The sequence below is a fragment of the Marinobacter sp. genome, assembly GCF_048266785.1.
Taxonomy (GTDB): Bacteria; Pseudomonadota; Gammaproteobacteria; order Pseudomonadales; family Oleiphilaceae; genus Marinobacter.
Map to the genome: position 1 here is coordinate 113,275 of NZ_JBLWYX010000008.1, position 55,922 is coordinate 169,196.

Below are 55,922 nucleotides of genomic sequence, written 5' to 3' on the forward strand. Positions count from 1 at the left end.
TTTTACGGCCCATAAAGCGTTCAGCCATCCTTCCGAGCTGCACGGTGCCCTTTGTGGCCGTCTGGCTGCTGGTTCCCGCATTGAGGAAGATGAATGGCTTGCCATGGTTTGCGAACACATGGGGTTGCCTGAAACTGCCGCCGCGGAGGCCGATGACCTGTCTGTCTTCATGAACGAAGCGTACGAGCGGGCGCTGGTGTTTCTGAAGTCAGCGGATATGAGCTTCCATCCTCTGCTGCCCGACGATGATTATGCTATCGATCAACGCCTTGAAGCCCTGGTGGCCTGGATACGTGGTTTTCTCGAAGGCATGGCCCTGTCTGCCGGCGAGTCACTTGGCGAGGCGCCGGAGGAAATTCGCGAGCTTATCGAAGATATGGTGGCCATCAGCCAGGTTTCTGAAGATCAGGAACAGGATCACGAAAGCGAGCAGCAGCTGGTGGAAATAACCGAGTACATCCGGCTCGGGGCGTTGGCCGTATTCACCGAATTCAATCCTCCGGAGAAGCCGGCGTCGCAAGCGCCAACGCTGCACTGATCATGTCACACACTGCGGGAGAACCTATGCCGTCTATTATACCCGTCAAGGAATTCGCCGAGCGCCGTCGCAAATTGATGGAGCGCATGGCACCGGACAGTATTGCCATTATTCCGGCTGCACCGGAGCGTGTTCGCAACCGCGATGTGCTGCATCCGTTTCGCCAGGACAGCGATTTTCAGTACCTGACCGGTTTCGGTGAACCCGAGGCGGTACTGGCGTTGATTCCCGGCCGTGAACACGGTGAGTCGGTGCTGTTCTGCAAAGAAAAGAATCCCGAAAAGGAACTGTGGGATGGATTTCTGGTGGGGCCCGAGGGTGCAATTGAGCGCTACGGCCTGGACGATGCTTTCCCGGTGGCGGATATCGACGATATTCTGCCTGGTATGATCGAAGGACGCAGCCGGGTGTATTACCCGCTGGGTAAAGATCAGGGATTCGATAACCGGGTGATGGACTGGGTCAATGTTATCCGCAGCAAGGTTAAAAGCGGTGCGCATCCGCCCGGCGAGTTCGTGGCGCTGGAGCATCTTTTACACGACCTCCGGCTTTTCAAAAGCGCTAACGAAATCAAGGCCATGGCCAAGGCCGGGCAAATCAGTGCAGAAGCCCATTGCCGTGCCATGACGCGTGCCCGCAAGGGTGGTTACGAATACAACCTTGAGGCCGAGTTGATTCACACGTTTATGGATCACGGGGCCCGTTCCACGGCCTATCCATCCATTGTCGGCGGCGGTGCCAATGGCTGCATTCTGCATTACATCGAAAACACAGCGCCGCTGAAAGACGGGGATCTGGTGCTCATCGATGCGGGTTGTGAGGTGGAGTGTTACGCCTCCGATATTACTCGCACCTTCCCGGTTAGCGGCAAGTTCAGCCCTGAGCAACGGGCAGTCTACGAAGTGGTGTTGGAGGCTCAGTACGCGGCCATTGACGCAGTGCGCCCCGGCAATCACTGGAATCACCCCCACGAGGCAGCATTGAGAGTGCTGACCGGCGGCCTGATCGATCTGGGTATTTTGTCCGGCACGGTCGACGACGCCATTGCCAGCGAAGCCTTCAAGCCGTTCTTCATGCACCGCACGGGTCACTGGCTGGGCCTGGATGTGCACGATGTGGGCGACTACAAGATTGGCGACGCATGGCGGCTGCTTGAGCCGGGCATGACGCTTACGGTTGAGCCTGGCCTGTATATCTCACCGGGTAATACCGGTGTGGATGAAAAGTGGCGTGGTATCGGTATTCGTATTGAAGACGACGTAGTGGTGACCAAAGAGGGCCACTGCGTGTTGACGAACGGCGTGCCCAAGACCATTGAAGAGATTGAAGCCCTGATGGCGGGATGAGCCTGTGAAACACTCCGATACCGATGTGATCATTGCCGGCGGTGGGCTGGCAGGTGCAACGCTGGCGCTGGCGCTGGCCAAGGTTGCTCCCGCATTGAGAGTAACCGTGGCTGAGGCTTTTCCACTGTCTGCGGATGCCCTGCCGGATGCCTATCAGCCCAGTTATGACGCACGTTCCACTGCGTTAGCCTGGGGTTCGCGGCTGATTTTTGAAGAGCTTGGGCTCTGGCAGCGGATATCGGAGCATGCGACGCCCATTCAGCAGATTCACGTGTCTGATCGGGGTCGTTTCGGCGCCACTCGCCTGAATGCCAAAGAGTATGAACAGCAAGCCTTGGGCTATGTGGTGGATAATCGCTGGATGGGCCTTTGCCTGATGCGGGAGTTGCTCGAAACAAATATCCAGTGGCAGGCCCCGGCTGAAGTCATCGATATGACACCGTCTGCACAGGGCGTGAGCGTTAACCTGAAGGCCGGCGATGCGATCAGCACTCTAACGGGACAATGCCTGATTGTTGCAGACGGTGGCCGTTCCGGGTTGAGAGAAAAACTCGGCTTCCAGCCAAGCCGCCACAGTTATGACCAGAACGCGCTGATTGCCAACGCGTCCACCAGCGACAGCCATCAGTTCACTGCATTCGAGCGTTTTACCGACGCCGGCCCCATGGCGATGCTGCCACACGGCTCGCCCTCCCGGGCAGGACATCAATCCGCACTGGTATGGACGTTGAGCGACCGGGAGCTCGAAGCGGTTCTGGCAATGCCGGATAGCGATAAATGCCAGCGGCTCCAAGAGCGCTTTGGTTGGCGGCTGGGGCGGTTCACCCGGATAGGCGAGTGCAACCATTACCCCCTGACACTGACCACGGTAGATGAGCCAGTAAGGCCGGGTGTCGCGCTTGTAGGTAACGCTGCACATGCTTTGCACCCGGTTGCCGGACAGGGCTTCAATCTCGCTCTGCGGGGTTTGATGACGTTGGTAGAGCAGTTCCGGTTGGCGGCTGAGCAAGGTCGGCCACCGGGAGACTTTCAGATTTTGCGCCGTTATCACGAGCTGCATCGACCAGATTGGCAGCAAACCGTGCAGTTCTCCGATTCATTGATCCGTATCTTTGGTCAATCTCCAGCGCCAGTTGCAGCAGCGCGGGACGCCGGCTTGGTGGGCCTGGACTTGCTGCCCGGTGCCAAGCGCCTGTTTGCACGCAACGCTATGGGCACTGGCGGGCGCCGTGCTGTTATCAGCAAGCCTGGATTAAATGAAAAGCCCAGTCACAGTCAGCGCGAGATCTCAGAACATGAGTGATCCCAAAGTGTTCGATATTCTGGTGGTCGGTGGCGGAATGACCGGCACAGCGCTCGCTATTGGCTTGTCCCGTCAGGGCTGGCAGGTCGGGCTGATCGAAGGCGGAGATCGCGACACTCTGCTGCAGGGGCCAGCTCCTGTTGAGGGCGTGGTGGATTTTGAACCCCGTGTCAGCGCCATCTCTGTGGCCAGCCAGCAGTTGCTGGAAACCTTGGGCGCCTGGCGGGGTGTCGTGGCCGGTCGCCATTGCCCCTATCAAGGTATGACCGTGTGGGACGGAGACGGCACCGGGCGTATCCATTTTGATGCGGCCGAATTGCAGGCCCGCGCCTTGGGTACGATTGTTGAAAACCGCAGCCTGGTCCGGGCCTTGTTCGAGGTTGTGGAAACCAGCGATGTTGAGCTGATTGATGGTGTGCAGGTTACCGGCTGTGCGCAGGCTGGTGACCAGCGCAGTATTGAGCTCGCGGATGGCCGCACACTGGTGGCGCGCCTTGTGATCGCGGCGGATGGTGCCAACTCCCGGTTGCGGCAATGGGTAGGGCTGCCTACCCGTGAATGGGATTACGATCAGCAAGCGATTGTGTGTACCGTGCGCACGGCCCAAACTCACAGATACACGGCCTGGCAGCGGTTTTCTCAAACCGGGCCGCTGGCGTTTTTGCCGCTGGCAACGGAAAGCGGTGATGAGCACTTCTGCTCCATCGTATGGTCGCAGGATACCGAAGAAGCTCGCCGCCTGATGGCTCTGGATGATGCAACCTATACGGCTGAACTGGAACGGGCGATCGAACGAGAACTCGGCGCCGTTGAAGCTGTGTCCCAGCGTTTCGCCTTCCCGCTCAGGCAGCGCCATGCCAAAGATTATATTGCTCCCGGTTTTGCGCTGGTGGGGGATGCCGCTCATACCATTCACCCGCTTGCGGGCCAGGGCGCTAACCTCGGGTACGGCGATGTCCGGGTTATGCTGGAGGAGTTGGCGAAAGCAAAAAGTACCGGTTTGAGCCCCGCTCACGAATTGGTGCTGGCGCGCTATCAGCGCCGTCGCAAGGGCGAGAATTTGGCTATGATGGCTGCTATGGAAGGTTTCAAACAATTGTTTGGGCGTGACGAGCTGCCGCTGAGATGGCTGAGAAATACCGGCATGCGTTGGCTTGACGGGCTTGGCCCGGTTAAAAACCGGATTGCTGCTGAGGCCATGGGCCTTATTCTTTGAACGGCCACCACAAAAAAAGGATCTGCACTGATGGCAGGAACCAGTCTGCTCATGCTCATCGACGACATTGCGACACTGCTCGACGATGTTTCCCTGATGACCAAAACCGCAACAAAGAAAACAGCCGGTGTTCTGGGGGATGACCTCGCCCTGAACGCGCAACAGGTAACCGGTGTAAAACCGGCCCGGGAGTTGCCCGTCGTCTGGGCGGTTGCCAAAGGCTCGATGGTGAACAAGGTGATTCTTGTGCCGGCCGCCGTCGCGATCAGTTTTTTTGTGCCCTGGCTGGTTACGCCGCTGTTAATGCTCGGCGGTGCCTTCCTTTGCTTTGAAGGGGCTGAAAAACTGGCCCATAAATTTCTGCATGCAGAGGAAGATGAAAAGAACAAAAAGCAGCTGCGCGAGGCCCTGAAGCAGCCCGATGTCGATCTGAAAGTCCTGGAAAAACGAAAGATAAAAGGCGCTATCCGAACAGACTTCATTCTGTCAGCAGAGATTATAGCCATCACACTCGGAGTGGTTGCGGCGGCGAGCATAGGGATACAGTTTGCGGTGCTGTCGGTGGTGGCCGTGGCGGTTACGGTGGTTGTCTATGGCCTGGTGGCAGGTATCGTGAAGCTGGATGACGTAGGCCTCTACCTGAGCCAGAAAGACAGTGCGCTGGCTCAGCGGGTAGGCAATGGCATTCTCTGGCTTGCCCCCTATCTTATGAAAACCTTATCCATTTTTGGCACTCTTGCCATGTTCCTGGTGGGCGGTGGCATTCTGGTGCATGGGATACCGCCGGTTTATGAGGCCATCGAACACTTTGCCGCGGATTTTGGTGGCCTGTCGGCTACACTGATTCCGATGCTGGCCAATGGTTTGTTAGGCCTGCTGTCGGGTGCGTTGCTGGTGGCGGTGCTTACACCTGTACTGCGGATGTGGGAAGCGAGATCGGACGCTTCCTGAATTTACAGGCAGGCGTCAAACAGCCGGCTGACGAGAACGGGAACGGCTGTTTCCACCCGCAGAATGCGTGGCCCCAGATGAACACTCTGGCATCCAGCTTCTTCCAGCTTACCTACTTCGTAGGGAGTGAAGCCACCTTCCGGCCCTATACACAGCGCAGTGGGCTTGTTCAGGTGCGCGGGGCAGGGCGTAGTAGTGCCCGGGTGTGCAACCAGGGCTTGTTTGCCGTTCAGCAAGGCGGGCAACTCATCTTCCACGAAGGGTTTGAACAGCTTGCGAATGTGCACACGTGGCATGATCGTATCTTTTGCCTGCTCAAGCCCGAGGGTCAGGTTCTCCCACAGATTTTGATCTGACAACCAAGGCGTCTGCCAGAAGCTCTTTTCCACCTTGTAGCTGTTGATCAGCCAGATGTCCTTGATGCCCAGTGTCGCGCTGGTTTGCAGAATACGGCGGAACATTTTGGGCCGGGGCATGGCCAGGATAAGCGTAAGGGGTAGGAGGGGCGGTGGTTGCTGATCAAGCACAACAACCAATTCAGCTTCAGAATCCGTAAGCTTTATCACTTCTCCAAGCCCCATCAGGCCGTTTACTCGGCCAACTGGAAGCTGATCTCCTGTGGATGCGCCGAGTACAGACCGGATGTGTTCAAGCCGGCGGCCCCGCAGCACCACGCGGTCGGGCGCAACAAAGTCCTCATCAAACAGTAAGGCCAGGTTCATTCAGAAGATGGCTCGTCGGCATCCGGCTCCGATACTTCACGCACAGCCAGACGGCCAAACAAAATGCCGAGCTCGAACAGAATCCACATGGGCACCGCCAGAAGTGTCTGGGAGATGATGTCTGGCGGTGTCAGCATCATGCCGATCACGAAGCACCCCACCACCACGTATGGCCGTTTCGCCGCCAGATCTGCCGGTGTTGTTGCGCCGCTGAGGATTAGCAGAATGGTGGCAATGGGGATCTCGAAGGCGATCCCGAAGGCGAAAAACATCTTCAACACGAAGTTCAGGTAGCTGCTGATGTCTGGCAGTTCAACAATACCTTCGGGGCCTATGGCCGTGAAAAAGCCAAACACCAGAGGGAACACCACGTAATACGCAAACGCAGCGCCCAGATAGAACAGGATGACGGAGGTAAACAGCAGCGGAAACGCCAGGCGTTTTTCATGGGCATAGAGCCCCGGCGCAACAAAGCTCCAGAGCTGGTAAAGAATGATCGGAATAGCTGCAAAAACTGACAAAAACAGCGCCAGTTTAAGAGGCGCAAAAAACGGCGAGGTGATGTCCGTCGCGATCATTGTTTGCCCGATCGGCAGTAGTGATCGGATAGGCTCAGACAGCCATAGATACAGTTCGTTGGCAAAGGGGTAAATGGCCGCAAAACAGATCACCACAGCCAGAACCATTTTCAGCAAACGGTTGCGAAGCTCCAGCAGATGTTCAACCAGCGGCATTTCCGGCTGGCCGGCCGAGGTGTCCTTGTGGTCCGGGCCTTTACCCTCAGTTTTTGCATTCATGAAGACTTGTCCGAGGGATTTTGCGCGGCGTCTGGCTTAGCCAATGGGCTCTCACCTGAGTCTGTTTTCGTCTCACTTTTCGGGCTATCGAACGTCATAGCCTGTTCGTCTGTTGCCGTTTTGCTCGCGGGTTTGTCCGACATGATCATGTGTTCGTACTTCTTGGCTTCGTCCAAAGCTCCGCGTACGGTTTTCTGAACGTCATCCAGGCCAACATCACCCGCGTCGCGAAGTTCCTTCCTGAGTTCATCGGCTTTTAGCTGTCGGTCAAGCTCCGAGGTAAACTGGCTGACCATACGCCGCGCACCACCAACCCAGCGCCCGGCCGCGCGGGCAGCGGTAGGCAGCCGTTCGGGGCCAAGCACCAACAGGGCAATAACGCCGCAGATCAGCAGCTCAAGAAAGCCGATATCAAACATTCTGTCTGGTCTCAGCTTTTGGTTTTGTCCCTGGGCTTCTCTTCAGCCGCCTGCCGTTTCTGCTCGTCGGCCTGGCCTTCCAGAGAGTCCGGGTCTTCCGATTTGGTGTCTTCGTCGCTCATGGACTTTTTGAAGCCGCGAATCGCGCCACCAAGGTCGGTGCCGATGTTGCGCAGTTTTTTGGTCCCGAACAGCAGAATTACGATGCCCAGTACAATAAGAAGTTGCCAGATACTGATACCCATTTCGGGGGTCCTCGTTTAAATGTGTCTGTTCGTTGGTATTGTACGTTACCGGAGGCTGTTGGCGGAAACCCTCCAAAGAGGTATTGCTGCCTTACTGGTCTCGGGACGCTTTCTCTTCCAGGCCGGACAGGTCAAACCGGCTGTTCAGCTCGTCCAGAATATCCTTCGGGGACAGGCCCAGGCTGGAAAGCATCACCATGCTGTGAAACCAGAGATCCGCAGTTTCGCTGATTACCGCACGGGTGTCTCCAGAGTGTTCGGCATCCTTGGCGGCCAGCAAAGTCTCTGTGCACTCTTCGCCGACTTTTTCCAATATCTTGTTCAGACCTTTGGCATGGAGACTGGCGACGTAGGATTTTTCAGGGTCGGCTGCTTTGCGGGCTTCCAGAACCCGAGCGAGGTTTTCCAGGACATCACTCAACGCACACACTCCTCAGTTGCTGCCATAAATGGCATCAGGGTCTTTAATAACGGGCTCAACACTCACCCATTGGCTGTTCTTCAGGGAGCGGTAAAAACAGCTGCGCCGGCCCGTATGACAGGCAATGTCGCCTTTCTGCTCTACCTTCAGCAAGATCACATCTTCATCACAGTCCAGGCGAATATCCTTAACTACCTGCTGATGCCCCGACGTCTCACCCTTGCGCCAGAGTTTACCTCGTGATCGCGACCAGTACACGGCCTGGCCCTCTTCAGAGGTGAGGCGAAGCGATTCGCGGTTCATCCATGCCATCATCAGGATGTCACCGGTGGCCGCATCCTGGGCGATCGCCGGAACCAGGCCGTCTGTCGTCCAGCGAATGGCTTCAAGCCAGTCTGAGTTGTTTACAGTATCGGACAAATCTTTCATTTTCATGAATCCTGAGCTTGGCGGTGGGTTTCAGCCCGCCTCTTACTTCTTGAATTTCCCGGCTGCGTCACCAACCGCAGACTTCAAGGTGTCCCAGGCAGACTCCACGCCATCTTTAAGGGACTCCCAGGCGTCGTCGCTCGCCTCTGCAAGTTGCGATAGTTTCGCCTTACCTTCGTCGATTCTGTTTTCCAGCGCTTTGATCTTTTTGTTCATCTCCAGCCGGGTGTCGGCACTGGCCCCGGAAGCCTTGGCCTTGAGCTTGGCCACTTCAGCCCGCCATTCATCCAACTGAGCCTGCCTCTTCTGCCGATACAGTTCTCTATCACTCATGATGTATTCTTTCCTGTGGTTTGGTTTGCGCACCGCGCTGTGACGGCTCCTTGTCTATTAGCTCCATGCTACCAGAACACCACCGTTATTATTTCCAACCTTGAAGCCAGATGTTGCGATCTTTCAGCTCCGCCCACTCTATTGGCTCAGAGCGATTGGATATAACGGCCTCTATCAGGCAATGAGCGACTTTACCCTCCTCGTCAAACTCCAACTCTGTTACGAGGAAGTGCTTCTCTTTATTGGTTGGGTTAACTGCAGTCCATTTGCTATGCAGCAGTTTTCTGGGATTGATTGTATTCACAGTTACCCCTCCGATGACCACCTTGCATCCCGAAATACGGGCGCCTCGATTTTCCCTATGCAGCACCGGGCGCCGTGAATGAAATCAGCATCTGGACATTGCTCCGAGGTCTAACACTTGAGTTAACCGACGTTCGGTTCAACGAATTGTCAGGTTCCAGGCTACAGGTAAGGATCTGACGGTAAGACAAGGCCTTCATCCCGCATTTTCTGAATGAATCCGCGGGCATCGCCAGTGAGGTGGCTGTTATCTTCTCGCTGCCGCCCATCATTTGGGGCCGCAGTAAATAGACAGCCGAAGGATTCATTGTGAAACTTCAGGGCTTGGCGCCCGATGCCGCACCTTCTGAATGCGCCTCCATCCTGATCAAGGTACATCCACGTCAGGTAATAGTGGCCAGACTCAGTGTGTTGTAACTCGACCGAGCCAAGTTTCGCGCCATTAACCGCCGTAACGGTTATTTCCAGGCCGGTATCATCAATTTCGATATCTACTAGCCGGCCGTCCGACAGCCTGCAACGCTGCGTGAGTTCGTTTGATGAGATCACTTGTAGTGACATTCCACCTCCATGGGAAGCTAACGCCTTGGCTATGCCGTGCGCTGGAGCGCAGCGTAGGCGCGGTCCGACAACAGCCTCTGGTTACATGCACTCGTATGCGCACACCAATGCGCATACGCTTCTGCTAAATGTGTTACTGCAACTGCAGGCTACAATGGCCGATCTGTGCAACACAACCGCGCGGAAAAAAGCCGCACTACCCTTATTTGGTGGATATTCAAAGCCCACTGCTAACAGATCTCGCTATCACTGGCATTTAGCCGTTGTTAGGTGGTGCGCGGCCCGAACATGATGATTGCCATACCCACTAACGCAACACCCGAGCCAACCAAGTCCCATGCAGTGGGCTTGACTCCGTCGACAGCCCACAGCCAAAGTATCGCCATAAAAATATAAACACCACCATACGCAGCATAAACTCTGCCAGCGGCGGTGGGATGCAGTGAAAGCAGCCACGCAAATGCCGCAAGACTCAGCGCACCCGGCACCAGAAGCCAGATAGTTTTGCCCTCGCGAAGCCAGAGGTAAGGCAAATAACAGCCGACAATTTCCGCCAACGCAGTGACGAGGAAAAGGCCGACTGTTTTCAACTCAGGCAACAAATCTGACTCCTTGGCAGTAACACATAACGCCCGGCTCACGCGCCGGATTGGAACCGCGAAGCGGTGGAAAACCGGTCGCTGTGCAGCCGATTGTGTACGCCCAGCATGGGCATGAACTAATGGGGTGAAAGTCCCCTGTGGGAAGATCACCGTTCAGCCGGTTTTATCCGATTGAACGCTAACCACTAGCGAATGGCAAGGGCCAACCCGTGAGGGGCGGTCTCCGGAACGCCGGCCGGAAGTAAGCCGCTAGCAAAACTGCGAGCTGATGAACAAGAACATCATAGGAGGCGTAGGCCAGAGGCGAGTTGGCACAAGACGACGAAGCCGCGTGATCTAACGGCCACCGTAAATGATGCAGTTATGCAGTGACAGTGCATGCTCTTATCTGGGGCGGTCCGACGCTTCGGGGTCTGCTCAACGAGCGATCGGTCAATTACCAGTCAGGCCACTGGTCGATCAAGCCTGGGCGCAGCCGTTGCCATCGGCGGTTGCGAGCGAACGAGGTGGACACCGATAGCGCCGGCGGGGGTAACCTCACCGGTGATTGAGCAGAAGTCAGCAGACGGCATAGTAGCCAAATGCCCAGCGTAATGGCTGGGACACGGTGAAGGCCTGAACCCGGAAATCAATGAGGAGCCTGTACAGCTCAACTGCTCTATATCCGACCGGACCCAGGAGCGTTGGCGCAAAATCAGAAGCCGTCATTGGGGTAAGAAGGAGGTAATCGGCCATTTTACTTTAAACATTTCCGGGAAACGCCCTGTGCGGACCCGCATGCAGGGTGTTGTGGGGGCTGGGGGTTAGATACCCCCGGCTACCCGATTATGCAGGTTCATCTGAGGGCCCGACCCAAAACAGCGGATTGTGCGCTACTTCCCAGAGATAGCCGTCTGGATCAGCAAAGTACCCTGCGTATCCACCCCAATCTGTTTTCTGAGCCGGTTTGGTCACAACGGCACCGGCTGATGCAGCCTGGGCCATAACTTGATCAACCTCCTGCTCAGAACCCACATTATGCGCTAGGCTGAACCCTGCGAATCCGCTTGATTCCCCAGAGACTGACGCATCTTCAGCCAGCGCTTCGCGACCGTATAATCCTAGCCAAGTACCATTCAACGTAAAGAACGCGACTTCGGGTGGAGAATCCATTCGCGGAAGCCCGAGGCCCTGCTCGTAAAACACTACAGAGTGCGGCAGGTCACTTACGCCTAAAGTGATCATGCTAATTCGTGGTTTCATGATTGCTCCCTGCATAACAGCGATTGGACGGACGTCCCAATGATTGCGCAAGTTTGACCGTTTCGTTATTACAGCCGTTTCAACACTCTGCGGATCAGCCAAAAATCTATAAAACAACAGCTTAGTCCACTTCCTGTATCGCCGCCATGTAATCGCGTGGCATCTGCGATCCGCGCTTTTAATAACACTGTATGAAACAGCGCCAGGCTGGGTGCCAGGGTTGTGAAGGGAAAAGAACCCCGGCCAGGCGCCGAGGTTTATACAGGAATTTACGCGATTTACTGCGGTATCAAAGTGTACTTCAGCGGCTGCCTCGTATTACCAGCACGCCCGCTGCAGCAAGCAATGCCCAAGTCCATAGTGGGGCATTCTCAGACCATTCACGGGCTTCTGGTTGGGTGCCAATGATGGCTGCTGCAACCAGTGCGATAGCGGTAATCCCACGGCGCCAGCGTCGGTCGGTTCTGCGTTGTTGCTCCCGAAGCAGGGCCAGCGTGTCCTGGTTTTGTTTTTCGGTGGGGCCGGCGCCGCGCAGTTGTAGCAGTGCGTCGTGAACCAGTTGCGGCATTTCAGGGGATTGTTCCAGCCATGAGGGCAGGTGGGTCTGCAGGGATTTGATCAGGCCCGCCGGCCCGATTCGCTTGCGCATCCAGCTTTCCAGGAAGGGCTGCGCGGTGCTCCACAGGTCGAGCTCCGGGTAAAGCTGGCGGCCCAGGCCTTCCACGTTAAGCAGGGTTTTTTGCAGTAAAACCAGCTGTGGCTGCACTTCCATGTTGAACCGACGAGCCGTCTGGAACAGGCGAAGCAGGAAGTGGCCAAAGGAAATGTCTTTCAGGGGCTTTTCAAAAATCGGCTCGCATACCGTTCGGATGGCGGCTTCGAATTCATTCACCCGGGTATCCGGTGGCACCCAGCCGGACTGAATGTGGAGCTGGGCCACCTGTCGGTAGTCGCGGCGAAAAAAGGCCAGCAAGTTGCGCGCAAGGTAGCTTTGATCGTCCGGCGCCAGGGTGCCGACAATGCCAAAGTCGATGGCGATGTATTTCGGGTCGGCCGGGTTGGAAACGTCGACAAAAATGTTACCCGGGTGCATGTCTGCGTGGAAGAAGCTGTCGCGGAATACCTGGGTGAAGAAAATTTCAACGCCCTTTTCTGCCAGCACTTTCAGGTTTACGCCCGCAGCTTTCAGGGCCGGAACATCGGCAATTGGGATGCCGTGGATACGCTCCATCACCATCACGGACTTGCGGGTGTAATCCCAGTCGATGAAGGGGATATAAATCAGCGGGGAATTCTCGAAATTACGGCGCAGCTGGCTGGCATTGGCGGCTTCCCGCTGCAGGTCCAGCTCGTCGTGAATAGTGGAATCGTAGTCTGCCACCACGTCTACCGGATGCAGGCGTTTGCCTTCCGTCCAGTATTTCTCGAGCAGGTTTGCCATCAGGTACATCAGGGCAAGATCCTGGTGGATCACTTTCTCGATGCCCGGGCGCAGCACCTTGACCACCACTTCCTGGCCGTTCAGCAGAGTCGCGGCATGAACCTGTGCCACGGAGGCTGAAGCCAAGGGGTCTGCACTGAACTCCTTGAACAATTCGGATACCGGCGCACCAAGGGATTTTTCAATAATGTTGCGTGCGACATCGCTGGGAAACGGAGGTACGCGGTCCTGCAGGGTTTTGAGCGAATCGGCCATGTCGTCGGGCAGCAAGTCACGGCGCGTAGACAGAATCTGGCCAAACTTCACAAACACCGGCCCGAGCTCTTCCAGAGCCAGGCGCAGGCGATCACCACGATCAAGCTTCGGCTGTGGGAACAGGTGCCAGGGGGCGAGAAGAAAAAATAGCTTCAATGGCCCGGGAAGCTCCGCTATTGGAAGAAATATGTCCAGCCGGTAGCGGCAGAATACCCAGGAAATTCGGAACATTCTTTGCAGGCGGGTCACGGAGTCTCCGGTTTGTCAGTATTGCTGCGGCTTTCGATCTGGTTCACGCGTGCTTCCAGGCGCTCTGTGCGCAGGCGGAGGGTGTCGATATCCTCGAACGTGGCTTCCAGTTCGCGTCGGCCGGGCAGGGCGCGGCTTTCCTCATGCACGTATTCTTCAATGTTGGCGTTCAGGGTGCTGAAAGCCTGGCGGCTCCAGCTCACCGAGTTGCGAATACGTTTGCCGATAAAGTGAGCGGGTACGTCGCCGATGTGTCTTGCCATGGCGGCTTCCCAGTCCGGGTTGAGCTGGTCGAGCGCCCTTTGAAACTGATGTGCGAGGTTGGTGTCGCCAACGACTTGGAGGCGGTTATCCGCGAACACGCGATTGTCGCCCGTAGCCAGAGCAGCGAAGGCCAGAGGTTTGCCGCTGATTTCAAGTGCCGGTTGATCTGCGGGCTGGCTGCGCACCTGCACGCGGTCGCCGGCTCTGTGCAACGAGCAGGTAAGGGAGACAGGATCGGTAATGCGGAACTGTACCGGCCCTTCAAGCGCCTTCAGCAGCGCTTGCTGGCCTGCAGGGTCCAGTTCAAGCGCGTGGTTCAGTGCCCGCTCGATTATGGCTGTTATTGCCGTAAGCAGGGTCGGGCCAGGAAACATCAGGGTTTGATTCCCACATGCAGGGCAACAATGCCGCCGGTCATGTTGTAGTACTTGCAGTTCACCAGGCCCGCGTTTTCCATCATGCCTTTGAGCGTATCCTGATCCGGGTGCATGCGGATGGACTCGGCCAGGTACTTATAGCTCTCGCTGTCGCCGGCGATGAGCTGGCCAATCAACGGCAGGGCCGTGAACGAATAGGTGTCGTAGGCCTTGCTGAGCAGCGGGTTGGAGGGCTTGGAAAACTCCAGCACCATCAGTTTGCCACCGGGTTTCAGTACGCGGGTCATATCCCGAAGTGCCTGATCCTTGTCGGTCACGTTACGCAAGCCAAAGGCAATGGATACTGCGTTGAAGTTGTTATCCGGAAAAGGCAGGTGTTCGGCATCGGCTTGCACGTATTCAATGTTGCCGGCATAGCCACGATCGGTCAGGCGGCTACGGCCAACCTGCAGCATGGAGGCGTTGATGTCGGCAAGAACCACTTTGCCGTCACGCCCAACCAGGTCCGAGAATTTCATGGTCAGATCGCCGGTGCCGCCGGCGATGTCCAGCACTTGATGGCCGGGGCGCACGCCGGAAAGCTCAATGGTGAAGCGCTTCCACAGCCGGTGGATCCCCATGGACATCAGATCGTTCATGAGGTCATATTTGCCCGCCACGCTATGAAAAACTTCGGCGACCTGTCCGGCCTTCTGGCTCTTGGGTACATTCCGGAAACCGAAATGGGTGACGTCGTCCTGGCCGTTGCTGGAGCCGGCCGGCGTTTGTTGATCGCTCATGGGGCATGTCCTGTCAGAATCTGAACCACGTATTCTAACGCTTGGCGGGGTTGCTACAAGGGTGGCTAGACGTTAAATACCGTCTTACACTGTAAAACCTTTCAATTTTGAAGAGAAAACTGATTCATGTCCGTAATCGATGTACATCGCGCCCACACTCTTGATAAAGAACATGCCCGCGAAGCGGCAGAAGCCCTTGCCAAGGATCTCTCCAGCAAGTTCGAGCTCGATTACCAGTGGGAAGGGGATCATCTCAAGTTCAAACGTTCGGGTGTTAAAGGCCACCTGAAGATTACTGGCGACGACCTCAACGTGCATCTGGAGCTGGGTATGTTACTGCGGCCTTTCAAATCACGGATTGAGCAGGAGATTCACAGCAAGCTGGATCAGATTCTTAAGGCCTGATCTGCCTTTCAGAAAGCAGCAGGGACACTCCTTTTTAAAGGTCGTCCGGGAGCACAAAAGGCTCCGGGTGACCACTGAGAATGTTGTCCATAACCTGCTGCTCCCGGGTCACCAGCCGGTCAATCAGTACGTTCACTTTGTCCATCTTCCGGAACGCCGAATACCCCCTGTGAAGAAAATCGTGCAGGTCGCTCAGATCAGCCATTTCTGCGGGTGTCTTGCTCATTGAGAGCAACCAACCCAACGTGCGGTTACGCACATAGCGGTCGAGCTGTTGCCCGACATCGGCGACCAGCATCACCTGGTGTTGGCGTTGCTCCAGTTTCTGGCTGGCGCGATACACCTCGCAGTAGTGCTCAACGGTGACCACTCTGGCATGCATGTCGCGCTCATCAAGCAGTTCGGCCAGCTCAAGATCCAGCTGCTGGGTAATCAGGTTCAGCTCCACCAGTCCGGAAAGGGTATCCAGCAGGTGGTCTGGCAGCCACTTGACTATTTTTGGAAAGACCCGGTCTATGTTGTCGTCGCGCCGGGTCATGTTGGCGGGAGCATAAAGATCGGTGAGCAGGAATTCCAACCCACCCTTATAGCCAGGGTGCTGATACAGATCCTTGTGGGTCTGTTTCAGGCGTCTGGCCTGCCAGTCTGCAACGCTGAGCGCGCTGTCGAGCAGCCTGTGGTCTGCTTTGTAATGCCGGAAGTCGTGATAGTCCAGTAACAGCTGTTGCAAGCGGCGGGCGCTTTCTGAGCGCACTTCCGTGCCAACAAGGCGCTCACGATACATGGGGCCAGCTCCGGTTGATCTGTGTAGATATTTGAATAGAGCTGGGTAGTTTACCGGAGGATAAGCGTGGGTGCAGTAAGCCCTGGCTTCAGCCTTGGGCGGCAACAGGCAGGGATTCAAAGCCTGGCAGCCATTCCTTGCTGTCGAGAGTAACGAAGTGGCTTGGTGCCTGGGTCTCGATTATGCGCATGCTGGTCGGGCTCTTCCGTGCGCTTGCAAGCATGGCCGGGCGATCAAGAATACGGTCTACTCCGGCAATCAGGAAGGTGCCATGGCGCACGTGTCGGTAAACATCCGTATCGGTGCGCTCCATCCACTCGAGGATGTTCTCTATATTGCGAACAATGGTCAGGTGGTCGCGGGTTGCGTAAAACAGCTTGCCTAGAAGCTGTTTCTTGCGAGGGTTCATTTTTCCGAAAAAGGTTTGCCCATAGGCAGATGAGGGTGCGCTGTTAATCAAGCGGATCACCCAAGGCCACATGCCATGGCTGACAGGCTCCAGGATGGCGGACACCAGCGGGTGAATCTTGCCCTGCGGCAGCGCGGGCGCTTCAAGCACTACTTCTACGTCTTCGTAGAGTTCTGGCCGTTGTTTAATCGCCTCGAGAATCACGGCGCCACCCCGTGAATGGCCGTGAACTCGCAGATTTCGAGTGCTGGGCAGGTTTGTCATCGCCTGGTTCAGAATGCAGGCATCGTATTCAATGGTGCCTTCCAGGTGCTTGATCGGCACTTCCCATTCCGGCGTTTCCGGTGTTACGCCGTTTACCGGTATATGGTAGTTGCTGCAAGTGAGAAGGATCAATTCTGTGGTCGGTGCGTCGTAGGTCTGGGTAAAGTAGCAATGGTTTTCCAGAAAGCCATGTACGCCTATAACGGTGTACTGTGCCTCGCCGCTGTGATTGCGAACAGAAACAGCGCCTTCACCAACACGATAGACCCGTCCCGAGAACATCTCTGAATAGGCATTGTCGATCGGTTTGATCAGCTTGCGTATATGGCTTGCTTTCATGTTGCCTCCACTCCCGGCACGGCGATAGCGTGTAATAACTATTACACCAAGGCTTATAACCAGTATAGAAGTGAAGGGATATCAGCGTGTAAAGTTTTGTAACCTCTGGATGCCGGTGCCTTTGTGGAGCCGTTAGTGGATGTCTGGCACAATGCCTGGCACTGTGTTTTTAACTCCACCACTTCCGGGGACGTTCGGGTTTGAGCCAAGAGCAAACGCACCTTATGCTTCCTGCCGATTCAGCCTGGCTGGCTCTGGAGAACTCCCGGAACCCTATGACCATTACCGTCATGATGCGGGTGGATGGTCTCACCGCGCCCCGGCTCAGGGAGTTTTTGCGGGTCTACTGGATGGCCTGGGAGCGCTTCAGGTATATGCCGGTCAAGCGGCCGCCCGCGTGGTGGTGGGAGCCGGATCCGGTTTTTGACCTCAGGCATCATCTGGACGTGGTGCTCGACCGTTTCACGGAATCTGCCCTTCAGGAGTGGGTTTCTGCTCGTCTGAATCAGCCCCTGCCTTTTTATCGACCTCTGTGGAAATTCTGGCTGGCTCCGAATGCCGACGGCGGCTCGGTATTGCTATTGCGGGTGCATCATTGCTATGCCGACGGAATATCTCTTACAAACATTTTTGACCGCCTGTGCCCGGCGTCACCGCAGCAGTATCCTGCTGTTTACGGGGCCCGGCAAACCGGAGACCTGGCGCCCTGGATATCGGCGGCCAAAAGCCGGATTGAGCAGTTGATTGGCAGTAGTTTCACTCCGGAAACGGACACTGACAAGCACTCCGAGGAGTCGGAAGGCCAGTGGGAACACGCCGGCGAGTTGCTGAACCAAATGGCCTGCAACGGCTTAAAGCTGGTGAATGAGTTCAGTGACTTTCTGGCAGAGTCGGAGGATACGCCCTCTGATCTCAAGCGCCCATTGCTGGGCCGGCGCGATTGCCGGTGGTCTGCGCCGGTTTCTCTCGACCGGTTCCGGTCGATCGCCAAAGCAACGAATGTAACCATTAACGATGTTCTGCTCAGCTGCGTGGCGGCAGCGGTTCGCCCGCGCCTCGGGATTTCCGGGGCGACTCTGGAAGACGCAGTTATGCATGCTGCCGTTCCTGTTGATATCCGCAGCCGCTTGCCGGAGGACTTGCAGCCGGAGCCGGATTCTCTCGGCAATTACTTCGGTACAGTGTTTGTGCCCTTGCCTGTGGATGGTGAGACTGCTCTGGAGCGGCTCTATCGCATCAAGCAGGAAACCCGTCGGCTGAAAAAGAGCTGGCAGCCCGGAATTGCCTGGGGCCTGGCGGCTTGTTCATCCCTCATTCCTGAACCCCTACGCCAGCCGCTTTCGGATGTTTTTTACCGCAAAGCCAGTGCCGTGGTATCGAACGTGCCCGGTACTCCCGAGGCGCGCTATATCGCCGGCTGCCGGATTGCGGAGCAGATGTTCTGGGTGCCCCAGGCCGGTGATATCGGGTTAGGGGTCAGTATTGTCAGCTATGCCGGGCAGGTTCAGTTCGGTGTGGTGGCAGATGAAGCCGTATTGGATGACCCCGAGGCGTTCCTGGAAGATTGCCTGCAGGAGCTGTCAGAACTTCCGGGTGGTTCACCTATTGTTGTTTGAGGTCTACAGTGAATGGGTAAACGCGAATGATCGCGTTGTCATTTACAAACCCAACAAGAGGTGACGACAATGATTTACGCACAACCAGGAAAAGACGGTTCCGTCGTTTCTTTCAAATCCCGTTACGGGAACTACATCGGTGGCGAATGGGTTGCTCCGGTTAAAGGCGAGTATTTCGAAAACATAACGCCGGTAACCGGCGCTGTTATTTGCGAGATTCCACGCTCCTCCGCCGAGGATATTGATCTCGCTCTCGATGCTGCGCACAAGGCGGCACCAGCCTGGGGCAGAACGTCTCCGGCAGAGCGCTCCAATATCATGCTCAAAATTGCCGATCGCATTGAGGCCAACCTTGAAAAGCTGGCGGTCGCAGAAACCTGGGATAACGGCAAAGCGGTTCGTGAAACCCTGAACGCTGATATTCCTTTGGCGGCTGACCACTTCCGTTATTTTGCCGGCTGCATCCGGGCCCAGGAAGGGCACATGGGGGAGATTGACCACAATACCGTGGCTTACCACTTCCATGAACCCCTTGGCGTAGTCGGGCAGATCATCCCCTGGAACTTCCCGATACTGATGGCTGCGTGGAAGCTTGGCCCCTGCCTGGCGGCTGGCAACTGTTCGGTGCTCAAGCCAGCAGAGCAGACGCCTGCCAGTATTCTGGTGTTGATGGAGGTCATCGGTGATCTGCTGCCGCCAGGCGTTATCAACATTGTTAACGGCTACGGCATTGAAGCGGGTGAGGCTCTGGCGACCAGCAAGCGCATTGCCAAGATTGCCTTCACAGGCTCTACCCCTGTGGGCTCGCACATTCTCAAGTGCGCGGCAGAAAACATCATTCCGTCAACGGTTGAGCTGGGTGGCAAGTCTCCCAACCTCTATTTCTCTGACGTTATGAGAGCCGAGCCGGAGTTTGTGAGCAAGTGTGTCGAAGGTCTGGTTCTGGCGTTCTTCAACCAGGGCGAAGTGTGCACTTGCCCGTCCCGCGCGCTGGTGCAGGAAGACATGTTCGAAGAATTCATGCAGAAGGTGGTTGAGCGCACCAAGGCCATCAAACGTGGCAACCCGCTGGACACCGACGTGCAGGTGGGTGCCCAGGCCAGTAAAGAGCAGTTCGACAAGATCATGTCTTATCTGGAGATCGGCAAGCAGGAAGGCGCTGTTGTCCTCACCGGTGGCGGCATAGAGGAAATGGATGCCGAATTCAAAGACGGCTTCTACGTTCAGCCTACCCTGTTCAAGGGTGATAACAAGATGCGGGTGTTCCAGGAAGAGATCTTTGGCCCGGTTGTAGGCGTGACCACGTTCAAAACCGAAGAGGAAGCCGTGGCGATTGCCAACGATACCGAGTTCGGGTTGGGCGCTGGTGTCTGGACGCGCGACACCAATCGTGCCTACCGTGTAGGGCGTAACATTCAGGCCGGTCGGGTGTGGATGAACTGCTATCACGCATACCCGGCGCACGCAGCCTTTGGCGGCTACAAAAAATCCGGTGTTGGCCGTGAAACCCATAAGATGGCGCTGGAGCATTATCAGCAGACCAAGTGCATGCTGACCAGCTATGACATCAACCCGTTAGGTTTTTTCTGACCTGACAGCGACAGGCGGCCTGACTGGAGGCTCGCCTGCCGCACCTTTTGATGTGCAGTAAGCCATCCTGACTCAGGAACCGTACAGGAGGAGCCATGAGCGAAAACAAAGCCAGGGGCGTAGATATCCAAACCAGAGTAGAAACCGACAGTCTGGGCGATGTCCACGTACCTGTTGACGCACTTTGGGGTGCCCAGACCCAGCGCGCGATCGATAACTTCCCGGTCAGTGGCCAGCCCATGCCGCCTGCCTTCATCTCGGCGGTAGCCCGTGTCAAGCAGGCAGCGGCAGAGGCCAATGCCAGCCTGGGGCTCCTGGACAACAGCCGTTGCGACGCCATAACGGACGCTTGCCAGGCGCTTATTCGTGGAGAATTTGCCGATCAGTTTCCGGTCGATCGCTATCAGACCGGCTCGGGCACCAGCACCAATATGAATGTGAACGAGGTGATTTCGGCCATTGCCGCCAGCAAAGGTGTGGAGGTGCACCCTAACGATCACGTGAATATGAGCCAAAGTTCCAACGATGTCATTCCTACGGCCATTCACGTGAGTTCAGTCATTGGTGTAACAGAGAGGCTTATTCCCGCGCTCACGCACTTGCGTGGGGTTATTTACGAACGTGAGGCGCTCTTCTCCACGCAGGTAAAAACCGGCCGCACCCATCTCATGGATGCCATGCCAATTACCCTTGGCCAGGAATTGCGCACATGGCGAGAGCAGATTCTTGCGGTTGAACGGCGCCTTGAAGCGGCGGTCGCTGAACTGCTAGCGGTGCCCCAGGGCGGGACTGCCGTAGGCACGGGCGTGAATGCGCTGCCGGAATTTTCCGGCCAGTTTGTGAAGCTCCTGAAAGCCAACACCGGTTACTCGTTCCGTTCCATGGAGCACAAATTTGTAGGGCTGAGTTCGGTGGATGGCCCGGTTGCGCTCTCAGCGCAATTGCGGGGGCTGGGTATTGTGCTCACCAAAATTGCCAATGATCTGCGCTGGATGAACAGCGGCCCGATTCATGGGCTTGCGGAGATCAGCCTGCCGGCCTTGCAGCCGGGCAGTAGTATCATGCCGGGCAAAGTGAATCCGGTTGTTCCCGAATCAGTAGCCATGGTAGGCGCGCAGGTAATGGGCCTGGACAGCGCCAATGCCATTGCCGGGCAGTCTGGTAACTTTCAGCTTAACGTGATGCTGCCGCTGATCGGCGGCAACCTGCTGGATATGATCGGCCTGCTCGGAAACGCAACCAGCATGCTGGCAGACAAGGCGATCAGGGGCTTTACTGTAAACACAGAAACGCTGGATGCCAGCGTAGGCCGAAACCCGGTGCTGGTGACAGCGTTGAATCCGGAAATTGGTTACAGCCTGGCCTCGGACATTGCCAAGGAAGCCTATAAAACTGGCCGGCCGGTAATCGATGTGGCAGAAGAGAGAAGTGGTCTCAGCCGGGAGCGGCTGGAGGAGCTGATGGACCCGCTCAAGCTGACCCAAGGAGGGGGCACCTGAAATAAACGGATCAGGAGTAGCGGCGCTTGCTGATATCCCTGAAGTTATTTGTGATGTTGGTTTTGGCCAATGGCGCGCCAGTGGTTGCCGCAAAGGTTTTCCGGCACCGCTGGTCAGCACCGGTGGATGCCGGGCGGAAATGGTTTGATGGTCGCCCGCTGCTGGGCAAAAGCAAAACCTGGCGGGGGGTCGTTTCCGGTGCCCTGAGTTGTGCACTGTTTGCCTTGGCTGCCGGGCAGGGATTTCTGTTCGGGTTGTTGTTCGGTGTGCTGGCACTCACCGGTGACCTGCTCAGCAGTTTTATCAAGCGCCGGCTGGGGCTCGCCCCCAGCGAGCGCATGTCGTGGTTGGATCAGGTACCTGAGGCCACTTTGCCGGTGTTACTGGCCATGAGCTGGGGGCTGGTTGGAGCTTGGGAAGCGTTGTTGATTGTTGTGCTCTTCACGCTATCCAATATGTGGATATCGCCCTTGCTTTATCGCCTGGGAATCCGGCGTCAGCCTCACTGAGACGGGCCTCGTGTGAGGGTATGAACAGTCACCTCCGGCGGGCAATTCAGCCGCACGTTAACCACAGAAGTACCTGCCCCCGGCGACGTGTATCCCTGCATGCCGTTTGCTCGCCAATAGCCGCGGCCTAGATGGCGCGGGCAGTCGGTATCCAGTGTGAGTGGAATGCGTCCGGGCAAGCAGATCTGGCCGCCATGGGTGTGCCCGCAGAGGAACATATCGTAGCCGGCGTGGGAGGCTTCCCGCCATATTTCAGGCGAATGGCTGAGTAGAAGGCTGGTACCACCAGGGGGAATGTCATCGCCAGCGCGGTGCAGGTTGTGAACCTTGTAGAAGTGCGGATCATCAACCCCTGCGAGATACAGGTGTTCACCGCTTCGCTCTATCGGAACCATCTCATTCATTAGCAGAACGTAGCCCATGTCTTCCAGAGCTGGCACCATGCGGACACTGTCGTGGTTGCCAAGCACCGCGTAGGCCGGGCTCCGGATTGCATCTCGCAGCCGCGCCATGCCCTCAAGGGCGGCTTCAGTGGGGCCCCAGGTCTCTTTGCGGTAATCGCCGGTGAGTACGCACAGGTCGTAATCCAGCGGAGAAATCTGCCGTATAACTGCCTGAAGATTTGCTTCATCCATATCCACGTGGAGGTCTGTCAGGTGGAGAATGCGAAAATCCTCAAAGGAGCGAGGAAGGCCCGGAAGAAGAAAGCGATTGTGAACCGTGTCCAAACGCCGGCTGTTAGCCTGTCCACGACCTAGGAGCCCCGAGATTCTCAGGCAGAAGCGGATAAAGCCGGGCGCAGACGTCAGGTTTTCAAGATGAAATGAGGAGCGATCCCGGCCAAACACTCTGGCTTCAGTCTCACGCTCAATGCCCAGCCGCTGGCGAGCATGAACCGGCCCAAGCCTCAGGCTCAGGCGGTACTCCAGAAGTTCATCCTGGTGTTCCGGTTTTCTGGCCGGTGAGGTCATCGGTTATCCTCTGATCTTGCATCGGGTCATTGCATTGTTTTGCAATACACTCGTTCTCATTATGGTAGGCAACAGAAGGGATGCAACCCGGTTGCTGCATTGTTCATGTCGGTGGCCGGGAACTTTTTCCATTTCAGTTTTCTAACAAGCAGGCAGAGTGCGCTCTGACTACCATCACAGTTCCAGTTGGAAAAATGGTGGGTTAGCAGCCACAATCTGTAACCTGTAGACATTCACATCCGTAACAGAGGTCTTTATGCCATCATCTTGCAGTATTCCCGGCCTGAACGTAGCCCGTAGCCGCTTCCCGGAGCCCGAGCAGGATCTGCCAGCCGGAGAAGGTGAGCAAAGAGTCGTTCTTGCGGGTGGTTGTTTCTGGTGTGTAGAGGCTGTGATTCTGGCAATGGATGGCGTAAACCGAGTGGAGTCTGGCTACGCTGGCGGGTTGCAGGAAACGGCTAACTACGGAGCCGTGTGCACCGGCACTACCGGTCATGCGGAGGTGGTGGATGTGCACTATGACCCCGCCCGGGTCAGTTTTGGTGAGCTACTCCGGGTGTTTTTCTCGGTTGCTCATGATCCGACTCAGTTGAACCGGCAAGGCAATGACCGGGGCACGCAATATCGCTCGGCCGTTTTTTACGAAACCCCTGAGCAAAAAAGGGTTGTGGAGGCTTATATTCGCCAGCTCAATGAGGCGGGAGTCTATCCCGAGCCAGTAGTAACTGCTTTAGAGCCGCTGGAAGCGTTTTATCCGGCTGAGGCGAATCATCAGAATTTCGCCGCCCGGAATCCTTACCAGCCATATATCATGGCAGTGGCGGCTCCTAAAATGGAAAAACTTGTCGATGGCTTCAGTGACCGGCTCAAGCCGGAATACACGGCTGCCAATTCCAGTGTCGATTCCAATTCCGGGGAAAACCTGGCCTGAGGAGATGAATAATGAGCAGTTCTGCTGCAGGTTATGACCTGACGCCACTGACCGAGGCGCAGATAGAAGAAAAAGCAGCCAGCCTGACACCTGAAGAACGCCAGGTGCTGTTGAATCACGGAACAGAGCATCCGTTTTGTGGGACCTTGCTGGACAACAAACTTGATGGTGCCTACCACTGCCGTCTTTGTGATCTTCCTCTGTTCAGCTCAAACGCGAAATTTGATTCCGGTACCGGCTGGCCAAGTTTTTTCCAGCCCTTCGACAAGGAACACATTCGCTATATTGAGGATACAAGCCTTGGGATGCCCCGCACAGAGGTGCGTTGCTCTCGCTGTGACAGCCATCTGGGGCATGTATTTCCAGACGGCCCACCCCCGACCGGGCAGCGCTATTGCCTGAATTCCATTGCGATGGTGTTTCAGGAAAACAGTTAGTGCAGACCGTTGTTGCTGTCAGCTCGTGCTGGCAGCAACAACGGTAGAAAGCAGATAACCGGTATAGGCCACATAGACCAATAGCAGAATTGAGCCGTCAAACCGGCTGATGACCTTACGCCAGCCAGTCATTCCCAAGCCCATAACCAGCAGACCAACCGTCAGGGCCAGCATCAGCGTCCAGTCCCGGTACAGCACTTCCGGAGCCACCGAAAGTGGCTGGATAACGGCAGCCAACCCGACAACGGCGAGAGTATTGAAGATACCCGAGCCGAGAATGTTGCCCAGTATCAGGTCGTGTTCGTTCTTCCGCACGGCGGCGAGAGCTGAAGCCAGTTCTGGCAGCGACGTGCCAATTGCCACGATGGTCAGGCCGATTACCAGGTCACTGACACCCAGGCTTTGCGCAATGGTGACTGCGCCCCAAACCAGCAGGCGGGAGCTGACGACAAGCAGAATAAGGCCAATAATCAGCCACATGATGGCTGTTTTCATCGCCATCAGTTCGCCGGCCATCTGCGCATTGGTTTCTATGGCCATCGCATCGCCTTTGCCTCGCATGCCCTGGAAAATCGACCAGCCCATTACCACGGCAAACACGGCCAGCAGTACCCAGCCATCAAGCCGAGATAGCTCGCCATCCAGTAGTTGCGCGCCTGCGATCAGGGTGAGTACTACAAGCAAGGGGAGCTCTTTCCGGAGGACCTGAGAATGGACCGCGATAGGTGCGATCACCGCAGTCAGGCCGACAATCAGTGCAATGTTGGTGATGTTGGAGCCGTAACCGTTACCCAAAGCAAGCCCGGGGTTGCCATCGGAGGCCGCCATCGCGGACACGGCCAGTTCCGGTGCCGAGGTACCGAATCCGATAATCACCATGCCGATGAGAAGCGCGGGCATGCCCAGATGTTTGGCGGTTGCAGCAGCGCCTTCCACGAACTTGTCTGCACTCCAGACCAGCAATACCAGGCCGGCGATGATTGCGCCAATAGCCATTCCCATAGATAAGCCTCAGTCAGGTACCTTTTGCCGTTCAATTCTGGCGTCAAACCCGTATATCCAAGGGTGTAAGTGCCAGGACGGTGTGCAAGATACCGCATATAAGCGGTTCAGGTCAGCCCCTTTCGGATGAAGTGATGCGACCCGGGGTGGCAAGAGCATGAGACTAAAGTTGCGGTGATATTGCGGGTCAAAGGGGAGAAAATGCGTGAAAAGCTTGTCGCATTATGTGTCCGGATGATTACCTATAAGCCGGCGCAAGCCATTGTTCGTAAACAGACAACGCAGTCTCAAGGTCGCGCACCGACCCGCAACGATTCGCAATCGCAATTTATTATTTTCTTGAAATCCGGATAATTGCGCGCACACATACATTAGCGGACGCACAGGGCATCGCCATTTACCTCGCGACTGGCCCGCATCCGACAACCGCCTCCGCTGATCGTGGAGGGGTAAAAGGCTCAAAACTAGCTAGGGTGAAAAACCAATGGCCGTTAAACAGGCAGACGTAGTGCTGGTCGGTGGTGGTGTCATGAGCGCCACTCTCGGTGTAATGCTAAGGCAACTCGACCCGTCCATGAAAATTGTCATGTTGGAGCGTCTTGATCACGTTGCCCATGAAAGCACGGATGGATGGAACAACGCAGGAACCGGACACGCAGGATACTGCGAACTGAATTACACGCCCGAGACTGAAGACGGTGATGTGGCTATCGAGCGCGCGCTTCAGATCAACGCTCAATACGAGGTTTCTCTGCAGTTCTGGTCGCACCTGGTAGAGCAGGGTCTGTTGCCCGAGCCTTCAAAATTCATTAATCGTACACCGCACCAGAGTTTTGTCTGGGGTGAAAAAGATGTGGCTTTCCTCAAGCGTCGTCATGAGCGTCTGAGTGCCCATCACCTGTTCCGCGACATGGAATACACGGAATCTCCGCAGGAACTGGAGGACTGGATGCCTCTGGTTGTGCAGGGCCGGGACCCGATGCAACGAGTTGCTGCCACCCGCATCCGTCACGGCTCAGATGTGGATTTTGGTTCGCTGACCCGGAATTTGGTCGAGTACCTGCAAAGCCAGCCCAACTTTGAGCTGATGCTGGGGTGCCCGGTGCATTACATAGATCAGCGCGATAATGGTCGCTGGAAAATTCGGGTGAAAAACCAGCACACAGGTGAGCAGACCAAGCTGGAAGCCGGATTTGTGTTCCTCGGAGCGGGTGGCGGGGCACTGCCGTTACTGCAGAAATCCGGTATTGAAGAAGCCCGCGGTTATGGGGGCTTCCCCGTTAGCGGTCAGTGGCTGGTGTGCCGCAAGCCCGATGTGGTAAAGCAGCATCACGCCAAGGTATACGGCAAGGCGCCCATTGGTGCGCCCCCCATGTCGGTCCCGCATCTGGATACCCGCATTATCAATGGTGAACCGGCTCTGCTGTTTGGCCCCTTTGCCGGCTTTACCACCCGTTTTCTCAAGCAGGGCTCCATCTTTGACCTGTTCGGCTCGGTTCGCACAACCAACCTCAAGCCGATGCTGTCGGTGAGCAAGAGCAATATGGATCTCACTCGCTACCTGATCGGAGAAGTATTCCAGTCCCACAGTGATCGCGTCGAAGCGCTACGTAACTTTTTTCCGGAAGCGGAGGAAGGCAACTGGGAACTGCGCAATGCCGGCCAGCGAGTCCAGATTATCAAACAGGCTGAAGGCGGCGGCGGAAAGCTGGAATTCGGTACCGAAATTGTGGCTTCAAAAGACGGCACTCTGGCAGCTTTGCTGGGGGCTTCTCCAGGTGCCTCTACAGCCGCTAATGCGATGATCAGCGTAATCGAGCGTTGCTTCCCGGAGAACATCAAAACGGATGAGTGGCAGGCGCGCATGAAGCGGATGGTGCCGTCCTACGGTCAGTCTCTGGTGGACGATGAGGCGCTGCTGAGGAAGGTGCGGGAAAGAACGCTCGCCACCCTGGAATTGAGCTGAAATTGGGCTGATATTTGCGATTTTCACTCATCGGCGTAGGGTAAAAGGACATATTGAAACAAGGAGAAAGCCGATGAGCGAGCAAAAATATAACCCGGAGAAAGGGTATATCGCACTTCTTGGCTGGAGCCTGAATGCCGTAGAAGCTGCTGATAAATTCGACCGCCGCTACGTAGTTGTTGCCCCGGATTGGGCAGAGGCCTACTGCAAAGAACACGATATTCCCTACGTGCCCTGGAATTTTGAGCGTCTCAACGACCGCTCCGTCGAAATTGCCCAGACCCTCAAGGATATGGGAGTGGATGTTTCCATTCCCCTGTTTGAAGAAACCGTTGAGTGGGCGGGCGCGATCAACTCGGTACTGATGGACAAGCCGCGATTATTCGGACAAGCCATGCTGTTGCGTGACAAAGCTCTGATGAAGCGCCGTGCCCAACTCGGTGGCATTCGTGTCGGTATATTTGAAGAAGCCCACGACAAAGGCGATGTCATCCGCTTTCTCAAGCGAGTTAACCAGACCCTGCTCAAGCTTGATGGCGACCCCAACGACCCGATTCACCTGAAAGCCTTCGATAAGGCGGGTTGTCTTGGCCACCGGGTAATCCGTACTCCGGATGAAGTGGATTCCATCCCGGACGAAGAATTCCCTGTGCTCATGGAATCGCACCTCGATGGTTGGGAGTTTGCGGTAGAGGCGTGGATCCATAACGGCAAGATTGCCTTCCTGAACATCTCCGAGTACGTCACCTTGGGCTATTCTGTTTTCGTGCCCGCCACGCCGGATCTCGAAAAGTACCGTGACCAGATCCGCGGTGAAATTGAAAAACTGATCAAAACCTTCGATATTGATTTCGGTTTTGTTCATCCGGAATACTTCGTGACCAGCGACAGCACCATGTACTTTGGTGAAGTGGCTTACCGTCCACCCGGGTTCAAGGTTTTTGAATTGCTTGAAAAGGCCTATGGTTTTAACGCTTACCAGGGGCTGATTCTGGCTTTCGATCCCAAAACCACGCAGGAAGAAATCAAAGCCTTCTTCCCGAAAGAAGTGGAGGATGCGAAAGGCTACGCCGGTTGCTTTGGCGTGTACCCACGTCGCAGGGTTGTCAGCAAGCTCGAGATTCCAGAGGAAACCGAGAATCACGAGTATTTTGAATCCCATGAACTGACGCCGCCGGTTGAAGAAACCGTCACCAAGCGTACTGCGTTCGGCACCCACTGGGGCCTGGTGTATTTCTTCGGTGAGGATCCGTACGTTATGCGTGATCTGCTGAAACATCAGGAAGATCTGGATTTCTATGTATAATCGGGCGATGCATTAACAACTATAGGGCCTGGCTCAGGCCCTGAGGAACATCGTTTGAACGATCAACTATCGGGCAATACGGCTCCCGTTGTGAATCTGGAAAAGCTGGCGCTAAAGCTGGACGACTCGATTCGGGTTCTGGAAGAAAGCCGGTCGTTTGCCAAGCTTGGCAAGTTGCCGCCGGTATTCGATCTTGTCCGCAGGATACTGCTGCAGCCGGAAGGCTGCGCAATCGTTGAAGCGCGAGCAGAACGCCTGGAAAACGCCGGGGTTTTTGCTGGCACAGACTGGGCGGAGCCGGCGATTCTGCTCCCCTCATTAACGACCTACGCGCTGCAAAGCAAGAATACAGACACGGTGGTTATTGAAGCGCTCAGTGAGCTTCGCCTGTTGGCGGTTGCTCGCGGCACGTATTCGCACCCCTCGGTCTCTGCCGAGCAGGCTCACCATTATCTGACTCAGGTTCTCGCAATCAATCTCGGCCTGTTGTTTGGCATGACCGGCGAAGCTGAGCGCGAACAGGGCAAGCTGGCACTTATCAGCCAGCAGGTCGTGCAGCACGTAGCTCGGCACATTGGTTACGAACATGTTATCGATAGCCTGATTGAAGAAATCTGGCGGATTCTGCAGCAGCGGCCGATTCAGGTAGCTGGTGTGCGCAAGATGATCACACAGATTGCTATTTGCCGGGCGGAGCCAGATGCCGATCTCGGCAGTGCCGGGCGCGGGGCAGATCGGCTCATCTCCAGCCTTTATGGCCCGACGCGAGGATGCAGTGAGGATCCGGGCACCGTGGTCTATCAGCAGCGTCTGGAATCCATGGATTCCCAGACATTGCAGAATGAAGCCACCGGGTTTGCACGCTCCATGCACGACACCGGCCTGGTGTCTCCCTACCATGCATCCTTTGTACGCTACATCCTGGAAGGCCAGGACAATCTTCTCAGTGAAGCGCTGGGGCTCTCCAGCACAGGTCGCGACTGCCTGATGTGTTATCGGGAGCTTGTTTATACCCTGATCACCGAGGGTATTTTCCCCGAAACTGCACAGGGCCTATACGGCCTGGCGCTCTTGCTGGAACGGGGCATTCTCTATCAGCCGCCGGTAGCGCCTGCGCTCTGGCGTCAGGCCCGGCTGAACCTGTGCCCGCAGGCCCGTGAGCGCCTGCAGCTTGCCTACGGCTATCAGCCGCAAGCCGGCGCCTGGTTGATTCAGGGCGTGCTGAATATTCTGGGGCAGCCGCTGGGCGTTGGTCAGGGAAACAACCCGACCTGCCAATCCGCCCGGGCGCTTTCCATGTGGGCCTACAACGATCCGGACTATCTGTTGCAGATGGTTGCCTGGGCAGCTCGTGACAACGAAATTGTCATGCACTTTGAAGGTCAGCCAGTTTCCTCAGCGCGCAGCCTTGGTGGCGTGGCTTCGGAAGTCACCTTTGATCTGGATCCGGTATCTCTGGTTGTAGTGCCACATCTTGATCGAATATACGGCGAGATGGGCCGTATGTGCATCGGGCGCGAAGGCGATCCACATCGATGGGTGAATCCGGAATTCCACGGCTGGTCTGCAGGGCGAGGTTTTGCCATAAACGTGGATGTGGCCACCGGTAATCTGGATGACCTGGAAGGGTTTATCCGGCATTTCTACGCCAGCTATCACCCTTACTACAACGGTAATCAGCCGCTCATACATCCTCAACCTGCCGGTATTGCGGTAACGGACAGGGCCGCGCGTTTTATTGGCTGGCACGCCATAACAATTCTTCGGGTGGCGTTGGACCCGGAAGGCGAGATGCGGGTGTATTTTTACAATCCGAACAACGACAGCGGCCAGAGCTGGGGCGATGATGTACACGTCGGCACGGAGGGCTGCGGCGAGAGATTCGGTGAAGCGTCTCTGCCTTTTGAGCAGTTCACCTCCCGACTTTACATCTTTCACTACGATCCACTAGAGCGTGGTGAGCCTGCGGATGTGGGGGAAGAGGAACTGCAACGAGTGATGGAGCGAGTCTATCGAAGCTGGGGCGAAAACCGTGTGCTCGCGCAAGAGCTGCAAGCAGAGCCGCCGCAGGCCGAGTAGGCCGGCGCGCGAGCCCTCCGGTTACTCGGCCTCGCTCGCGCCCCTTAGCATCGCTTGCAAAAGCTCGTCAGCATCAAACTTCGTAAGCGCCTCATTGGCGCCCACCTGATTGGCATAACTCAGGCTCATCTCGCTGTTCAGTGAGGTGTGCAAAATGATGTAAGGCTGCTTCAGCGCGCCGTTGTCCCGCACATCGAACGTTAGTTCGTAGCCATCGAGCCCGGGCATCTCAATATCGCTCACCAGAATATCAACCGGCTGCCCGAGTTCGTTGTCTTTCAGAAGAATTTGCAGGGCTTCGTCACCGCTGGTGGTGACCTGATAGGGGATCTCCTTTGCATCCAGCACGTCACACAGTTGTTTCCGGGCGATGCGGGAGTCATCCACCAACAGAATATTAAGGGCTCTGAGAGTTTCGCCCTGTACGTCGGTAAGCGCTACTTCGCCGGTTTCCAGTGAATCGGGGTATACGTTCGCCAGCAACAGCTCGACATCCAGCAGCTGAATGATGTCGCCCTCCACATCCAGCAGACCGGTTATAAACGCTTTATCGCCCAGTGCTGCCGGTGGTGATTTTACCTTCTTCCAGTCCGTTTCAATGATCTTTTGCACGCCGCGCACGAGAAATCCGGTTTCCTGACGCTGCACGTCGGTAATGATAATCGACGAAGCCTTGAGCTCCTCCGGTGTTAAAGCCGGATAGCCAACCGCAACTGCCATATCAATCACCGGTACAGCGGAGCCGCGGAAGCTGGTTGTTCCAACGACAGCACGGTGGCTGTGCGGAAGTTTTGTCAGCGGTTTGTAGGGCAGTATTTCGCGGATTTTCAGCGTTCCAATCCCGAACAGCCGGGAGCCTGACAGCCTGAACAGCAGGAGTTTCTGGGATTGCTTGGCTTTGTTGGACATAACCCGATCCTTTCAGATAAAAGATCCCCCGAAAACCGACGAGCTTCAGGGGGAATTCAAAGGTGATAAGGGTTAAAGATAGCAAGCTTATGTGCTGTTATCATCAGATAAAGCCGAAATGTTAATACGGGTGGCTGCCCGTGGGTGAGGGAACAACCGCATAGGCGAGGATTTCCACCAGCATTTCTTCCCGTGCAAATCCTGACACAATCATCGCCGCCCGGTTGGGGAAGGGCTCTGATACGAAATCTGCGTATACACGATTAACGGTGGCCAGATGTTCCCGGTCCGTCACGTAGATAACCACCTGAGTGAGGTCGGATACTCGGCTTCCGGCGCTTTCCAGGGTGTGTTTCAGGTTGGCCAGCGTCTGAATGATCTGTGGCTCGATGCCACCCTCCACAACCTTGCCTTCGGTATCAATGGGGATCTGTGCCGTAAACAGAATGCCATTACCCACGGTCGCCCAAGCCAGGGGCGATTTGGAGGCAGGCAAGTTTGTATTAACCGGATACGGGTTCATGTGTATGTCCTCAGTCGTTGTCATTTGTGCCGGCGCCAGCACCCCGGCGTGAATCGTCAGACGCTTCCACCAGCATCCTTGTTGCCAGTGTTTTCAGTCGTTCCCACAGTGCGGTGTCTACTTCGATTCCTTCAACCAATGAGCGCTCATGCCAGCTCGCCATGGCGTCACGATCCTGGCGTAAAAGGTCGTTCAGTGGCGCGTCCGCTTTCAGATCCGGCAACAGGTTTACGTGGTTCACCATGACCAGAGTTATGCCATCATTGGGCTCGGTGTCGTCCGGGGTTGATGGCAGGCTGTACATGCAAATCTCCGGCTCGGCGTCACCGGATTTAAAACTCACCAGAATTTCTGTAAGTGGTTCATGGGCGTTACGCCAGAACGCTGTTACGCTCATGTTGCGACGGGCAATGCGCGACAGGTACCCCACAATCAGCATGCGGTTGTGGCAATGGCGAATCTTGGTTACCGAAAGCCCCCGGGCTCGGCATTTCGCGTAGCCCAGCTCAATGGCCAGGCTGGCATGGCCCAGTATCGTTTTATTGTGGGCATCCATGACGCATAAATCTGCGTCCTGGTAGATCAGCTCAGGAGACTGTGATTTATCTTCGTTAAGCAGGAAGTCCAGGCCCTTTTTTAGCGCTGTAATGCCGCCGAGTCCATGCGCCTCCATCCAGGCGACTACGTCTGCCGCATCATTGGCATCGCCATCGTCAAACCCGATGCCACTGAACGCTTTTCGGGATAGCCCCTGCAATTCGTTGAATGAAACTTTCACTGTGCGCCACCTCGCATAGCCTGATCGTTTTCGCCGGTATCAATGATGGGTTCCAACGGGAATCCCCAGTCATCCAGTTGTTCCGGCGACAGTTCGGGGTTGCTCAACTCGCAAGGCAATGGTGCTCCCTGGAACAGCGTAATGCGCACCCAGCGGTCGGATTTCGGATCAAACCGGCTGGCGCCAAAGAACGACAGTTTGGTTCTCAACAGGTGCATCGGTTTCATGTCCCGGTGCCAGAGGTTGGCGCGAATTTCGCCGTAGGGTGTGTCACCCAAAGTCTGAATGCGGCGCACGCACTCCTTCTGCTCCGGGTGCGCCATGAGGAATTCCACCACCATAGCGTTTGGGCTTTGCTCAATAAAGCGTTCAAGCTTGGCGTGGCAGCGGCTGATCCGGGGGCCGACCGCCAGAGCGGTTTCTTTTTCGGCTCCGGATTCGGCTCCGCGAATGCCCAGCCTGGGCTCTTCTTTTTCAGCGGAGCGATACCAGAACCAGTAATTGTCGTCCGGGCAGTCTTCACGGTAAGTCAGGGCCCAGCTGAACTTCCGGTCGATCAGATCTTTCAGTTGCCGGGCTTTCATATCCGGCTGTAGATCCATGGACTCCTGGCAGCCAAGTTCGTCATCAAGGCGGTCTACCAATTCCGGGTAAAGCTCTATCAGCATGGTATTGATGAGTTCCTGAGCCTCCAGGGAGCAGTGCTGCCGGGCCCAGCTGATGAGTTCTTCGTAAAGCGTATGGTGCGCCAGAGTCCGATCCAGCCAGTTTATGACTTCTGCCACAGAGATGATTGTTTCCTGATTGCGGAGCGTCTGTTCCTGGTCTTCAGTTCGGGTTTGCTGCAGGTGTTTGAGGGCGCGGGCCAACAGTGCGCGCAACTTCGTATGAGTTTGCTCATTGGCAGGTTCTTGCCGGGCGCTGGCGAGTGCGCGTTCTCTGCCGTAAACCCACTGCTGAATCAGTTGTGGATGATTAATGAGAAAGGGCGCCATACCAAGCCCTGTCGAGTTGCCAACACCCAGGTAGCGTTGCAGTTCGGGGTGCAAGGGTATGGCCTGTTCTGGTGACTGTACCTTTGCAAGGTGGTTGAGCTGTTCAATCGAGAATTGACGCAGCACATAGACGGCGAGCATCTGAGCCGCAAACGGGCGGTTGAAGTCCGTATTGCGTTCAAGCCGGGCAAAGTCGGCGATGCCGAATTTACCGTTGCCATACACTGCGGTGGTTCTGTAAAGGTAGCCCACGGCGGTCAGCCAAGCGGGATCGGGCTGTTGGCCAGCCGCCAGTGCCCCGACAAACTGGCTGAAGTTGCGCAGGCTTTTATTGGCCCGGGAGATTACGAAAACTCTCGGGTGCTGTCGCCCGGCTTCCTGCAAAGGCACGTTGGCGGCCATCTGCTCCAGCAACGAATTTTCTACTTCACCCTCTACCAGAGCAAAGGTGACATCCCAGGCTTCTGCAATCACCCGGTCGGAGCGTTGGTCCGGTGCCAGGTCCCGCGAAAAAATCACACAGTGGTAGCAGTTGCCCGGTGTTGTGATGCGATAGACCGCAAGGCCGTGGCCCCTGGAATCCAGATCAAACACCGTGTTCGTAATCTTCCATCGTTCTGTGATCATTTTTCGCATCAGCGATCTTACAAAGCTGAGCCTGCTGGCAAACATACTGCCAAGTCGTTCCAGCTTCATAACCTCGCTCGCGGGGCGCAGGTTATTCGGTGCGGATGCAGAGGTTGCTGAAATCATGATGTCACCCTTGCCTGTTCACATTGTTGTTGTCAGGCTAATATTTTCAGGTTGCTAGGATATGATCTTCTGCTCCCGCGCCATGGCGTAAGCCGCTTTGGGGCCAAGCCACAGCGAGGGCAAAAGAACCAGTGAAACCGGAATCGCCGTTATCACAATGAACTGCTGAAGTACGCTTATCTGGCCCGCCCCCATATACAGGAGGATGGCCGCCATGCCCGCCATGGCCAAGCCCCAGAACGCACGTACAAAGGTATTCGGTTCATCGTGGCCTGAGCTTACAACCGCAATGGAATAGCTCATGGAATCGCCGGTGGTGGCTACAAAAATGGTGGTCAGTACGAGAATGGCCAGGGCCATGAACGCGCCGCCCGGAAGCGCCTGCGCAACCGTGAGGGTGGCCACATCAAAACGGAAGTTGTTCAGGGCTTCAGTGAGGTCGATCACGCCAGTCATCTGGTAGTAGATGCCTGAGCCGCCCAACAGGGTGAACCAGATAGTGGTCGCTACAGGTGCCATAATCGCCACTGCCAGGATCATGTCCCGGATGCTTCTGCCACGGGAGATGCGGGCAACGAAGATCGCCATCAGCGGTGCATAACCGATAAACCAGGCAAAGAAGAACACCGTCCACCATTTCATCCACCAACCGGGGGCGGTTTCAGCGGTCATGGTCGCCATTTCCATGAATGAGGAAACGTACTGCCCCATGCTCTGAAAGTAGGTGTTGGTGAGGAACAGAGTAGGGCCGAAGATGAAAATGATGGCGGCAACTGCCAGCGCCAGGAACACGTTCAACCGGCTCAGGAACTGGATGCCACGGTGAATGCCGGTAACGGCAGAGGTTACGTAAATAATGGCGAGAACCACCAGAATGGACATTTGCGTCCCGAGACCGTCGGTCAGGCCGAACAGCTCACTGAGCCCGAAGCTCATCTGGGTAGCCAGAAAACCGATAGGGCCAACCGTGCCGGCAACCACGGCGATAACGCAGCAGGCATCGACAACACTGCCGAGCCAGCCGCTCATTACGCGCTCACCAAACACCGGGTAAAGCAGGGTTCGTGGTTGCAGCGGTTTGCCCTGCACGTAGTGGGTGTGGGCCAGCACTATGGCTGCCAGTGTGCCCAGAACGGCCCATGCCAGGAAGCCCCAGTGCATGAACGATTGCGCCAGAGCATGGGAAACTGCGGCTGCAGTGCCGGGCTCTGAAGTGAAGGCCGGTGGTGTCACAACAAAATGATAAATCGGCTCGCCGGCGGCAAAGAACACGCCGCCTCCCGCAAGCAGAGTACACATTATTATCGAGAGCCAGCGAAACGTGCTCATTTCCGGCTTGTCCAGATTGCCTATTTTGGCTTTTGCCGCAGGCGTGCAGGCCAGCCCGATAGCAATAAAAAAGGTTGCCAATAGCAGCATCTGAAAGTATGTGCCAAACACTTTGGCGGTCCAGGCAAAGCCGTTGCCAATAAGATCGGCCACGGCTTTGAGATCGAACAACGAGAAACCAACGAACAGAACAATGAAACCCACGCTGAGCGCCAGCACCACCGGATCGCCAAGCTGGGCGATGGAATAGTCACCACCCAGCTTGAGGTTGTTATTCTTCATAACGCTTACCTTTAAGTTTGGGCCCCGTTGTTTTTCACTGTCGCCACGCGCGCTCAGCTCAGTGTCCGGGTGCCGCTTTTTAGTTGATTCAGCCAGTTCAGGCCCATGATTTTCTCTACCTCTGTTTCGGAAAATCCTTTGTTCCGAAGCCCCTCAATAATTGCCGGGAAGTCGCGATTGTCCTGAAACCACGTAAGCGGTTCAGGCCAGCCGGCGTTGTTTTTGTCGCCTTCGCCATAGTCCATTTGCTTCGACCATCGACCGTTACGCATCCACTCCAGCACAGAGCGGGGCTGACCTTGACACAAATCAGTTCCAATACCAATGTGGTCGATGCCCATAAGATCGGCGGTATCGGCCACCATGTTGCAGAAGCTCTCCAGCGTGCAGTCTGGCCCGTCTTTGAGGTGGAACGGGTAAACAGAGAATCCCAGCAGCCCGCCGCTTTCGGCTATGGCTTTTAGTACCCTGTCAGACTTGTTACGTTTCGCCGGATGAAAAGACGCAGGATTTGCGTGAGAAATAATCACCGGCCGGCCGGATAGCTCTATCGCGTCCAGCGTGGATCTTTCCGAGCTGTGCGACATGTCGATGATCATGCCGACCCGGTTCATCTCTTCAATCGCCTGTCGCCCGAACCGGGTGATGCCGGTGTCCTCGGATTCGTAACAGCCCGTCGCCAACAAGCTCTGGTTGTTGTAGGTCAGTTGCATGATCATCAGTCCGAGGCGGCGCATCACCGCAATCATGTCGATGTCGTCTTCAATGGGCGAGCAGTTCTGCGCGCCGAAAAACACTCCCACGCGGCCGCTTTCACGGGCGCGCTCAATGTCTGCTGCCTCATAGACCGGCATGATCAGATCGCTGTGTTGTTCAAAGCGCCGGTTCCAGTCGCCAAAGCGCGACAGGGTTTCACGGGTGTTCTCGTGGTACACCAGCGTAGCGTGTACGGCAGATACTCCACCGGCACGCATCTGCTCAAAAATCTCACGGGACCAGTTGGAATACTGAAGTCCATCAATAGTCAGCATGGAATTCTCCCTCACATCAGGCTCGCACGTAGCAGGTTTTAACAACGGTGTAGAACTCGCGGGCGTACTGGCCCTGTTCGCGGGGGCCAAAGCTGGAGTTTTTACGGCCGCCGAAAGGCACGTGGTAATCGGTGCCAGCAGTGGGCAGGTTTACCATCACACAGCCGGTTTGTGCCCGCGCTTTGAAATCGGATGCGAGCTTGAGGGAGTTGGTGATAATCCCGGCAGTCAGCCCGTACTGAGTATCGTTGAGAGTGGTCAGTGCGGTTTCGTAATCGGCAACCCGGATCACGCAGGCGATTGGGCCGAACACTTCATCACGGTTGATTGCCATGGTGTTCGTGGTGTCGGTGAACAACGCCGGTGCCATGTAATACCCGTCGGTTTCGGCTTCAACTAGAGAGCCACCGAAGGCAAGGGTAGCGCCGTCGGCTTTGGCGCGTTCAATCCACGCCATGTTGGAATCCAGTTGGCGCTTGTCAGCAATGGGGCCGATCTGTACGCCGGCCTCAAGCGCGTGGCCAACTTTGGCCTGCTCAAGCCGAGCCTTCAGTTTTGCAACGAACTCGTCATGGACGGCATCGGTTACGATCAGACGAGAAGATGCGGTGCACTTCTGCCCGCTACCGGAATAGGCACCGTTAAAGGCGGCTTCTACGGCGAGATCCAGATCGGCATCGTCGAGTACGATCAGGGCGTTCTTGGAGCCCATCTCAAGCTGGCATTTCACCAGATTGCCCACGGTGGCCGCGGCGACCCGACGGCCCACTTCAAGAGACCCGGTAAAGGTAATGGCTTGAATGTCCGGACTGTTGATCAGGGTTTCGCCGGTTTCACCACCAGAGCCCATCACCAGGTTGAAGGTGCCTGCGGGCAGATCCTGCTTGCTGATAATCTCGGCCAGTGCCCATGCGCTGGCGGGCACGAGGTTGGCGGGTTTGAATACTACTGCGTTACCGAAGGCCAGTGCCGGTGCAATCTTCCAGACGGCTGTGGCCATCGGGAAATTCCAGGGGCTGATCACGCCTACGACACCCAGCGGTTCACGCCGTATATCGATTTCTACTCCCGGCCGGACAGAGTCTGCACGCTCGTCAATCTGGCGCAGCACCTCCGCCGCGTAGTAGTGGAAAAATTGGCCGGAGCGATAGACTTCACCTTTGCCTTCCGCCAATGGCTTGCCTTCTTCGCGGGACAGCAATTCCCCCAGCTCGTCCTGACGCGCAATCAGCTGGTCGCCAATGGCCATCAGAATCTTGTAGCGTTGCTCAAGGCCGCTTTTGCTCCACTGTGCAAAACCCTTTTGTGCTGCGCTGATGGCGTCGTTGGTTTGCTGGGCGCTGGCTTGATCGAACTCGCCAATAACATCACTGAGGTCTGACGGATTAATGTTAGTGATGCTGGTGTCGCCGGTTACCCATTGGCCATTGATATAAAGCGGGTGAGAATTGGTCATGATTGTCTCCTTATTGCGATGCCTTCATGGTAACGAAGGTGGCATAATAAGAATAATCAATAATAAAGATTAAACGATAAACTATTCTTATATACTGGGGGCATAGTGTCAGACTTGAAAATCCAGCAGTTGCGGTACGTCATCACCGTTGTTGAAGAAGGCAGCTTTCACGGCGCTGCCAGACGACTGCACAGAACGCAGCCAGCACTTTCCATGGCGGTGCGTGAACTTGAGCAACGCCTTGGGCAGAACCTTTTTGAGCGGGGCTCGAAAAACAGGCTCACGCCTTTTGGCGAGTACTGCATACCCCGATTTCGTGATCTGGTTGGCCAGCACGACCGGATGGCGAAGGACGTGGTTAGTCACGCAGACGGCACCCAGGGGCATATACACATAGCCACGGTGCCCTCAGTTGCCAGCCGAATCATGCCGGCTTTGCTGGCAGAGTTCATTGGCCGCTACCCGGATATAAACATCAGCCTGCACGATGAAAACGCTCACTACGTATGCCAGATGGTGGCGCATGGGGAAGTTGATCTGGGGATTACCAGCATATGGCAGAGCGATGAAGATCTGGAGTATGCCCACCTGTTTGAGGATAAAATTGGTGTTGTATGCCGCCAGGATCATCCTCTCGCTTCCCTTGAAACATTGGGCTGGCAGAGTCTGCAGGGCGAAAAGCTGATACGCAACGGCACCTCCAGGCTGCTGATGAGCACTGCGGCGGCCGAACTGGTCGAAAACAGTGCCTTCTATATATCCAACATGATTTCATTGATTGCAATGCTGGAAGCCGGCGCCGGTATTACAACCCTGCCAAGGCTGGCCTTTCCGGAACACAACGCCAATCTGCGCTTTATTCCGCTGCACGATCCAGAGGTAGTGCGCCGGATAGGTTTGGTGAAAGCAGCCAACAGAACGCTCGCGCCAGCGGCGCAGGTGATGCAGGCGTTTTTGCTTGAGAAGTTGTTGCGGCAGAGTGATGGCTGACTTCGCCTACCGGCGCTCACATCTCGCAGTCGGTACCGTCCCAGGACTTAAAGCAACCGGTCTCGGATAATCTGAGCTCATCGATCTGTTTCCGCAGCCCTTGCATGGCCTCTTCGAGGGTCAGGTCCGCTGAGCCACCTCCCATGTCTGTTGCCACCCAGCCCGGGTGATAGATGCCCACAGCGATCCCTTCGCTTTCAAGACTCACTGCCAGGTTCCGCCCCAGATTAATGGCTGCTGCTTTGGATGCGCGGTAAATTAGCCGGTCACCGACCGGTGAGTTCTGTGATCCCATCTGGCTGGCAATGATGGCGATTTTCGAGGCCCCGCCAGCGTCCCGGCTGGCCCGCAAGTTCGGCAGCATCGCCTGAACCATCAGGAAAACACCGGTTACATTAACGGCAAAAGATTGCGCCCAGTCTTCCGGTGCGTACCCCGTCTCCAGATCGTCGGATTTATCCAGAGAAACGCCGGCATTGCAGACCAGAGTGGAGATTGGGCGCCCGTCGAGGCGTTTTGCGAATTGCTTGATGCTGGCGGGATCGGCGACATCGAGCGACTCCATGCCAGGGGAGTTTCGGGCGGTTTGAATGACTTCTTTACCTACGCTTAGCCACTCGCTGGCCAATGCGCTGCCTATGCCGCGGTTGGCGCCTGTGATGAGTATCGACATCCGAGAATCCTCCTTGCCCTCTGGAAAATCGGCGTAAGCTGCCGGAATGGGAGCCCGCTGTCATCGTTATCTTGATGCTTAATTACCTTTTAACTCTTAACTGGCTACTCTGTATTCATAAGAATCCATACGATGCTTGAGCGCATGGCCCATGACTCCCAGCGTCGCACAAACGGACCTGGAGTGCTCTATGAAGGCTGGCCAAAAGCGTAATGACTCTCTTTCTACCCCTGTTTTCAGCAACCTGCAGGGCGTTTGGCGTTCGCAAGGTTACGGTAAAATACTGCGGATAGAGAGCGACCGGTACACCCTTTTTGAAGAAACCACCATCAGTTGCCTGAAGCTTTACTCGGGCGCCCTTGCGGAACTAAGTCATTATTACGAAGATCTGGTAGTCTCGCCGGGTGGGCAGGCGTTCAGTGTCCATCGTGTCAGCGGTGTGGCGCGCGTCAGTTTTCGTCGCCTGAAAGCGTTACCCGCAAACGTCGCTGAAACCCGGAGACATGACCCGAAAGACCCGGAATACAACTTCGAAATCTTTTGGCGAATCTTCGCCGAGCAGTACGCCCTCTTTGAACTGAAAGGCGTGGCCTGGGATCAGGCGTACCATACCTATCACTCGCAGATTCACTCGGACAGCTCAAGAGAAACTCTGTTTGCCACCATGGCAGCCATGCTACGACCGTTGAAGGACGGCCATATCCGTCTGCATACACCTTGGGGCCACTACAGCGCCGGTGCTCAACCCGCACTTTACCGGCGGCTGACACGGGAATTGGAAGACGCCAACGATGACCGCGAACTCACCAGCTACCTGGGCGACCTGAAAGAATGGCTGCACGATGTCATCCATGAGGACTATCTCGCAAGTGGCGTTAGCCACGGCGGCAACCGTCTCGTGGAGTGGGGTCGTCTTAATGACGCCGTCGGTTACATGAATATCCGGGCCATGGCCGGCCAAAGTGGCAAGACCGGCGAGCCCGCGGCCGACCTGGCTGCCAGCGGAGGCGTGATGCAGAAGGTGCTGGCCGATGTTGGCGAGCTTCCTAACCTGGTTGTGGATCTCCGCAGTAACGGCGGGGGCTATGATGGCGTAGCGCTGCAGTTCGCTGCCTTCTTGATGGATCGCAAGCGGCTGGCGTTTACTAAATCCGCCCGTCATGGCACCGGCTTCACCGGCAAGCAGGCGGTCCATGTCGTCCCTGCCAGCGAGACCTACCGTGGCAACCTGTTTGTGCTGACCAGCGAGCTGACGGCCAGTGCCGCAGAAATTTTCGTGCTCTCGTTACTGCAACACCCGCGCCTCACACTGATTGGCGAGCCCACCCAGGGCATCCTTTCCGATACCCTTGAACGTCACCTGCCAAATGGTTGGCACCTGACTTTGTCCAACGAGATCTACCGGGCCTACGATGGTCAGCTTTACGAAGATGTTGGTATCCCTCCCCATATCCGCCTGCATTATCTTGGTCGAAAGGGCCGTGAGGAGGGCAGAGATCCGATGCTGGAGCGGGTACTTAAGCTGGTCAGGGGGTGACGGGCGAGCTTTTACTGACTTTATTGGAAGTGTAGAATGAGAAAAGCCCCTGAAATCAGGGGCTTTTTTGGGTTGGTTGGTGGAGACGGCGTCCACCTAATATGCTGTGTAACAATCTGAATATTAGCGGTTATTTGTTCTATAAAATTTGAATTACCCACTTAGTTACCCACATGTGGTTGATTGAGCTTTAGCTTGGCTAGTATGCTACATAATTCAAAATGCATGCTAAAGTTGGCCTAGCGTATAATAACGTTTGTGTGACGTACTTGGGTGCTCGACATTCGCTTAGTTATTCTATGGAGATTGGTTGTAGTCGAATTTGCGTGCAACTAGCTTTCGGGAGGCCTTGAACCCCTGTAAAGGCCCTGTCGATGAGCCAGTTTTTGGTAAAATCTAGTCCCTTGTTCTGCAGCCAACACATCTATGTCGCAAGTGCGATTGCAAAGACAGCTTCGTGCCGAACAAGAAACAACCGTGTTCCGGGCACTCTTCAATGCTGGGGCACTGAAAAAGCTTTTGCCAATAACTGTATTCGAATCTCCGTAACTGATCCTGCCAGAACAGAGGCCATATCCTGAAATTAGCTGGCCAGATGACACTGGGGCATTAACGCCCGTTCTTAGTATGCTGTGGTTCTTGCCTTGACCACATAAGTCACGGACAAAGCCACGCCATCAACAAAAGGTCAAAACAACGGAGGCGCCGCGTGTGACGCTATAACAGAAGGCTTTTTATATCCGACGTCTTGACTGGAAAAATGCCCAAACAAACCGCCGAAGACACATTCCGTGCATTGCTACGGTAAAGGCGTAGGAAATATCTGACAGAAATTAATCCTCAAGTAAACACGCAATACGGAGAGTGATTGATGGCGAAAATCTGATTAATCACTGCAATCATTTCAAAAAACCCTGTACGCCACCGTACCGACGCACCCACGGGGACGCAGTCTTGAACGACAGCGGCAACCCTTCAAGCGACCTCCTAGCCTCTTCATAGGTCGCGAAGCTACCATAAATGACCGAATACCAGGGCGCCTCGCGATACTCCGAACGAAAATAAGCCGCGTGACCCTTGAGTCCATGATCGTCGATATAGTTTCGCACCGCATTTTCAGAGCTTGCTGCCATCAATTGAATGGTGAAGTTAGAGCCGGGCTGGCTCCGTATCCAGGATTCTTGACGGTAGTTATTACTGTTTCCTGCAACAGCCACTCTTGCCCTCGACCCCAATAGAGGCTGGTCAGGTACCGGGCGTGATAATGGCGACGAAGCCGCTACCACCCACATGTCCATGCCACTGACAAAAGCGCCATCCTCAAGCACCTTCACCACCCTGAATCCGGTATCCTCCAGATCCAGACGACGAAGCTGCTCGGGAGAGACTCTCAGCCAATAATCCCCGGGGAGCACAGCGGGGACAATGTAAAAGCCGTCCCAGGTGCTCGTGGTTTGACCGACAACTTCAAGCCGGTCATCCAGAAGCTCCAGCTTCAAGCCCCCGATACCCTGCTCGGTATTACCATTCAGCAGGAAGACTGTACCGTCGATTTCGCTGGTCATTTGCACCGGAAATTCCAGCTCAACGACGTGTCCGGGGCGCGGTACCAGCCGCACTCCCGAACGCTGTGGCTGCCACTGCGGATCTATGAGTGTCGAGATGTCTACGCCGATATCGGCATACTGCTTAACTGGTAAGCGACCAAGGTGGGCAATACCCTCTGCGTTGGTTCGGGCCTGGCGCCTGCCCCCGTTGACCGTAAAACCGGCGTCCGGTATCGATTGCTCTCCCTTGTCCATAATGCCGTTATTGTTTTCGTCCAGGAACATCCGTGCCGAGACAGCGCCATAATTGGCCATCGGCCTGGCGTCGAACAACCAGTCAGACTGGCGCGGCTCACGCCCCATGCCCATAAAGAATTGGGCGCCAATCGCATAATCATCGTTACTCATATACCTGGCATTGACGCCCAACCCATAGCGGCCAAGACTCTTGGTGAAACCGGCACTATAGGTCGTTAACGGCGCCTCGTAAGTGTGCGCTACGCCTAGACTAAAACGGTAGCCGTCCATCAGGTATTTATCTGCTGTAAATGCCATCGAGGACACTTCGCTGTCCGGGTTGAGGGTATAGTTAATCTGACTTCGTAAGCTGAAATCGCGAATTCTGCGGCTGACCTGAAAACTGCCAAGGGTCTGCTCACTATCACCCAAAGACTGCCATTCAAGGGTATTGGTCAGGGCGGTGCGGTAAACATAGGCGGAGATTCGATTGCTGAGACGGATATTGTTAATGCCGGATTCCAGCTCATCCCGAGTCGCATAAATCGTTACCGGCAGGCGCGTGCGAGGTCCCAGGGGGATAGCGCCAGAGAGCCGCACCTCGTCTCGGGTTCGTACGGGGTCAGTAACGGCATTAAAAATCTCGCTCTTGAAATCATTCAGACGTGCGCGGCCAGCATCAATCGACAGCCCGCCCACCTTGGTTTGCAAATCCAGCTCAGTGAGGGAGCCTCCGTCCTCTGCCTGAATAAAATCGCCGCTGACACTCAGAGCTTGCCAGAAAGTACGTAGCCCCAGGCTTGTATACTGTTGCTCAGCTCCCTCCACTGGCGCTCTTACAAAACCAGCGCTAGCGGATAAATTGCGGGCAATGCCCAGATCAAACTGGGCGACGGAACGGGACTGATCATCCTCGTCACGTTGCTCAGTCAGGCTATATCGGAACTCGCCGGGCCGAGCCATTGATTGATCCAGCGAGAAGCTATACTGCTCAACTCGTGTCTGGCCCAGGGGACCATTAAATACCAACTGAAAATCGTTGCGCCCGTAACTTAGCGGCTGATCCTCAAAGCGGTATAGACCATCCTCCCGCGCCTGCTGAAAGTCCACCAAGGCATCGTTGTAATAGAGCTCCACGTCCCAACCTGGAGGCAAGTCGCCCTCGAACGTCTGACGGTCAAAGTTGGTTGGCTGGGTCAGAGGCCGATTACTCACGGTCACGCCCTCACCAGTAGTGCTACGGGAGATATTATCCACACTGGGAGCTGTCAGGCTGCCAAAGCTATACGAGCGGGCGGAAAGCGGGCCAAGCAGCCCGGCATCTGGGTCATGGCGCCCCAGAGTTACACGAACCTCCGGTGACGCCTCCTGTTTGCTGGCGCTGAAAAAAACAGAAGATTCCATGCCTAGCAAATCACCGGCGAGGAAAGCCGTATAGCGCGTATCCGTCCAGGTTTGCTCGTTATTTGCCCGTAACTCTGTGGCCAGAGTTTGATCGATAAACGGCATACTCAACAGAAGATAAGGGGACTTGTAATGAGGATAACCCGGATCTTCGTAACGGCCGCGACGCCCCGCCTGCCCACCAAAGTTTTCGCGCCTGAGGCGGGCTTGTAATGGCAGTTCTTCCAGCGCATATACCCGCAAGGATTGGCTGGAGCGGTTAATCTCAAGTTCCAGTGGCAACCAGAGCTCAAGCAACTCCTTTGCAACATAAAGATCATCAGGCTCCGACAGAACCAGTGCCGGATCAAATGCCTCGGTAACCCCCGCTCTGGTTACCCTGGCCTCGCTCAGGTTGAGGCTGAACCCACGATCCTCATTAAGAATAAAGCCACTGGCGGTTCCTTCCCGGGGCTGGGTCTGGATTGCGAGGGTCAGCAGCCGGGCCAGTTCCCCCAGAGGAAGCAGGATATGCTCACCCTTATCGTAGGCGGGAATGGCACCGGACAACACCGACTGATCCAGACGTACCTCAAGTAACAGCAGATCCAGCTCCAGGTCTTGCTTCTGGGCCTGTAGGAACTGGGGATAAGCGATCAGCGCGAGCATCAGCAATAGCGGAACTAACCGGCGATCAGCGACAGCGACAGCGATGATCATACTGGGGCGGGGATCAGGGTAACTGTAGCGATGCCTCACCCAACAACTTGCCGCTGTCCTTCGCCTGTTCCCGATAGGTGACTCGCAAGACACCATCGCGCAACTGAATACCATCTGACGGTTTCAGCGCAATGTTCGCCAGTCGTACCGGGTTCGGAGTATACACCGCAACACCATTGGCGCGCGCAACCACCTGCTCAGCACCGCCTCTCGGTGTAAAACTTACCGCCAGGTCGCCATAGACGGACTGATTTCCGCTACGTTCCAGGCGCAGTGCAAGAATGGGTGTTTTTTCAGCCGTCTGATGAAGCTCAAGGTTTGTCAGCGAAATATTCGCATTTGTCCTGCCATGACGGACAATGACCGGAATGGATGCGCCCACCAGCATCGTCAGCTTGACACCAATGCTATCCTCGGAAGCGCTCCGAGTTTCGATATCGTTCTGACCTTCCGGATCAGGCTGTTTACTGAACAGCAGGTGCGAGCGGTACTCACCGGTGGCCAGGTTGGCGGGCTTGCGGACCAAAATGCGAACCGTCTGTCCGGACCCGGGCGCAAGCGTGATCTGGCGGGGCGAGTAGCGCAGCAGGTCGTCGGCAAACTGCTCACCGGGCTGGGGTACATCAATGCTTGAAAATTTCCCGGTCTTACTCATGCGCCGGTTCACCAGCGAGATCCGGTAGGTCGCGCGCTCGGAGCCATTGTTGATCAGCTCGATTTGGGCCGCACGCTGATTACCTTCAAACACAATCCGGGTTGGATACAGCATCAATTCCGCCAATGCCGGACTCGCAGGCAGAAGCAGCAATATCCAGAGTCCGCACCGAAGAAAAAACAATCTGGCATTCGATTTTTCAGGATATCCGGATTGTCTGGTCAGGTGAATAAAGCTCATCGGAGAATCCTTTTTACATCGTTTGAAACGAATATTGATCTGTAACCACAGGGTCAGTTGTAATTTACGATTACCGTGAAGCTGCCAGAGTAGTCACCCGGGATCTGCCCGCTGCCCACACTAAGGGTTGCACCGACTGAGAGCGTCTGCGAGCCCCCTGCATCCAGTTGGCCGGCGGCTCCCGAGGGTGAACTGGTGAAGGCGTTAAGGACCATATCCACTCCCGGACCTGTCAGCTTCACGTAGTCGTTAGTCGGCAATTGGATCGTGTAGGTTGCATTGGGATCACCGCTCACCGTATATTGCGCCGCCGTACTCATACTGGAGGGAATCAGCATGACTCCGCCGCTGGCACTGCGGACGTCGCCGGTGCTGACGGTCACAGTACCGGCGCTACCGGCCACAAAGCTGCCGAATGACAATGCTCGGGTGTTCTGAATGGCAATACCCACAGCTCCGCAGGTTGAGGCCATGAGGGCGGCCAGAACAATGCCAGTGGTAATCGATACAGCATTGCACTTCATCAGGGAACTCCCCATGGAGTATCTAAGTTTTGAAAACCCGCGAAATGAATCCACTAATTATAAACTACAGTGACGCTAACACTGTTTTCATTCCATGAGCTGCTATCCATAGATTCCAACAGAATGTCACTCACCGGGTCGCCACGAAGCAGGCCGCTAAGGGCAGTGAGACCAAGACAATCGCCCAGGTTGATAGCCTTGCGAAGACAAGAAGCGTCCACGAGCGCCGAACGTGTTGATGCAGACTGGCTCAGATCATCGTCAAAGGCACCCAGCGGCCCTGTTCCGGGCAGTCGTATAATCACATCTCCCGTAACACTGCTGAAAAAGGGACTGGTTTGAGCGACTCCAACACCGACATCAACATAGGCGCCTGCTATAACGGTGGCACTGACCGGGCTGTATGCACTTGCCCCGCAGACACCGGTGCTAGCCAATGCAATAGCAGAAAGCACCACCAGGCGGGGAGCGGAATCCATGCACAATAGTTTCATGACACCGCTCCCTCCTCATCAGACTCTAGCGATTGTTTTCCCAGCCTGGCAGTTGGTTAGTTGTACTCAACGGTGACCGTTACGTCACCGGTGTATGTCCCGGCCGCCTGTGTAGCGCCTACGGTTAGCTCACCACCCAGGTAAATGGATTGTGCTCCAGCAGTAAGGGTACCGCTGGTCACTTCCCCGGTTGTTGCGCCGGCGCCCGTCAGATCGCTGATCCGAGTGAGAGCCATAGTTTCCACGCCTCCGACCGTTTCCGTTAGCACAGTGACGCCACCCCAGGCAATGCTATAGGTGGAACTGCCCTCACCGGTCACGTCAAATCTGGCGGCAGTTGGGGTTGTCCCGACGGTGGACAGAATGGCCCCGGTCGCTGTCCGGCTACCGTTAGTGGCAACAGTTACTGTCCCGCCAGCACCAGGTGCAAAACTGCCGAAGAGCAGATCCGCAGCCTTGGTAATTGCAATCGGTGCAATAACCGTCGCGGTACTGGTCGTGGTTGCGGAAGCGGCAAAACTGTGGGAAGCCCCGAACAAACCAACCACGACGGTTGAAGCCAAGGCCGCATGACGGAAATTTTTGTTGCGGAAAAGAGTAGATGCGTTCATGAGAATATCTCCTGTAAGCAGTGCCGAGGGTTCATTGCCCTTGGTGCTCGCTTGTAATAAATACCAGTCAGGAGGGATCCGATAACAGAACCCTGCAGCTACTGACACGAAGAACCCGAGTTCAGGAAACCACAGAGTGTATGCCGGCGGTCCCGCTGTCATAAGGTAAAATACCCGTTAGACCGGTGACTTTGCGTCTCCACCTTTCGGCGGATTTGCCTTTTCGTGCATTTTTGAGTATAGCGGGGCTTTATTGCCTGTCAATGCGATTACCCAAGCCCCCTAATAGAACAAATACCAATTATGATCAAAAGCCTCAGGGCATTGAATGAGTTTTATGGGTGGACTTGTACCATGGATGGTTGTGGTCCGTGTTCGTAGGGTAATTTCCCCATTTTCACCACCACTCTTTATTGGGGGAATGACCGACGCTCCTTGCCTTTCGGTGATTGCGAGCATAAAAAAAGCCCCTGAAATCAGGGGCTTTTTTTGGGTTGGTTGGTGGAGACGGCGGGAATTGAACCCGATGCTGTACCTATCTTTTGGCCCACTGAAAACCACAATGGCCCAGAAAACAGATGGTTACTAAAACAGCATTCCACAGAAAACCACTTAAAACCTCAAGCGCGTGGACACTTTGTTGACACATACTCTGGTTGGCTTTGGTTAATCTTGAGTATATACTCTGTATATACAAAATCGGTGAGGGGCATGATGTCGCTGAAATGTTCATCTGCAGTGAAGCAGAAACTGGCTGAAAAACACGGTGTCAGTCTGGAAGAGGTTCAGCAATGTTTTGCAAACCGTGAGGGTGGACTATTGGAAGACATCAGAGAGAATCACAAGACAGATCCGCCGACCCAATGGTTTATTGCTGAAACCGACTACGGTCGCCGCCTGAAGGTGGTTTTCATCCTCAAGGATGGCGACATATTGCTGAAAACCGCGTATTGCCCTAATCCAAAAGAAGAAGTCATTTATACCAAGTACGCATTTTAACTGAGAAGAGTCGCAGAGAAAGAACCAGAAGAACGAAAGCGGCGGGGAGCACGCAACATGGGAAAGAAAATAGTAGGTACCCCGGAAGCCTGGGAAGATGGTTCCCTTGGCCGGGAAGAAGAGTTCGTTCGGGTATCAAAAAATGTAGACGATGCCGCTCTGAATGAAGCGGCTGGATTGCAGCCTATTTCAATCCGCCTGCAGAAGTCGCTTATCGAAGACTTTAAGATGATAGCGGAAATCAACGGCATTGGTTATCAGCCTCTGATTCGCCAGGTGCTCAAGCGCTTTGCCGATTCAGAAAAGCGCCGCATCCTGCGTGAGAAATCGGTCGATATGCGAGCCTTGGATGACGATAACCACCATGATCCTGATAATGGCGAAGGAAAAAAGGCTTACGGTTAATCCCAGAAACATGATCGGGGAGCCTTATGTGCGGTCGCTATAACGTTATAGATGACCCAAAGGTTCAGTACCTGCTGGAAATTCTGGGCTTCCCGATCCGCGCTCAAACCCGCCTCAACATTGCGCCAGGTGCAAAAGGCCAGATCGTCTACGGAACCAACCCGGGCAGAACTCGGGAAGACACCATCTGGTCACTATTGATAGAGCCCAAACCAGACGGTACCGGCTAACGTCCCTCACCAAAGTACAGCACCTTCAATGCCTGATCGGGGAGCTTGGGAACCACTCCACTCTGGAAAATCGGTTTCACCCTCAACGGGCCATCATCCCAGCCAGTGGTTTCCAAGAATGGACTGGAGCGAAAGGGCATAAGCAATGCTACAAAATCCACCCTGTTAATAGCGCTATCGCCCTTTCTGGTCACTACGAGCTCTCGGACTTCCAGGGCGATATTGTTCCATCGTTTACCATCATTACCCTGCCCCACACCCGTGAACACATTGTTGACACCGTTCGTAACGGAATACGTCTGCCAAGATGGACTTCGTTTGAGTAGTATACGAACTATTCAATTACTGGTTTTTAGGGGTTAAGGAGTTGGCTTTGAGATTTACAGGGACCGTTCTTGCAGTGCTAGTAGCGAATATTCTCACTATTGCCTTGCTCACTGGGGCATATGTTTATCTTAGGTCTGACCACGGCCAGGAGCTCCTGTACGAACTTGGACTTCACACCGTTTATTTTAGTCTCGCTGCTTCGGCACATGATCCTGAGGTTGGAGGTAACTCCTCAAGCTCGCTTGTACAGCCCCGGACCTCAGATATGAAACCGATGAAGGTGGAGCCGCGTCGATCAAGTCAGCCACAGGTGTCTAGTTCTCCGTCCAGGGGAGCTAGCACGTCCAGTTCTGTACGTAAGAATCAATCCGCTATAAATTCAAGCCTGAATATGTGCCGATTCTGGAGAGCTGAGTACAAGAAAGATGAGTCTTCGCAGAGTAGGGCGCATCGCAATTCTGCCTGTAAGCGCTATGAACGGCTTTCAGGCCGAGACAGTAGCAACGTAGTTGCGTTGGTAAGTTCCCAAACGGCAAAGTCGGCCTATCAGGAATCGCCCCAGCTCGAAGAACGGGAAAGGCAAGAGAGACGTGAGGCTAAAGAAAAACGAGAACACGAGCTGTATTGTGATCGAGTACGAGATCGCATTGATCACTACGACTCTTTGCTCCGTGCAGGAGGAAAGGCACATTATGTGAATCGGTTGAGGGGAGAACGCAGGGAGATCAGCCTGGAATACTCTCGCAAATGCCTGCTCGGTCAGTAAGTGTGTAAGATATATCCCACGTTTTTCCCAAATGTTTTCTGGTGTTCTCACTTTGTTAGACCAGTAAGCTTTGCAGTGAGTCACCCGGTAAGGATCTAGCTGTCCGATCGACAATGGTTCTCAATTCTAGTATACTCCTCTTTATTCCTATTCAATGTGCGCCCAAATGACTGATTCTAAGCCAAAAATTATTGATTTATTTGCAGGCGTTGGTGGCCTAAGCTTGGGCGCAGCGCGTGCTGGATTTGATGTATGTCTTGCTGTCGAGAATGATACGCGTGCAATCCAAAGCCATGCAGTTAATTTCCCTAACTCAATACATTGGGAACAAGATATTAGCGATATAAATGGGCGTGATTTGTTAGCTAAAGCTGGTGTAAGTGGCATCGAAGGCCTTATAGGGGGGCCTCCGTGCCAGGGATTTAGCACTATGGGTCGACGTGACGAGAAGGATCCCAGGAACAAGCTGTATCGCCGCTTCTATGAACTTGTTCAGGATGTACAACCGGAGTTCTTTATTGCAGAAAACGTCCCTGGAATTTTAACCGATATCAACCGCCCCATCTTAGATAATGCGCTGACCCTAGTCCGAGATAGCTATGAGATTTTTGGGCCGATAAAAATCAATGCATCTGATCTCGGAGCTCCAACAACCAGAACTAGAGTTTTTGTTATTGGTGTTAAGATTAATAGCTCCAAACCATTAACGTTTTCAGATTTTAGCTTCACTAGTGATAGCTCTAAAGTTCTTGTGGGTGACGCTCTACTGGGGTTGCCGGAGCATGTGGATACCAATTGGCGCGACGATGATTTTGATGATTGGAGAAAACTTACCGCTCGTGGTGCCGATCTAGGCTTCTATTCTAATTTATATGGAAACGTTCCTGATGGCGTTGGTGACGTTAATGCAATTCACCGGCTTAACGATCATGATCTGGTCTCAGGTTGTGTAGGAACGCTCCATAAGCCTCATGTCGTTGAGCGCTTCTCGGCGGTTATTCCTGGAGGGAAGGATTCTGTTTCTAAAGCAACACGACTAGAGCCCAGCGGGTTTTGTCCTACCCTCAGGGCTGGGACAGGCAGTGATCGAGGGAGTTATCAAGCTGTTCGCCCCTTGCACCCTTACCAGCCGAGAGTCATAACTCCACGTGAAGCGGCTAGATTACAGGGTTTTCCGGACTGGTTTCAGTTCAATCCGACAAAATGGCATAGTTTTCGGCAAATAGGGAATAGTGTTTCTCCAATCGTTGCTGAGCGCCTACTGACAGCCATAGCGAAACGATTTTAAAATCCGGGAGCTGTTCGGGTGATATATGGCAAATGGGTTCTAAAGTCCAGATAGCGTTGAATTGATTCAACCTGCTTTGTTTCGCCTCCATCGGTGACTTTAAAGCCCAAGTCTTTAACAATTCTTTCCGAAGACCAGTCAAGCTCAGCTCTGGCATCTATAAAAAGTCTTTCTTTGTCGGATAAAGATGGTGTTTCTATACTGATGGCTCGTAATTGCCAGTCGCAAGTTGTGTAAGGAAGTCTCTCTATATTGCTCTCTTCTAAAAATTTCCGCCACTCATCTTCGTTGAAAATTACTCCGGCTATTGTAACCATTTTGTGTGGTCCGTCCTGATACGTAGTAATAAGGAACGGGAAAAATTCCAAAGTCGACCCTTGAAATGATTCGTTTGCGAAGTATTTGAAACACTGAGTAATTGTCTCATGGAACTTTTTTGCGCCATACATTGTTGGGTCATGGTCTAAATCGATATCCACTCCAAGACGTGACAATAATTTAGCTCGCCTATCCTTAGCTTTCTCTGGCAGCATCCGGTCTTCTCCAGGATCGTCGAGAGTGCCTGGATTCGCATTCAACGTAATTCTAAAAATATCACCACTTTGAAGTTTCGAGAGAACTTCCGACGCTTCCTCCATTTGTTTGCCAATGTTACTTGGCGACGTATAGTCTAACCATATTATGAAGGAATCGCAGTCTTCCGTATCTAAATCTCTGACGAAAATATTCGAGGGGCGATAGGAAAAATTAGCCTTATCGAACTCCCAGTTAAATCGCTGTCTATTAACAGTATCATTGTCGTTCTCTATTGCAATAAAATCCCTAACTTTTAGGACGTTGTAAATAGCTTTAAAGTCCTCAGCAAAAGGGCCCGGCATGCTGCAGTACGTAGCCTTTTTTATATTTATGTGATCCGAACATTTAAGCAGTGTGTGAAAGAAAAGCCTTCTGTCAATTCCCTTTCCAACACGTAATTGATAGGGTACAAATTGCCCACTCATTTGCGTGACTCCTTAAGTACAAAGTCAAAGCATGATTCACCGACTTTTGAGTGGTCTGATTCGGTTGTGTCGTATAGAAACTGCGAAACTTCTTGGATTTCTTCTTTTGTTTTAGAGAAGCGAATCCATTTCTTATTTTCCTTTCTCTCAGGTTTTGGCAAGTTAGGTATATATTTTTTTTCTTTTCCGTCAGAATTTCTAATCGTTTGCCATTTTTCTGAAGGTAGTGTTGATCGAATTTCCTCAATGCTTACCGATTCTGCACGTTTAAAGAATTTCTCTTCCTCTTGGTTCGATCCTTTCCAATTATTGGTATATGAACTAAATTCTTTCAAAGCCTCGGTCATATATTTTTTGACTTTCAAATAATTTGTGTCGCCCCAATCAATTCCGTGCTTTGTTGTCGTGAGCGGTAACTTTTTTGGATCATCAGAATGAAATGATACTATTCCAGTGATGTTTCGAAATTGCGGGTGATATTTAGGCGCGTTTCCTGCGCCTCCCCATCCAGTTCTTTCACTCCTGTCTTTGTACACCACTGCTCGCTCGTTGCATAAAATAGACCATCCGGCCTCTTCTCTGATTTCACCTTCTAGGGCATCATCGCCCTCTACTATCCCTTCCAAAGCTTCTTCTAGGTATTTCTTTTTCATCCTTGCCAAGAAACCTAGTGCAATATCAATTTTCAGTCCATCATCGCTAAAGCTATAGAGGTAAGCTCCAAGCCCACTGTCGTGCTTCCCTGTCACAGCGCCGCGATCAAATAGAAGGGTCAGAGGTTTTCTTACCACTAGTCGGTTATTAACATAAACCTCAAAACCTTTTTCCATTATAAGTGTAAATAATGCTGCTATTTTTTCTGATATATCTTTTTCGAAATTGCTATGTCTGCTGTCAAATTGTCCTGATATTTGATGGTGCAAGCTCCGAACGGTGATAGTCGTTCCATTTTGATCGGTTGCACTAAGGCTTTCTAGTTCTAAATCCCACGTATTGTCGTTCTCCATCCATTCCGGTTCGATTTTTACACTGATTCGATCGTTCTCATTTTGTGTTTCGATAGTGGCAGATCTACCCATTTTAAAGATCGCCCGCTTCATTCCGATACCATAAGCACCAATCGTTCCTAAATGTTCCTCGACGCTATCCTTAGGCCGTCCTAACTTAAAAGCTTGATTCTGTGCTCTATTTCTTTCTATTCCGCCGCAATTATCTTCTATTCTGAATTGACTGCGATCAAAGTTAATTTTCGCAAAATATCCAGCATAGGGTTTGCTCTCATCGAGTTGGCGTTCACCTTTTTTCTTATTCTGTCTAATCACTCCGTCAAGGCAGTTGTCAAGAAGGTCTAAAATGGCGTCGTCTAATGATATGTCTCGAGTTAACATATCTACAAAAAAAGACTTTGTCGGTGCAGCCTGGACTTTCAAATCTAGTGCTAGCTGATCATCGTTATTCGCCATAGTTTCATCCTGATTAAACGTATTAGTCTATTTTTTAAAACCCTGCGGAGGCTTAAATAGATTTTCCAATAGTCTTCAAGTTAATTAGCTTTGCGTCAAACCTCCTGAGGTTGGAATCATTTTGTGTCACTCAAGATTTATTTTCCGCCTGAAACCGCCACCACACACTACGACGGTCAGCCCTTTTGTTTTTGTTGTTCCCCTCGTCGGTCTCCGTACCAGGAACTGGCGATTGTCGCCGCCAAGCTGAAACCTATCCTGTTTTCAGGCTGTTTTCCTTCCGTGCTTTTTCGATCTCTGGGCTGATTTGACCGGCATCCGGAATGGTTTTTCCCGTTGTCAGCCAATAAGCAAATTGAGGAAAGGCCTCGTTGAAGGCTTCTATATCATCCTCGTTAACTCTTCGTCTCTTTCCTCTTACCGCATTCCACTTCTCGCGATCAATGCCTGTCAGCCGTTCCATTTCACGGGATGTCACTTCAGCACTATTAAAAAAAGCAATTAATCGTTCACGTATCATAGCAATATATAATTTGTAGATAGTACCAGTTACCAGGTACCATTTGTACATAGTGACAATCAATATGTGTCACGCATTGGGTATAAATAGTGTAGCAGAGTGCAAAACAGTGGACGAGCAAAAACAAATCATCTTGCTAGCAACTCCGGTCATGACCCAGGAGCGCTACTCCCAACTGACCGGACTCACGGAAGGGCAGGTTCGGGGCCAGGTCGAAAAAGGCCATCTGCCATCTCTAAAGATCGGCCGTATTCGCATGGTCAACATTGCCGCCCTGTCTCAGCAGGCAATGGATAAGGAGGACTGGCAATGAAGCGTCTTAATAAAGCGGGTGAAGCCGTGAAGCAGTTTGTTGA

The 55,922-nt window shown here is 54.4% G+C and carries 58 protein-coding genes and 1 riboswitch (2 of these 59 only partly in view); of the genes, 24 read left to right on the forward strand and 34 right to left on the reverse strand.

Going from position 1 to position 55,922, the window contains the following annotated elements:
• The 5 genes in view from ACN0V1_RS12865 to ACN0V1_RS12885 are tightly spaced (at most 30 nt apart) and all read left to right on the forward strand, a layout consistent with a single transcriptional unit that may run on beyond the window.
• Positions 1–538: the 3' portion of a UPF0149 family protein gene (locus ACN0V1_RS12865; RefSeq protein WP_417545373.1), read on the forward strand. It extends 62 nt beyond the left edge of the window; only the last 538 of its 600 coding nucleotides appear in the window; the start codon falls outside the window, past its left edge; its stop codon occupies positions 536–538.
• Positions 539–564: 26 nt separating this feature from the next.
• On the forward strand, positions 565–1,884 hold the full coding sequence (gene pepP / locus ACN0V1_RS12870; protein WP_417545374.1) for a Xaa-Pro aminopeptidase: 1,320 nt from the start codon (positions 565–567) through the stop codon (positions 1,882–1,884).
• Between the two features lie 4 nt (positions 1,885–1,888).
• Positions 1,889–3,187, forward strand: coding sequence for a 2-octaprenyl-6-methoxyphenyl hydroxylase (gene ubiH, locus ACN0V1_RS12875; RefSeq protein WP_417545375.1), 1,299 nt, complete (start codon positions 1,889–1,891; stop codon positions 3,185–3,187).
• On the forward strand, positions 3,180–4,403 hold the full coding sequence (locus ACN0V1_RS12880) for an FAD-dependent monooxygenase (protein ID WP_417545376.1): 1,224 nt from the start codon (positions 3,180–3,182) through the stop codon (positions 4,401–4,403). Before ubiH ends, ACN0V1_RS12880 begins: the two co-directional genes overlap by 8 nt.
• 30 nt (positions 4,404–4,433) lie before the next feature.
• The gene (locus tag ACN0V1_RS12885; RefSeq protein WP_417545377.1) at positions 4,434–5,354 is read left to right on the forward strand and encodes a DUF808 domain-containing protein; all 921 of its coding nucleotides are present in this window, start codon (positions 4,434–4,436) and stop codon (positions 5,352–5,354) included.
• A gap of 2 nt (positions 5,355–5,356) precedes the next feature.
• On the opposite strand, the gene ACN0V1_RS12890 is transcribed toward ACN0V1_RS12885, so the two are convergent.
• From ACN0V1_RS12890 to ubiE, 14 genes are all read right to left on the reverse strand, one after another.
• On the reverse strand, positions 5,357–6,076 hold the full coding sequence (locus ACN0V1_RS12890; protein ID WP_417545378.1) for a 16S rRNA (uracil(1498)-N(3))-methyltransferase: 720 nt from the start codon (positions 6,074–6,076) through the stop codon (positions 5,357–5,359).
• Positions 6,073–6,873, reverse strand: a complete 801-nt coding sequence (tatC, locus tag ACN0V1_RS12895) for a twin-arginine translocase subunit TatC (RefSeq protein ID WP_417545379.1) — start codon at positions 6,871–6,873, stop codon at positions 6,073–6,075. The genes ACN0V1_RS12890 and tatC overlap by 4 nt, the downstream gene beginning before the upstream one ends.
• Positions 6,870–7,292 carry a Sec-independent protein translocase protein TatB gene (gene tatB, locus ACN0V1_RS12900; protein ID WP_417545380.1) on the reverse strand — a complete coding sequence of 141 codons (423 nt, stop codon included), beginning with the start codon at positions 7,290–7,292 and terminating at the stop codon, positions 6,870–6,872. Before tatB ends, tatC begins: the two co-directional genes overlap by 4 nt.
• 11 nt (positions 7,293–7,303) lie before the next feature.
• Positions 7,304–7,537 carry a Sec-independent protein translocase subunit TatA gene (tatA, locus tag ACN0V1_RS12905; protein ID WP_291944430.1) on the reverse strand — a complete coding sequence of 78 codons (234 nt, stop codon included), beginning with the start codon at positions 7,535–7,537 and terminating at the stop codon, positions 7,304–7,306.
• Positions 7,538–7,628: 91 nt separating this feature from the next.
• Positions 7,629–7,958 carry a phosphoribosyl-ATP diphosphatase gene (locus tag ACN0V1_RS12910; protein ID WP_144777832.1) on the reverse strand — a complete coding sequence of 110 codons (330 nt, stop codon included), beginning with the start codon at positions 7,956–7,958 and terminating at the stop codon, positions 7,629–7,631.
• 12 nt (positions 7,959–7,970) lie between these two features.
• Positions 7,971–8,387, reverse strand: a complete 417-nt coding sequence (gene hisI, locus ACN0V1_RS12915) for a phosphoribosyl-AMP cyclohydrolase (protein ID WP_417545381.1) — start codon at positions 8,385–8,387, stop codon at positions 7,971–7,973.
• A 42-nt stretch (positions 8,388–8,429) separates the two neighbouring features.
• Entirely contained in the window at positions 8,430–8,720 is a 291-nt protein-coding gene (locus ACN0V1_RS12920) for a hypothetical protein (protein WP_417545382.1), read from the reverse strand.
• A gap of 88 nt (positions 8,721–8,808) precedes the next feature.
• Positions 8,809–9,024, reverse strand: coding sequence for a TIGR02450 family Trp-rich protein (locus ACN0V1_RS12925; protein WP_417545383.1), 216 nt, complete (start codon positions 9,022–9,024; stop codon positions 8,809–8,811).
• A 161-nt stretch (positions 9,025–9,185) separates the two neighbouring features.
• Complete coding sequence (locus tag ACN0V1_RS12930) at positions 9,186–9,584, reverse strand: hypothetical protein (RefSeq protein ID WP_417545384.1); 399 nt, start codon at positions 9,582–9,584, stop codon at positions 9,186–9,188.
• Between the two features lie 266 nt (positions 9,585–9,850).
• Complete coding sequence (locus ACN0V1_RS12935; protein WP_417545385.1) at positions 9,851–10,183, reverse strand: YnfA family protein; 333 nt, start codon at positions 10,181–10,183, stop codon at positions 9,851–9,853.
• A gap of 828 nt (positions 10,184–11,011) precedes the next feature.
• Positions 11,012–11,428, reverse strand: coding sequence for a VOC family protein (locus ACN0V1_RS12940; RefSeq protein ID WP_417545386.1), 417 nt, complete (start codon positions 11,426–11,428; stop codon positions 11,012–11,014).
• 301 nt (positions 11,429–11,729) lie between these two features.
• A complete protein-coding gene (gene ubiB / locus ACN0V1_RS12945) occupies positions 11,730–13,355 on the reverse strand; it encodes a ubiquinone biosynthesis regulatory protein kinase UbiB (protein WP_417545435.1) in 1,626 nt (541 codons plus the stop codon).
• Positions 13,356–13,369: 14 nt separating this feature from the next.
• Positions 13,370–14,011 (reverse strand): ubiquinone biosynthesis accessory factor UbiJ, encoded by a 642-nt coding sequence (locus ACN0V1_RS12950; RefSeq protein WP_417545387.1) that lies wholly within the window; start codon positions 14,009–14,011, stop codon positions 13,370–13,372.
• On the reverse strand, positions 14,011–14,793 hold the full coding sequence (gene ubiE / locus ACN0V1_RS12955; protein ID WP_417545388.1) for a bifunctional demethylmenaquinone methyltransferase/2-methoxy-6-polyprenyl-1,4-benzoquinol methylase UbiE: 783 nt from the start codon (positions 14,791–14,793) through the stop codon (positions 14,011–14,013). The genes ACN0V1_RS12950 and ubiE overlap by 1 nt, the downstream gene beginning before the upstream one ends.
• 126 nt (positions 14,794–14,919) lie before the next feature.
• Here ubiE and ACN0V1_RS12960 point away from each other — a divergent pair, with 126 nt between their 5' ends.
• Complete coding sequence (locus tag ACN0V1_RS12960; protein ID WP_417545389.1) at positions 14,920–15,198, forward strand: polyhydroxyalkanoic acid system family protein; 279 nt, start codon at positions 14,920–14,922, stop codon at positions 15,196–15,198.
• Between the two features lie 34 nt (positions 15,199–15,232).
• Here the strand turns inward: ACN0V1_RS12960 and ACN0V1_RS12965 are convergent, their stop codons facing one another.
• Both ACN0V1_RS12965 and ACN0V1_RS12970 read right to left on the reverse strand, forming a co-directional pair.
• Positions 15,233–15,982 (reverse strand): FFLEELY motif protein, encoded by a 750-nt coding sequence (locus ACN0V1_RS12965; RefSeq protein ID WP_417545390.1) that lies wholly within the window; start codon positions 15,980–15,982, stop codon positions 15,233–15,235.
• Between the two features lie 88 nt (positions 15,983–16,070).
• Positions 16,071–16,994, reverse strand: a complete 924-nt coding sequence (locus tag ACN0V1_RS12970; RefSeq protein WP_417545391.1) for an alpha/beta hydrolase — start codon at positions 16,992–16,994, stop codon at positions 16,071–16,073.
• A 224-nt stretch (positions 16,995–17,218) separates the two neighbouring features.
• On the opposite strand from ACN0V1_RS12970, the gene ACN0V1_RS12975 reads away from it, so the two are divergent.
• The 4 genes from ACN0V1_RS12975 (at position 17,219) to ACN0V1_RS12990 (ending at position 22,208) form a co-directional block, all read left to right on the forward strand.
• On the forward strand, positions 17,219–18,610 hold the full coding sequence (locus ACN0V1_RS12975) for a WS/DGAT domain-containing protein (RefSeq protein WP_417545392.1): 1,392 nt from the start codon (positions 17,219–17,221) through the stop codon (positions 18,608–18,610).
• Positions 18,611–18,679: 69 nt separating this feature from the next.
• Positions 18,680–20,200, forward strand: a complete 1,521-nt coding sequence (locus ACN0V1_RS12980; RefSeq protein WP_417545393.1) for an aldehyde dehydrogenase family protein — start codon at positions 18,680–18,682, stop codon at positions 20,198–20,200.
• A gap of 95 nt (positions 20,201–20,295) precedes the next feature.
• The gene (locus tag ACN0V1_RS12985) at positions 20,296–21,699 is read left to right on the forward strand and encodes a class II fumarate hydratase (RefSeq protein ID WP_417545394.1); all 1,404 of its coding nucleotides are present in this window, start codon (positions 20,296–20,298) and stop codon (positions 21,697–21,699) included.
• A gap of 26 nt (positions 21,700–21,725) precedes the next feature.
• Positions 21,726–22,208: a CDP-archaeol synthase gene (locus ACN0V1_RS12990; protein ID WP_417545395.1), complete on the forward strand. Its 483-nt coding sequence runs from the start codon at positions 21,726–21,728 to the stop codon at positions 22,206–22,208.
• Here ACN0V1_RS12990 and ACN0V1_RS12995 read toward each other — a convergent pair.
• On the reverse strand, positions 22,202–23,179 hold the full coding sequence (locus ACN0V1_RS12995; RefSeq protein WP_417545396.1) for a metallophosphoesterase: 978 nt from the start codon (positions 23,177–23,179) through the stop codon (positions 22,202–22,204). The genes ACN0V1_RS12990 and ACN0V1_RS12995 overlap by 7 nt on opposite strands.
• 256 nt (positions 23,180–23,435) lie before the next feature.
• Between ACN0V1_RS12995 and msrA the strand changes: the two genes are divergently transcribed.
• Positions 23,436–24,110 (forward strand): peptide-methionine (S)-S-oxide reductase MsrA, encoded by a 675-nt coding sequence (gene msrA / locus ACN0V1_RS13000; RefSeq protein ID WP_417545397.1) that lies wholly within the window; start codon positions 23,436–23,438, stop codon positions 24,108–24,110.
• Between the two features lie 11 nt (positions 24,111–24,121).
• Positions 24,122–24,547 carry a peptide-methionine (R)-S-oxide reductase MsrB gene (gene msrB / locus ACN0V1_RS13005; protein WP_417545398.1) on the forward strand — a complete coding sequence of 142 codons (426 nt, stop codon included), beginning with the start codon at positions 24,122–24,124 and terminating at the stop codon, positions 24,545–24,547.
• Positions 24,548–24,565: 18 nt separating this feature from the next.
• Here msrB and ACN0V1_RS13010 read toward each other — a convergent pair whose 3' ends face one another.
• Positions 24,566–25,549, reverse strand: a complete 984-nt coding sequence (locus ACN0V1_RS13010; RefSeq protein ID WP_417545399.1) for a calcium/sodium antiporter — start codon at positions 25,547–25,549, stop codon at positions 24,566–24,568.
• A 484-nt stretch (positions 25,550–26,033) separates the two neighbouring features.
• On the opposite strand from ACN0V1_RS13010, the gene mqo reads away from it, so the two are divergent.
• From mqo to ACN0V1_RS13025, 3 genes are all read left to right on the forward strand, one after another.
• Positions 26,034–27,515 carry a malate dehydrogenase (quinone) gene (gene mqo, locus ACN0V1_RS13015; RefSeq protein WP_417545400.1) on the forward strand — a complete coding sequence of 494 codons (1,482 nt, stop codon included), beginning with the start codon at positions 26,034–26,036 and terminating at the stop codon, positions 27,513–27,515.
• Between the two features lie 73 nt (positions 27,516–27,588).
• Positions 27,589–28,821 (forward strand): ATP-grasp domain-containing protein, encoded by a 1,233-nt coding sequence (locus ACN0V1_RS13020; protein WP_417545401.1) that lies wholly within the window; start codon positions 27,589–27,591, stop codon positions 28,819–28,821.
• 54 nt (positions 28,822–28,875) lie between these two features.
• Positions 28,876–30,900 (forward strand): hypothetical protein, encoded by a 2,025-nt coding sequence (locus tag ACN0V1_RS13025; protein ID WP_417545402.1) that lies wholly within the window; start codon positions 28,876–28,878, stop codon positions 30,898–30,900.
• Positions 30,901–30,921: 21 nt separating this feature from the next.
• Here ACN0V1_RS13025 and ACN0V1_RS13030 read toward each other — a convergent pair whose 3' ends face one another.
• The 7 genes from ACN0V1_RS13030 to ACN0V1_RS13060 all read right to left on the reverse strand — a co-directional run bounded on the left by ACN0V1_RS13030 (position 30,922) and on the right by ACN0V1_RS13060 (position 38,956).
• A complete protein-coding gene (locus ACN0V1_RS13030; RefSeq protein WP_417545403.1) occupies positions 30,922–31,809 on the reverse strand; it encodes a chemotaxis protein in 888 nt (295 codons plus the stop codon).
• 121 nt (positions 31,810–31,930) lie between these two features.
• Complete coding sequence (locus ACN0V1_RS13035; protein WP_417545436.1) at positions 31,931–32,332, reverse strand: RidA family protein; 402 nt, start codon at positions 32,330–32,332, stop codon at positions 31,931–31,933.
• Between the two features lie 10 nt (positions 32,333–32,342).
• Positions 32,343–33,110 carry a DUF3726 domain-containing protein gene (locus ACN0V1_RS13040; RefSeq protein WP_417545404.1) on the reverse strand — a complete coding sequence of 256 codons (768 nt, stop codon included), beginning with the start codon at positions 33,108–33,110 and terminating at the stop codon, positions 32,343–32,345.
• Entirely contained in the window at positions 33,107–34,858 is a 1,752-nt protein-coding gene (locus tag ACN0V1_RS13045) for a hypothetical protein (RefSeq protein ID WP_417545405.1), read from the reverse strand. Before ACN0V1_RS13045 ends, ACN0V1_RS13040 begins: the two co-directional genes overlap by 4 nt.
• A gap of 54 nt (positions 34,859–34,912) precedes the next feature.
• Positions 34,913–36,469, reverse strand: a complete 1,557-nt coding sequence (locus ACN0V1_RS13050) for a BCCT family transporter (protein WP_417545406.1) — start codon at positions 36,467–36,469, stop codon at positions 34,913–34,915.
• Between the two features lie 53 nt (positions 36,470–36,522).
• The gene (locus ACN0V1_RS13055; protein WP_417545407.1) at positions 36,523–37,500 is read right to left on the reverse strand and encodes a dipeptidase; all 978 of its coding nucleotides are present in this window, start codon (positions 37,498–37,500) and stop codon (positions 36,523–36,525) included.
• A gap of 16 nt (positions 37,501–37,516) precedes the next feature.
• Positions 37,517–38,956, reverse strand: a complete 1,440-nt coding sequence (locus tag ACN0V1_RS13060; RefSeq protein ID WP_417545408.1) for an aldehyde dehydrogenase family protein — start codon at positions 38,954–38,956, stop codon at positions 37,517–37,519.
• Between the two features lie 102 nt (positions 38,957–39,058).
• On the opposite strand from ACN0V1_RS13060, the gene ACN0V1_RS13065 reads away from it, so the two are divergent.
• Positions 39,059–39,946, forward strand: coding sequence for a LysR family transcriptional regulator (locus tag ACN0V1_RS13065; protein WP_417545437.1), 888 nt, complete (start codon positions 39,059–39,061; stop codon positions 39,944–39,946).
• A gap of 16 nt (positions 39,947–39,962) precedes the next feature.
• Here ACN0V1_RS13065 and ACN0V1_RS13070 read toward each other — a convergent pair whose 3' ends face one another.
• On the reverse strand, positions 39,963–40,619 hold the full coding sequence (locus ACN0V1_RS13070) for an SDR family NAD(P)-dependent oxidoreductase (RefSeq protein WP_417545409.1): 657 nt from the start codon (positions 40,617–40,619) through the stop codon (positions 39,963–39,965).
• Positions 40,620–40,809: 190 nt separating this feature from the next.
• Here ACN0V1_RS13070 and ACN0V1_RS13075 point away from each other — a divergent pair, with 190 nt between their 5' ends.
• Positions 40,810–42,156 (forward strand): S41 family peptidase, encoded by a 1,347-nt coding sequence (locus ACN0V1_RS13075; protein WP_417545410.1) that lies wholly within the window; start codon positions 40,810–40,812, stop codon positions 42,154–42,156.
• 899 nt (positions 42,157–43,055) lie between these two features.
• Here ACN0V1_RS13075 and ACN0V1_RS13080 read toward each other — a convergent pair.
• The 5 genes from ACN0V1_RS13080 to ACN0V1_RS13100 are packed head-to-tail and all read right to left on the reverse strand — an operon-like array spanning position 43,056 to position 48,567.
• Entirely contained in the window at positions 43,056–46,043 is a 2,988-nt protein-coding gene (locus ACN0V1_RS13080; protein WP_417545411.1) for an SPOR domain-containing protein, read from the reverse strand.
• A 13-nt stretch (positions 46,044–46,056) separates the two neighbouring features.
• Positions 46,057–46,938: a molecular chaperone gene (locus tag ACN0V1_RS13085; RefSeq protein WP_417545412.1), complete on the reverse strand. Its 882-nt coding sequence runs from the start codon at positions 46,936–46,938 to the stop codon at positions 46,057–46,059.
• A gap of 53 nt (positions 46,939–46,991) precedes the next feature.
• Positions 46,992–47,462, reverse strand: coding sequence for a DUF4402 domain-containing protein (locus ACN0V1_RS13090; protein ID WP_417545413.1), 471 nt, complete (start codon positions 47,460–47,462; stop codon positions 46,992–46,994).
• Between the two features lie 53 nt (positions 47,463–47,515).
• Entirely contained in the window at positions 47,516–47,956 is a 441-nt protein-coding gene (locus ACN0V1_RS13095; RefSeq protein ID WP_417545414.1) for a hypothetical protein, read from the reverse strand.
• Between the two features lie 56 nt (positions 47,957–48,012).
• Positions 48,013–48,567: a DUF4402 domain-containing protein gene (locus ACN0V1_RS13100; protein ID WP_417545415.1), complete on the reverse strand. Its 555-nt coding sequence runs from the start codon at positions 48,565–48,567 to the stop codon at positions 48,013–48,015.
• A gap of 142 nt (positions 48,568–48,709) precedes the next feature.
• Positions 48,710–48,797: riboswitch (cyclic di-GMP riboswitch) on the reverse strand.
• 481 nt (positions 48,798–49,278) lie between these two features.
• On the opposite strand from ACN0V1_RS13100, the gene ACN0V1_RS13105 reads away from it, so the two are divergent.
• From ACN0V1_RS13105 to ACN0V1_RS13125, 5 genes are all read left to right on the forward strand, one after another.
• Positions 49,279–49,566 carry an ADP-ribosyl-(dinitrogen reductase) hydrolase gene (locus ACN0V1_RS13105; RefSeq protein ID WP_417545416.1) on the forward strand — a complete coding sequence of 96 codons (288 nt, stop codon included), beginning with the start codon at positions 49,279–49,281 and terminating at the stop codon, positions 49,564–49,566.
• A gap of 57 nt (positions 49,567–49,623) precedes the next feature.
• Entirely contained in the window at positions 49,624–49,971 is a 348-nt protein-coding gene (locus ACN0V1_RS13110) for a hypothetical protein (RefSeq protein WP_417545417.1), read from the forward strand.
• Positions 49,972–49,997: 26 nt separating this feature from the next.
• Positions 49,998–50,201, forward strand: coding sequence for a hypothetical protein (locus ACN0V1_RS13115; RefSeq protein ID WP_417545418.1), 204 nt, complete (start codon positions 49,998–50,000; stop codon positions 50,199–50,201).
• A gap of 95 nt (positions 50,202–50,296) precedes the next feature.
• Positions 50,297–50,527, forward strand: coding sequence for a hypothetical protein (locus ACN0V1_RS13120; RefSeq protein WP_417545438.1), 231 nt, complete (start codon positions 50,297–50,299; stop codon positions 50,525–50,527).
• Between the two features lie 933 nt (positions 50,528–51,460).
• Positions 51,461–52,582 (forward strand): DNA cytosine methyltransferase, encoded by a 1,122-nt coding sequence (locus tag ACN0V1_RS13125; RefSeq protein WP_417545419.1) that lies wholly within the window; start codon positions 51,461–51,463, stop codon positions 52,580–52,582.
• Here the strand turns inward: ACN0V1_RS13125 and ACN0V1_RS13130 are convergent.
• From ACN0V1_RS13130 to ACN0V1_RS13140, 3 genes are all read right to left on the reverse strand, one after another.
• Complete coding sequence (locus ACN0V1_RS13130; protein WP_417545420.1) at positions 52,579–53,583, reverse strand: O-methyltransferase; 1,005 nt, start codon at positions 53,581–53,583, stop codon at positions 52,579–52,581. The genes ACN0V1_RS13125 and ACN0V1_RS13130 overlap by 4 nt on opposite strands.
• Entirely contained in the window at positions 53,580–55,046 is a 1,467-nt protein-coding gene (locus ACN0V1_RS13135; RefSeq protein WP_417545421.1) for an ATP-binding protein, read from the reverse strand. Before ACN0V1_RS13135 ends, ACN0V1_RS13130 begins: the two co-directional genes overlap by 4 nt.
• Before the next feature lie 253 nt (positions 55,047–55,299).
• Positions 55,300–55,617, reverse strand: coding sequence for a DNA-binding protein (locus ACN0V1_RS13140; protein ID WP_417545422.1), 318 nt, complete (start codon positions 55,615–55,617; stop codon positions 55,300–55,302).
• Positions 55,618–55,675: 58 nt separating this feature from the next.
• On the opposite strand from ACN0V1_RS13140, the gene ACN0V1_RS13145 reads away from it, so the two are divergent.
• Together ACN0V1_RS13145 and ACN0V1_RS13150 are read left to right on the forward strand one after the other, a co-directional pair.
• Complete coding sequence (locus ACN0V1_RS13145) at positions 55,676–55,879, forward strand: hypothetical protein (RefSeq protein WP_417543030.1); 204 nt, start codon at positions 55,676–55,678, stop codon at positions 55,877–55,879.
• Positions 55,876–55,922, forward strand: the beginning of a protein-coding gene (locus tag ACN0V1_RS13150; RefSeq protein ID WP_417545423.1) for a hypothetical protein. It continues 418 nt past the right edge of the window; the window shows 47 of its 465 coding nt (coding positions 1–47); its start codon is at positions 55,876–55,878; the stop codon falls past the right edge of the window. Before ACN0V1_RS13145 ends, ACN0V1_RS13150 begins: the two co-directional genes overlap by 4 nt.

Excerpts from the sequence above, each read along its gene's own strand:
- ubiB (WP_417545435.1), bottom strand. The coding sequence starts at position 13,355 with ATGTTCCGAATTTCCTGGGTATTCTGCCGCTACCGGCTGGACATATTT.
- ACN0V1_RS13055 (WP_417545407.1), bottom strand. The coding sequence starts at position 37,500 with ATGCTGACTATTGATGGACTTCAGTATTCCAACTGGTCCCGTGAGATT.
- ACN0V1_RS12950 (WP_417545387.1), bottom strand. The coding sequence starts at position 14,011 with ATGTTTCCTGGCCCGACCCTGCTTACGGCAATAACAGCCATAATCGAG.
- ACN0V1_RS12970 (WP_417545391.1), bottom strand. The coding sequence starts at position 16,994 with ATGAAAGCAAGCCATATACGCAAGCTGATCAAACCGATCGACAATGCC.
- ACN0V1_RS12965 (WP_417545390.1), bottom strand. The coding sequence starts at position 15,982 with ATGTATCGTGAGCGCCTTGTTGGCACGGAAGTGCGCTCAGAAAGCGCC.
- ACN0V1_RS13075 (WP_417545410.1), top strand. The coding sequence starts at position 40,810 with ATGAAGGCTGGCCAAAAGCGTAATGACTCTCTTTCTACCCCTGTTTTC.
- ACN0V1_RS12975 (WP_417545392.1), top strand. The coding sequence starts at position 17,219 with ATGCTTCCTGCCGATTCAGCCTGGCTGGCTCTGGAGAACTCCCGGAAC.
- ACN0V1_RS13085 (WP_417545412.1), bottom strand. The coding sequence starts at position 46,938 with ATGAGCTTTATTCACCTGACCAGACAATCCGGATATCCTGAAAAATCG.
- ACN0V1_RS13035 (WP_417545436.1), bottom strand. The coding sequence starts at position 32,332 with ATGAACCCGTATCCGGTTAATACAAACTTGCCTGCCTCCAAATCGCCC.
- ACN0V1_RS13130 (WP_417545420.1), bottom strand. The coding sequence starts at position 53,583 with ATGAGTGGGCAATTTGTACCCTATCAATTACGTGTTGGAAAGGGAATT.
- tatB (WP_417545380.1), bottom strand. The coding sequence starts at position 7,292 with ATGTTTGATATCGGCTTTCTTGAGCTGCTGATCTGCGGCGTTATTGCC.
- ACN0V1_RS13140 (WP_417545422.1), bottom strand. The coding sequence starts at position 55,617 with ATGTACAAATGGTACCTGGTAACTGGTACTATCTACAAATTATATATT.
- ACN0V1_RS13135 (WP_417545421.1), bottom strand. The coding sequence starts at position 55,046 with ATGGCGAATAACGATGATCAGCTAGCACTAGATTTGAAAGTCCAGGCT.
- ACN0V1_RS13045 (WP_417545405.1), bottom strand. The coding sequence starts at position 34,858 with ATGATTTCAGCAACCTCTGCATCCGCACCGAATAACCTGCGCCCCGCG.
- ACN0V1_RS13020 (WP_417545401.1), top strand. The coding sequence starts at position 27,589 with ATGAGCGAGCAAAAATATAACCCGGAGAAAGGGTATATCGCACTTCTT.
- ACN0V1_RS13010 (WP_417545399.1), bottom strand. The coding sequence starts at position 25,549 with ATGGGAATGGCTATTGGCGCAATCATCGCCGGCCTGGTATTGCTGGTC.
- ACN0V1_RS12920 (WP_417545382.1), bottom strand. The coding sequence starts at position 8,720 with ATGAGTGATAGAGAACTGTATCGGCAGAAGAGGCAGGCTCAGTTGGAT.
- msrA (WP_417545397.1), top strand. The coding sequence starts at position 23,436 with ATGCCATCATCTTGCAGTATTCCCGGCCTGAACGTAGCCCGTAGCCGC.
- hisI (WP_417545381.1), bottom strand. The coding sequence starts at position 8,387 with ATGAAAGATTTGTCCGATACTGTAAACAACTCAGACTGGCTTGAAGCC.
- ACN0V1_RS12960 (WP_417545389.1), top strand. The coding sequence starts at position 14,920 with ATGTCCGTAATCGATGTACATCGCGCCCACACTCTTGATAAAGAACAT.
- ACN0V1_RS13070 (WP_417545409.1), bottom strand. The coding sequence starts at position 40,619 with ATGTCGATACTCATCACAGGCGCCAACCGCGGCATAGGCAGCGCATTG.
- ACN0V1_RS12890 (WP_417545378.1), bottom strand. The coding sequence starts at position 6,076 with ATGAACCTGGCCTTACTGTTTGATGAGGACTTTGTTGCGCCCGACCGC.
- ACN0V1_RS12880 (WP_417545376.1), top strand. The coding sequence starts at position 3,180 with ATGAGTGATCCCAAAGTGTTCGATATTCTGGTGGTCGGTGGCGGAATG.
- pepP (WP_417545374.1), top strand. The coding sequence starts at position 565 with ATGCCGTCTATTATACCCGTCAAGGAATTCGCCGAGCGCCGTCGCAAA.
- ubiE (WP_417545388.1), bottom strand. The coding sequence starts at position 14,793 with ATGAGCGATCAACAAACGCCGGCCGGCTCCAGCAACGGCCAGGACGAC.
- ACN0V1_RS12940 (WP_417545386.1), bottom strand. The coding sequence starts at position 11,428 with ATGAAACCACGAATTAGCATGATCACTTTAGGCGTAAGTGACCTGCCG.
- ACN0V1_RS13115 (WP_417545418.1), top strand. The coding sequence starts at position 49,998 with ATGTGCGGTCGCTATAACGTTATAGATGACCCAAAGGTTCAGTACCTG.
- ACN0V1_RS13095 (WP_417545414.1), bottom strand. The coding sequence starts at position 47,956 with ATGAAACTATTGTGCATGGATTCCGCTCCCCGCCTGGTGGTGCTTTCT.
- ACN0V1_RS12930 (WP_417545384.1), bottom strand. The coding sequence starts at position 9,584 with ATGTCACTACAAGTGATCTCATCAAACGAACTCACGCAGCGTTGCAGG.
- ACN0V1_RS13105 (WP_417545416.1), top strand. The coding sequence starts at position 49,279 with ATGATGTCGCTGAAATGTTCATCTGCAGTGAAGCAGAAACTGGCTGAA.
- ACN0V1_RS13080 (WP_417545411.1), bottom strand. The coding sequence starts at position 46,043 with ATGATCATCGCTGTCGCTGTCGCTGATCGCCGGTTAGTTCCGCTATTG.
- ACN0V1_RS12980 (WP_417545393.1), top strand. The coding sequence starts at position 18,680 with ATGATTTACGCACAACCAGGAAAAGACGGTTCCGTCGTTTCTTTCAAA.
- ACN0V1_RS13060 (WP_417545408.1), bottom strand. The coding sequence starts at position 38,956 with ATGACCAATTCTCACCCGCTTTATATCAATGGCCAATGGGTAACCGGC.
- mqo (WP_417545400.1), top strand. The coding sequence starts at position 26,034 with ATGGCCGTTAAACAGGCAGACGTAGTGCTGGTCGGTGGTGGTGTCATG.
- ACN0V1_RS12885 (WP_417545377.1), top strand. The coding sequence starts at position 4,434 with ATGGCAGGAACCAGTCTGCTCATGCTCATCGACGACATTGCGACACTG.
- ACN0V1_RS13125 (WP_417545419.1), top strand. The coding sequence starts at position 51,461 with ATGACTGATTCTAAGCCAAAAATTATTGATTTATTTGCAGGCGTTGGT.
- ACN0V1_RS13090 (WP_417545413.1), bottom strand. The coding sequence starts at position 47,462 with ATGAAGTGCAATGCTGTATCGATTACCACTGGCATTGTTCTGGCCGCC.
- ACN0V1_RS13030 (WP_417545403.1), bottom strand. The coding sequence starts at position 31,809 with ATGTCCAACAAAGCCAAGCAATCCCAGAAACTCCTGCTGTTCAGGCTG.
- ACN0V1_RS12995 (WP_417545396.1), bottom strand. The coding sequence starts at position 23,179 with ATGACCTCACCGGCCAGAAAACCGGAACACCAGGATGAACTTCTGGAG.
- ACN0V1_RS13050 (WP_417545406.1), bottom strand. The coding sequence starts at position 36,469 with ATGAAGAATAACAACCTCAAGCTGGGTGGTGACTATTCCATCGCCCAG.
- tatC (WP_417545379.1), bottom strand. The coding sequence starts at position 6,873 with ATGAATGCAAAAACTGAGGGTAAAGGCCCGGACCACAAGGACACCTCG.
- ACN0V1_RS12985 (WP_417545394.1), top strand. The coding sequence starts at position 20,296 with ATGAGCGAAAACAAAGCCAGGGGCGTAGATATCCAAACCAGAGTAGAA.
- msrB (WP_417545398.1), top strand. The coding sequence starts at position 24,122 with ATGAGCAGTTCTGCTGCAGGTTATGACCTGACGCCACTGACCGAGGCG.
- ACN0V1_RS13100 (WP_417545415.1), bottom strand. The coding sequence starts at position 48,567 with ATGAACGCATCTACTCTTTTCCGCAACAAAAATTTCCGTCATGCGGCC.
- ACN0V1_RS13110 (WP_417545417.1), top strand. The coding sequence starts at position 49,624 with ATGGGAAAGAAAATAGTAGGTACCCCGGAAGCCTGGGAAGATGGTTCC.
- tatA (WP_291944430.1), bottom strand. The coding sequence starts at position 7,537 with ATGGGTATCAGTATCTGGCAACTTCTTATTGTACTGGGCATCGTAATT.